The sequence below is a fragment of the Amycolatopsis sp. NPDC006125 genome (assembly GCF_040614195.1).
Lineage (GTDB): Bacteria > Actinomycetota > Actinomycetes > Mycobacteriales > Pseudonocardiaceae > Amycolatopsis_E > Amycolatopsis_E tucumanensis.
This window is the reverse complement of sequence record NZ_JBEXTZ010000039.1, coordinates 1-56,143: the sequence shown is the minus strand read 5'-3', so window position 1 is coordinate 56,143 and position 56,143 is coordinate 1. Positions and strand designations below refer to the sequence as shown.

Annotated in this window: 52 protein-coding genes and 3 pseudogenes (1 of these 55 cut by a window edge); 35 read left to right on the top strand and 20 right to left on the bottom strand. The window is 71.6% G+C overall.

Annotated features, from left to right (window positions below; translation table 11 throughout):
- Positions 1-126 carry the 5' portion of an aldehyde dehydrogenase family protein gene (locus ABZ193_RS21030; protein ID WP_354711142.1) on the bottom strand. Its footprint begins 1,320 nt before the window's first position, so the window shows 126 of its 1,446 coding nt (coding positions 1-126); it begins with the start codon at positions 124-126; its stop codon lies beyond the left edge, outside the window.
- A 113-nt stretch (positions 127-239) separates the two neighbouring features.
- A complete protein-coding gene (locus tag ABZ193_RS21025; RefSeq protein WP_354711140.1) occupies positions 240-959 on the bottom strand; it encodes an FCD domain-containing protein in 720 nt (239 codons plus the stop codon).
- A 144-nt stretch (positions 960-1,103) separates the two neighbouring features.
- Between ABZ193_RS21025 and ABZ193_RS21020 the strand changes: the two genes are divergently transcribed.
- The 4 genes from ABZ193_RS21020 to ABZ193_RS21005 all read left to right on the top strand — a co-directional run bounded on the left by ABZ193_RS21020 (position 1,104) and on the right by ABZ193_RS21005 (position 6,446).
- Complete coding sequence (locus ABZ193_RS21020; protein WP_354711138.1) at positions 1,104-2,297, top strand: fumarylacetoacetate hydrolase family protein; 1,194 nt, start codon at positions 1,104-1,106, stop codon at positions 2,295-2,297.
- Positions 2,294-3,250, top strand: a complete 957-nt coding sequence (locus ABZ193_RS21015) for a C-terminal binding protein (RefSeq protein ID WP_354711137.1) — start codon at positions 2,294-2,296, stop codon at positions 3,248-3,250. Before ABZ193_RS21020 ends, ABZ193_RS21015 begins: the two co-directional genes overlap by 4 nt.
- Positions 3,247-4,779: an aldehyde dehydrogenase (NADP(+)) gene (locus ABZ193_RS21010; protein WP_354711135.1), complete on the top strand. Its 1,533-nt coding sequence runs from the start codon at positions 3,247-3,249 to the stop codon at positions 4,777-4,779. The genes ABZ193_RS21015 and ABZ193_RS21010 overlap by 4 nt, the downstream gene beginning before the upstream one ends.
- Before the next feature lie 128 nt (positions 4,780-4,907).
- On the top strand, positions 4,908-6,446 hold the full coding sequence (locus ABZ193_RS21005; protein ID WP_354711134.1) for a long-chain fatty acid--CoA ligase: 1,539 nt from the start codon (positions 4,908-4,910) through the stop codon (positions 6,444-6,446).
- A 46-nt stretch (positions 6,447-6,492) separates the two neighbouring features.
- Here the strand turns inward: ABZ193_RS21005 and ABZ193_RS21000 are convergent, their stop codons facing one another.
- Together ABZ193_RS21000 and ABZ193_RS20995 are read right to left on the bottom strand one after the other, a co-directional pair.
- Complete coding sequence (locus tag ABZ193_RS21000) at positions 6,493-7,368, bottom strand: alpha/beta hydrolase (protein ID WP_020417157.1); 876 nt, start codon at positions 7,366-7,368, stop codon at positions 6,493-6,495.
- Between the two features lie 23 nt (positions 7,369-7,391).
- Positions 7,392-8,411: an NADP-dependent oxidoreductase gene (locus ABZ193_RS20995; RefSeq protein ID WP_354711132.1), complete on the bottom strand. Its 1,020-nt coding sequence runs from the start codon at positions 8,409-8,411 to the stop codon at positions 7,392-7,394.
- Between the two features lie 143 nt (positions 8,412-8,554).
- Between ABZ193_RS20995 and ABZ193_RS20990 the strand changes: the two genes are divergently transcribed.
- Positions 8,555-9,322, top strand: coding sequence for an alpha/beta hydrolase (locus ABZ193_RS20990; protein ID WP_354711130.1), 768 nt, complete (start codon positions 8,555-8,557; stop codon positions 9,320-9,322).
- A gap of 3 nt (positions 9,323-9,325) precedes the next feature.
- Here ABZ193_RS20990 and ABZ193_RS20985 read toward each other — a convergent pair whose 3' ends face one another.
- Positions 9,326-9,922 (bottom strand): QsdR family transcriptional regulator, encoded by a 597-nt coding sequence (locus ABZ193_RS20985; RefSeq protein WP_354711128.1) that lies wholly within the window; start codon positions 9,920-9,922, stop codon positions 9,326-9,328.
- Between the two features lie 233 nt (positions 9,923-10,155).
- Here ABZ193_RS20985 and ABZ193_RS20980 point away from each other — a divergent pair, with 233 nt between their 5' ends.
- The 13 genes and pseudogenes from ABZ193_RS20980 (at position 10,156) to ABZ193_RS20920 (ending at position 22,941) form a co-directional block, all read left to right on the top strand.
- Positions 10,156-10,440, top strand: a complete 285-nt coding sequence (locus ABZ193_RS20980) for a hypothetical protein (RefSeq protein ID WP_354711127.1) — start codon at positions 10,156-10,158, stop codon at positions 10,438-10,440.
- Positions 10,441-10,442: 2 nt separating this feature from the next.
- Entirely contained in the window at positions 10,443-11,201 is a 759-nt protein-coding gene (locus tag ABZ193_RS20975; protein WP_354711156.1) for an SDR family oxidoreductase, read from the top strand.
- A complete protein-coding gene (locus ABZ193_RS20970) occupies positions 11,198-11,971 on the top strand; it encodes an SDR family oxidoreductase (RefSeq protein ID WP_354711125.1) in 774 nt (257 codons plus the stop codon). Before ABZ193_RS20975 ends, ABZ193_RS20970 begins: the two co-directional genes overlap by 4 nt.
- Positions 11,968-12,990, top strand: coding sequence for a phosphotransferase family protein (locus ABZ193_RS20965; RefSeq protein WP_354711124.1), 1,023 nt, complete (start codon positions 11,968-11,970; stop codon positions 12,988-12,990). The genes ABZ193_RS20970 and ABZ193_RS20965 overlap by 4 nt, the downstream gene beginning before the upstream one ends.
- Entirely contained in the window at positions 12,990-14,237 is a 1,248-nt protein-coding gene (locus ABZ193_RS20960; RefSeq protein ID WP_237336599.1) for an acyl-CoA dehydrogenase family protein, read from the top strand. The genes ABZ193_RS20965 and ABZ193_RS20960 overlap by 1 nt, the downstream gene beginning before the upstream one ends.
- Positions 14,238-14,338: 101 nt before the next feature.
- The gene (locus ABZ193_RS20955) at positions 14,339-15,136 is read left to right on the top strand and encodes an alpha/beta hydrolase (RefSeq protein ID WP_354711122.1); all 798 of its coding nucleotides are present in this window, start codon (positions 14,339-14,341) and stop codon (positions 15,134-15,136) included.
- 29 nt (positions 15,137-15,165) lie between these two features.
- Positions 15,166-16,353 (top strand): LLM class flavin-dependent oxidoreductase, encoded by a 1,188-nt coding sequence (locus tag ABZ193_RS20950; RefSeq protein ID WP_020417147.1) that lies wholly within the window; start codon positions 15,166-15,168, stop codon positions 16,351-16,353.
- Between the two features lie 100 nt (positions 16,354-16,453).
- Positions 16,454-17,710, top strand: a complete 1,257-nt coding sequence (locus tag ABZ193_RS20945; RefSeq protein WP_354711120.1) for an MFS transporter — start codon at positions 16,454-16,456, stop codon at positions 17,708-17,710.
- 3 nt (positions 17,711-17,713) lie between these two features.
- A complete protein-coding gene (locus ABZ193_RS20940) occupies positions 17,714-18,526 on the top strand; it encodes an SDR family NAD(P)-dependent oxidoreductase (RefSeq protein ID WP_020417145.1) in 813 nt (270 codons plus the stop codon).
- A 10-nt stretch (positions 18,527-18,536) separates the two neighbouring features.
- On the top strand, positions 18,537-19,499 hold the full coding sequence (locus ABZ193_RS20935; RefSeq protein WP_354711119.1) for an NAD(P)-dependent oxidoreductase: 963 nt from the start codon (positions 18,537-18,539) through the stop codon (positions 19,497-19,499).
- A 19-nt stretch (positions 19,500-19,518) separates the two neighbouring features.
- On the top strand, positions 19,519-20,496 hold the full coding sequence (locus ABZ193_RS20930) for an NADPH:quinone reductase (RefSeq protein ID WP_354711117.1): 978 nt from the start codon (positions 19,519-19,521) through the stop codon (positions 20,494-20,496).
- A gap of 15 nt (positions 20,497-20,511) precedes the next feature.
- Positions 20,512-22,124: pseudogene (locus tag ABZ193_RS20925) on the top strand (long-chain-fatty-acid--CoA ligase).
- A 22-nt stretch (positions 22,125-22,146) separates the two neighbouring features.
- Positions 22,147-22,941, top strand: a complete 795-nt coding sequence (locus ABZ193_RS20920; protein WP_354711115.1) for an MBL fold metallo-hydrolase — start codon at positions 22,147-22,149, stop codon at positions 22,939-22,941.
- 65 nt (positions 22,942-23,006) lie between these two features.
- On the opposite strand, the gene ABZ193_RS20915 is transcribed toward ABZ193_RS20920, so the two are convergent.
- Genes ABZ193_RS20915 through ABZ193_RS20890 form a run of 6 tightly spaced genes read right to left on the bottom strand, consistent with a single transcriptional unit; the run spans position 23,007 to position 28,307 of the window.
- Positions 23,007-23,810, bottom strand: a complete 804-nt coding sequence (locus tag ABZ193_RS20915) for an SDR family oxidoreductase (protein ID WP_020417140.1) — start codon at positions 23,808-23,810, stop codon at positions 23,007-23,009.
- An 11-nt stretch (positions 23,811-23,821) separates the two neighbouring features.
- Positions 23,822-24,463: an enoyl-CoA hydratase/isomerase family protein gene (locus tag ABZ193_RS20910; protein WP_354711114.1), complete on the bottom strand. Its 642-nt coding sequence runs from the start codon at positions 24,461-24,463 to the stop codon at positions 23,822-23,824.
- A 14-nt stretch (positions 24,464-24,477) separates the two neighbouring features.
- Positions 24,478-25,707 (bottom strand): CaiB/BaiF CoA-transferase family protein, encoded by a 1,230-nt coding sequence (locus ABZ193_RS20905; RefSeq protein WP_237336589.1) that lies wholly within the window; start codon positions 25,705-25,707, stop codon positions 24,478-24,480.
- Positions 25,700-26,674 carry an alpha/beta hydrolase gene (locus ABZ193_RS20900; protein ID WP_354711112.1) on the bottom strand — a complete coding sequence of 325 codons (975 nt, stop codon included), beginning with the start codon at positions 26,672-26,674 and terminating at the stop codon, positions 25,700-25,702. The genes ABZ193_RS20905 and ABZ193_RS20900 overlap by 8 nt, the downstream gene beginning before the upstream one ends.
- A complete protein-coding gene (locus ABZ193_RS20895; RefSeq protein ID WP_354711111.1) occupies positions 26,671-27,387 on the bottom strand; it encodes a Crp/Fnr family transcriptional regulator in 717 nt (238 codons plus the stop codon). The genes ABZ193_RS20900 and ABZ193_RS20895 overlap by 4 nt, the downstream gene beginning before the upstream one ends.
- On the bottom strand, positions 27,384-28,307 hold the full coding sequence (locus tag ABZ193_RS20890) for an alpha/beta hydrolase (protein WP_020417135.1): 924 nt from the start codon (positions 28,305-28,307) through the stop codon (positions 27,384-27,386). The genes ABZ193_RS20895 and ABZ193_RS20890 overlap by 4 nt, the downstream gene beginning before the upstream one ends.
- 197 nt (positions 28,308-28,504) lie before the next feature.
- Here ABZ193_RS20890 and ABZ193_RS20885 point away from each other — a divergent pair, with 197 nt between their 5' ends.
- Together ABZ193_RS20885 and ABZ193_RS20880 are read left to right on the top strand one after the other, a co-directional pair.
- Positions 28,505-29,020 carry a flavin reductase family protein gene (locus ABZ193_RS20885; RefSeq protein WP_237336585.1) on the top strand — a complete coding sequence of 172 codons (516 nt, stop codon included), beginning with the start codon at positions 28,505-28,507 and terminating at the stop codon, positions 29,018-29,020.
- A complete protein-coding gene (locus tag ABZ193_RS20880; RefSeq protein WP_354711109.1) occupies positions 29,017-29,637 on the top strand; it encodes a 3,4-dihydroxy-2-butanone-4-phosphate synthase in 621 nt (206 codons plus the stop codon). Before ABZ193_RS20885 ends, ABZ193_RS20880 begins: the two co-directional genes overlap by 4 nt.
- Positions 29,638-29,691: 54 nt before the next feature.
- Here the strand turns inward: ABZ193_RS20880 and ABZ193_RS20875 are convergent, their stop codons facing one another.
- On the bottom strand, positions 29,692-31,368 hold the full coding sequence (locus ABZ193_RS20875; RefSeq protein ID WP_354711108.1) for an enoyl-CoA hydratase-related protein: 1,677 nt from the start codon (positions 31,366-31,368) through the stop codon (positions 29,692-29,694).
- 203 nt (positions 31,369-31,571) lie between these two features.
- On the opposite strand from ABZ193_RS20875, the gene ABZ193_RS20870 reads away from it, so the two are divergent.
- Positions 31,572-31,973 (top strand): nuclear transport factor 2 family protein, encoded by a 402-nt coding sequence (locus ABZ193_RS20870; RefSeq protein WP_354711107.1) that lies wholly within the window; start codon positions 31,572-31,574, stop codon positions 31,971-31,973.
- 49 nt (positions 31,974-32,022) lie between these two features.
- Here the strand turns inward: ABZ193_RS20870 and ABZ193_RS20865 are convergent, their stop codons facing one another.
- The gene (locus ABZ193_RS20865) at positions 32,023-32,883 is read right to left on the bottom strand and encodes an NAD(P)-binding domain-containing protein (protein ID WP_354711105.1); all 861 of its coding nucleotides are present in this window, start codon (positions 32,881-32,883) and stop codon (positions 32,023-32,025) included.
- A 134-nt stretch (positions 32,884-33,017) separates the two neighbouring features.
- On the opposite strand from ABZ193_RS20865, the pseudogene ABZ193_RS20860 reads away from it, so the two are divergent.
- From ABZ193_RS20860 to ABZ193_RS20845, 4 genes and pseudogenes are all read left to right on the top strand, one after another.
- Positions 33,018-33,333 (top strand): annotated as a pseudogene (locus ABZ193_RS20860) (hypothetical protein); the annotation flags it as partial.
- 40 nt (positions 33,334-33,373) lie between these two features.
- Positions 33,374-34,498 carry a histidine kinase gene (locus tag ABZ193_RS20855; protein WP_354711103.1) on the top strand — a complete coding sequence of 375 codons (1,125 nt, stop codon included), beginning with the start codon at positions 33,374-33,376 and terminating at the stop codon, positions 34,496-34,498.
- A complete protein-coding gene (locus ABZ193_RS20850) occupies positions 34,495-35,145 on the top strand; it encodes a response regulator transcription factor (RefSeq protein WP_354711102.1) in 651 nt (216 codons plus the stop codon). Before ABZ193_RS20855 ends, ABZ193_RS20850 begins: the two co-directional genes overlap by 4 nt.
- A 111-nt stretch (positions 35,146-35,256) precedes the next feature.
- A complete protein-coding gene (locus tag ABZ193_RS20845) occupies positions 35,257-36,141 on the top strand; it encodes an alpha/beta hydrolase (RefSeq protein ID WP_354711101.1) in 885 nt (294 codons plus the stop codon).
- Here the strand turns inward: ABZ193_RS20845 and ABZ193_RS20840 are convergent.
- The 4 genes from ABZ193_RS20840 to ABZ193_RS20825 form a co-directional block, all read right to left on the bottom strand.
- Entirely contained in the window at positions 36,138-36,908 is a 771-nt protein-coding gene (locus ABZ193_RS20840; protein ID WP_020417125.1) for an alpha/beta fold hydrolase, read from the bottom strand. The genes ABZ193_RS20845 and ABZ193_RS20840 overlap by 4 nt on opposite strands.
- A 40-nt stretch (positions 36,909-36,948) precedes the next feature.
- Entirely contained in the window at positions 36,949-37,668 is a 720-nt protein-coding gene (locus ABZ193_RS20835; RefSeq protein WP_354711099.1) for a hypothetical protein, read from the bottom strand.
- Positions 37,652-38,713, bottom strand: a complete 1,062-nt coding sequence (locus ABZ193_RS20830; protein ID WP_354711098.1) for an aldo/keto reductase — start codon at positions 38,711-38,713, stop codon at positions 37,652-37,654. The genes ABZ193_RS20835 and ABZ193_RS20830 overlap by 17 nt, the downstream gene beginning before the upstream one ends.
- A 67-nt stretch (positions 38,714-38,780) precedes the next feature.
- The gene (locus ABZ193_RS20825; protein WP_020417122.1) at positions 38,781-39,242 is read right to left on the bottom strand and encodes a VOC family protein; all 462 of its coding nucleotides are present in this window, start codon (positions 39,240-39,242) and stop codon (positions 38,781-38,783) included.
- 114 nt (positions 39,243-39,356) lie between these two features.
- Between ABZ193_RS20825 and ABZ193_RS20820 the strand changes: the two are divergent.
- Positions 39,357-40,350 (top strand): annotated as a pseudogene (locus tag ABZ193_RS20820) (WYL domain-containing protein).
- A 235-nt stretch (positions 40,351-40,585) separates the two neighbouring features.
- Here the strand turns inward: ABZ193_RS20820 and ABZ193_RS20815 are convergent.
- Positions 40,586-41,803 (bottom strand): MFS transporter, encoded by a 1,218-nt coding sequence (locus tag ABZ193_RS20815; protein ID WP_354711096.1) that lies wholly within the window; start codon positions 41,801-41,803, stop codon positions 40,586-40,588.
- A 98-nt stretch (positions 41,804-41,901) separates the two neighbouring features.
- Between ABZ193_RS20815 and ABZ193_RS20810 the strand changes: the two genes are divergently transcribed.
- Positions 41,902-43,104 carry a DUF4331 family protein gene (locus ABZ193_RS20810; protein ID WP_354711094.1) on the top strand — a complete coding sequence of 401 codons (1,203 nt, stop codon included), beginning with the start codon at positions 41,902-41,904 and terminating at the stop codon, positions 43,102-43,104.
- 90 nt (positions 43,105-43,194) lie between these two features.
- On the opposite strand, the gene ABZ193_RS20805 is transcribed toward ABZ193_RS20810, so the two are convergent.
- Positions 43,195-45,966, bottom strand: a complete 2,772-nt coding sequence (locus ABZ193_RS20805) for an AAA family ATPase (protein WP_354711093.1) — start codon at positions 45,964-45,966, stop codon at positions 43,195-43,197.
- An 88-nt stretch (positions 45,967-46,054) separates the two neighbouring features.
- Here ABZ193_RS20805 and ABZ193_RS20800 point away from each other — a divergent pair, with 88 nt between their 5' ends.
- The 3 genes from ABZ193_RS20800 to ABZ193_RS20790 are packed head-to-tail and all read left to right on the top strand — an operon-like array spanning position 46,055 to position 48,177.
- A complete protein-coding gene (locus ABZ193_RS20800; RefSeq protein WP_237336574.1) occupies positions 46,055-46,435 on the top strand; it encodes a helix-turn-helix domain-containing protein in 381 nt (126 codons plus the stop codon).
- Entirely contained in the window at positions 46,432-47,652 is a 1,221-nt protein-coding gene (locus ABZ193_RS20795; protein WP_354711091.1) for a beta-ketoacyl-[acyl-carrier-protein] synthase family protein, read from the top strand. The genes ABZ193_RS20800 and ABZ193_RS20795 overlap by 4 nt, the downstream gene beginning before the upstream one ends.
- Positions 47,653-47,688: 36 nt before the next feature.
- Positions 47,689-48,177, top strand: coding sequence for a PaaI family thioesterase (locus ABZ193_RS20790; protein ID WP_354711090.1), 489 nt, complete (start codon positions 47,689-47,691; stop codon positions 48,175-48,177).
- Positions 48,178-48,199: 22 nt separating this feature from the next.
- On the opposite strand, the gene ABZ193_RS20785 is transcribed toward ABZ193_RS20790, so the two are convergent.
- A complete protein-coding gene (locus tag ABZ193_RS20785) occupies positions 48,200-48,610 on the bottom strand; it encodes a hypothetical protein (RefSeq protein WP_354711088.1) in 411 nt (136 codons plus the stop codon).
- Between the two features lie 235 nt (positions 48,611-48,845).
- On the opposite strand from ABZ193_RS20785, the gene ABZ193_RS20780 reads away from it, so the two are divergent.
- From ABZ193_RS20780 to ABZ193_RS20760, 5 genes are all read left to right on the top strand, one after another.
- Entirely contained in the window at positions 48,846-51,239 is a 2,394-nt protein-coding gene (locus tag ABZ193_RS20780; protein ID WP_354711087.1) for an FdhF/YdeP family oxidoreductase, read from the top strand.
- Positions 51,240-51,248: 9 nt separating this feature from the next.
- A complete protein-coding gene (locus ABZ193_RS20775) occupies positions 51,249-52,334 on the top strand; it encodes a PAS domain S-box protein (protein WP_039791298.1) in 1,086 nt (361 codons plus the stop codon).
- Positions 52,335-52,612: 278 nt separating this feature from the next.
- A complete protein-coding gene (locus ABZ193_RS20770; protein ID WP_354711086.1) occupies positions 52,613-53,662 on the top strand; it encodes a lytic transglycosylase domain-containing protein in 1,050 nt (349 codons plus the stop codon).
- A gap of 159 nt (positions 53,663-53,821) precedes the next feature.
- The gene (gene wecB / locus ABZ193_RS20765; RefSeq protein ID WP_354711085.1) at positions 53,822-54,952 is read left to right on the top strand and encodes a UDP-N-acetylglucosamine 2-epimerase (non-hydrolyzing); all 1,131 of its coding nucleotides are present in this window, start codon (positions 53,822-53,824) and stop codon (positions 54,950-54,952) included.
- Between the two features lie 117 nt (positions 54,953-55,069).
- The gene (locus ABZ193_RS20760; protein ID WP_354711084.1) at positions 55,070-55,999 is read left to right on the top strand and encodes a DUF11 domain-containing protein; all 930 of its coding nucleotides are present in this window, start codon (positions 55,070-55,072) and stop codon (positions 55,997-55,999) included.
- Positions 56,000-56,143: the final 144 nt, after the last annotated feature.

Genomic DNA, 56,143 nt, shown 5'->3' with positions numbered 1-56,143 from the left:
ACGCGGGGCTACCGCGACGATCCGGCCGGTGGCGGGGTTGGCCCGCTCGATTCCCGGTTCCGCGGTGTCCCGCCAGGTTCCCGCGACGAAGTTCCGGCAGACGAGCACGGGCTCATCGGGCTGCATTGCCTCAACTCCCTGGTGCGCGCGGACTGGCCGCGGCAGCGGTGCGATCTTTGTATGATAATCGGACCTTAGAGCGGGAGTTGCGTGTCGCGCAAGAGGGTGACCGCGCCGGGTCAGGCGCGGGTCGGGATCGCCTCGTTCTCGGCCAGCAGGCGGTCCCGGTGGCGCATGACGCGGCGCAGGTGGTTCTCGGTGGCGAAGCGCGCGCGGGACGGGTCGCCGGCGGCGATGGCCTCGGCGATCTGGACGTGCTCCTCCAGCGTGTTGGCCGCTTCGGAGGGATAGCCGGGACCGGTGCGGTAGGTGTCGCGCAGGAACCCGTTGAGCGGGCCGATCACCAGTGAGAAGAACGGGTTTCCGCTCGCCTGCGCCACGATCTCGTGGAACCGCAGGTCGGCGTCGAGGAATTCGTCGCGGGCCTCGGGCCGGTCGAGAGCGTCGGCCAGTCGCCGGTTCGCGTCGTCGAGGTCGGCGAGGTGCTGTTCGGTCCGCCGGGCCGCGGCCAGCTGGGCCATTTCGACCTCGAGCACCAGGCGCAGTTCGAGGAGCTGGGCGAAGGAGCCCTCGCTGCGACGCATCAGCAGGCCGTACTGCTCGGCGATGAGCCGCCCGTCCAGTTCCGCGACGGTCATGCCGCGGCCGGGCTTCACCGTGACCAGCCCACGCTGGATCAGCAGCCGGGCCGTTTCCCGCACCACGGTGCGCGAGACGTCGAAGCGGCGGGCGAGTTCGGCTTCCGTCGGGAGGCGCTCGCCGGGCGCCAGCCGGACGATCTCGTCCTGCAGCTTGTCCGCGAGGGTTTCCGACAGGCGCTTGTGGAGTGCTTCGGCCATTCGGCGATCGTACGACAAAGCAGGCCGGTTGCCTCGTGCTGTGCCGCCTGCTGGGCGATGTGGCGGCTGGATTGACGGCATCTTTGTACGATGATAGGACATTGATGGCGCCCGGGTGGGCGCGACGAGGAGGGCTGTCGATCCATGAACCTGCACGCCTACGCCGGGGCCGTGCTCCCCGCCGACGCCGAGCGAGCCACCCTGGTGGCCCGTGTGTTCGACCCCGCGGTCGGCGGACCGTGCGTCGCGGCGATCCGGGGTGACCGCGCCGTGGACCTGACCCACGTCGTTCCGACGGTCTCCGAGCTGCTGGACCGGCCGGACGCGGTCTCGATCGTCCGCACGCGCGAGGGCGGCGGTCACTGGGAGCTGTCCGCGCTGATCGACGCCACCCTGCGGCGCGACCGGACCGCCCCGCACCTGCTGGCCCCGGTCGACCTGCAGGTCGTCAAGGCGGCGGGCGTGACGTTCGTCCGCAGCATGCTCGAGCGCGTGATCGAAGAGCGCGCGAAGGGGGACCCCGGCCGGGCCGAGGAGATCAGGTCCCGGATCGCCGAGGTGGTCCGGGGCCGGATCGCCCAGCTGCGGCCCGGATCGCCGGAGGCGGCCCGGGTCAAGGAGGTGCTGGTCGAGGAGGGCCTGTGGTCGCAGTACCTGGAGGTCGGCATCGGTGAGGATCCGGAGATCTTCACCAAGGCGCCCGTGCTGTCCGCGGTCGGCACCGGCGCGGAGATCGGCGTGCTGGCCCGCTCGACCTGGAACAACCCGGAGCCCGAGCTCGTGCTCGCGGTCAGCTCGTCCGGCACGCCGGTGGCCGCGACCCTGGGCAACGACGTGAACCTGCGCGACTTCGAGGGACGCAGCGCGCTGTTGCTCACCGAGGCCAAGGACAACAACGCATCCTGCGCGATCGGCCCGTTCCTGCGGCTGTTCGACGACGGTTTCACGCTGGACGACGCGCGGGCCACCGAGGTCGCGCTGGACATCACCGGCGGCGACGGGTTCACCCTGCACGGCGTGAACCCGGTGAGCGAGATCAGCCGGGACCTCACCGACCTGATCCGGCACGCCCACGGCGCCCACCACAGCTACCCCGACGGGTTCGTCCTGTTCACCGGCACGATGTTCGCGCCGACCGAGGACCGCGGCGAGCCGGGGCAGGGCTTCACCCACCGGCAGGGCGACGTCGTCGCGATCAGCTCACCCGCGCTGGGCACCCTGGTCAACACCGTCACCACCGCGGAAGCGGCCGAGGACTGGACCTTCGGCATCCGGGCGCTGATGGCCAACCTCGCCGAGCGCGGCCTGCTGCGGCGCGCGGCGGAGGTGGTCTCGTGACCCGGGTGGTCGTCACCGATCACGCCTTCGGCGGCGTGGCGGCGGAGGCGGCCGTCGCCGAGCGCTTCGGCGCGGAGTTCTCGGTGCACGCCTGCCGCGGCGAGGACGAGACGATCCGCGCGGTGGCCGGCGCCGACGTGGCGTTCGTGAACTTCGCCCCGGTGACCGACGCGGTGCTCGCGGCGATGGCGCCCGGCGCGACGGTGATCCGCTACGGCATCGGCTACGACAACGTGGACGTCGCCGCGGCCGAGGCGCGCGGGATCTCGGTGGCCACGGTGCCGGACTACGGCAGCGACACCGTCGCCGACCACACCGTCGCCCTGCTGCTGACCCTGCTGCGCAAGATCCCGGCGTACGACCGCCGCATCCGCGAGACCGGCTGGTGCGTCCCGAGCGATCTCGGCTCGATTCCCGGCTTCGCCGACACCACGGTGGGACTGGTCGGCCTGGGCCGGATCGGGCTCGCCGTGCACCGCAGGCTCGCCGCGTTCGGGTTCCGCGTGCTCGCCCACGACCCTTACGCCGAGCCCGCCGACGGGATCAGCCTCACCGACCTGGACACGCTGCTGCGCGAGTCGCACGCCGTCTCGCTGCACGCGCCGCTGACCCCGCAGACGCGGCACCTGCTCAATTCGGCGGCGTTCGCCCGGATGCGCGAGGGTGCGGTGCTGGTCAACACCTCGCGTGGCGGGCTGGTCGACCACGACGCGCTCGCCGAGGCGGTGCGGGCGGGCCGGGTCGCCGCGGCCGCGCTGGACGTCTTCGACCCCGAACCGCTCGCCGCGGACTCGCCACTGCGCGAGTTGCCGCAGATCCTGTTCACCCCGCACGCCGCGTTCTATTCGGACAGTTCGCTGGCCGCGCTGCAACGGCTGGCCGCGGAGGAGGCCGAACGGGCGCTGGCCGGGAAACCGTTGCGCTGTCCCGTGACCGGAGGAGGTGGCCGATGAGCCGCGCTGTCGATCCCCGCACCGGAGCCGCGATCGGCCCGGAGATCGCCGACACCACACCCGAGGAGATCCGCGAGGTGTGTTCGCGGATCTCGGCGCAGGCCGCGCCGTGGCTGGCTGGGCTCTCGTTCCCGGAGCGCGCCGCGCTGCTCACGGCTCTCGGCCAGGCGCTGCGCGACCACTCCGGCGAGCTCGTGGAACTGGCCGACGCCGAAACCGCGCTCGGCGCGCCGCGCCTGACCGGCGAGCTCGCCCGCACCGCCGCGCAGTTCGACCTGTTCGCGGAGGTGCTCCGGGACGGCGCGTTCTGCGAGGCCACGATCGACAGGCCGAACCCGGAGGCGGTGCCCCCGCACACCGATCTGCGCCGCATGCTCGTCCCGCTGGGGCCGGTGGCGGTCTTCGCCGCGTCCAACTTCCCGTTCGCCTTTTCCGTGGCCGGCGGCGACACAGCGAGCTCCCTCGCCGCCGGCTGCCCGGTCGTCGTCAAGGCGCACCCCGGGCATCCGGGGCTGTCGGTGCGCACCGCGGAGATCCTGGCCGGCGCGCTGTCCGCCGCCGGCGCCCCCGAGGGCGTGCTGACCCTGGTGCACGGCGAGGCGGCGGGCCGGGCCCTGGTGGCGGATCCGGCGGTCACCGCCGTCGCGTTCACCGGCTCACCCGGCGGTGGCCGGGCCCTGTTCGACGTCGCGATGTCGCGTCCTGATCCGATCCCGTTCTACGGCGAGCTGGGCAGCATCAACCCGGTCGTCGTGACGGCCGCCGCGGGCGCGGCCCGGCCGGACGAGATCGCGGACGGTCTGGCGGGCAGCGCGATGCTCGGCAGCGGGCAGTTCTGCACCAAGCCCGGTCTGGTGTTCGTGCCCGAGGCGGCGGGCCTGCCCGCCCGGGTGGCGGAGCGGGTGGCCGCGGCGGAGGCCGGTCCGCTGCTCACGGCGCGGATCGAATCCGGATTCCGCGAGGGCCTGCGGCGGCTGCTGAAGGTCCCGGGAGTGCGCGCCCTGCTGGACGGGCCGGACCCGGACGGCGGCGGGCACCGGGTGGCCCCGCAGGTGGTGACGGCCGACGCGCGGACGTTCCTGGCCAACGCCGCCGTCCTGACCGAGGAGTGCTTCGGCCCGGTGACGGTGCTCGTCACCTACTCGGCCGAGGAGGAACTCGCGGCCGCGCTCGCCCCGGTCCCGGGTTCGCTGACGGGCACGGTGCACGCCGAGCCGGACGACCCCGCCGCCGCTTCCGTCGTGGCGGTTCTCGGAGCCAGGGTGGGACGCCTCATCCACAACGGCTGGCCCACCGGGGTGGCGGTGACCTGGTCGCAGCACCACGGCGGCCCCTGGCCCGCGACGACGGCGGTCCTGCACACGTCGGTGGGCGCCACGGCGATCCGGCGGTTCCTGCGCCCCATCACCTACCAGGACGTGCCCGAGCCGCTGCTACCCGCCGCACTCCGCGACCGCAACCCGCTGGGCATCCCGCGCCGCGTCGACGGTGTGCTCGCCCCGGGCCCGAATGGCGGCCGGGCGGGCTGATCCCGCCGTCCGGCGGTGTGACCGTGATCGTTGACTTCCAGGCCCGCATGACGTTACGTTTCTGAATCAGTAACATCGGTCTCGAGTCGGCGTCGTCCCTGGCGAAACGCACAGGCAGGAGAACGGTCATGTCGAACCTGGCCACCGTGCTCGACGTCTCCGCCGGGCGCTTCGGTGAACGGGAGTTCCTCGTCGCCGGAGCGCGCCGGCTGACGTTCGCGGAGGTCTCGCGGCGATCCGCGGCGATGGCGCGGCGCCTGGTGGACTCCGGGGTCGCGCCGGGCGACAAGGTCGCGCTGTCGTGCCCGAACGTCCCGGAGTTCACCATCGCGTACTGGGCGGTGCTGCGCGCGGGCGGGGTGGTGGTGCCGCTCAACGTGCTGCTGCGCGCCCGGGAGATCGCCTACCACCTCGACGACTCGGACGCGGTCGCCTACCTGGTGCACGAAGATCCCGCTGACCCCCGGCTCGCCGATACCGCGCGGGAGGGCTTCGCGAAGGCCGCGGAGTGCGACCGCTTCTGGACCATCGGGGTCGACGAGGCGGGGGAGACGACGTGGTGCGGCGAGCCGCTGGCCGGTCCCGCGTCGTTCGGCACTGTCGCGCGCGAGGACGGCGACACCGCCGTCATCCTCTACACCTCCGGGACCACCGGGCGCCCCAAGGGCGCCGAGCTCACCCATCGCAACCTGCTGCTCAACGCACGGGCCGCCGCCTCGGTGTACGAGCTCGACCCCGCCCGGCCGGACACCCACCTGCTGGTCGCCCCGCTGTTCCATTCGCTCGGGCAGACCTGCGTCCAGAACGCCTCGACGCTGTTCGGCTGCACCATCGTCATGGTGCCCAGGTTCGACGCAGTCGAGGCGCTGCGGCTCATGCTCGACGAGCACGTCACGATCTTCGCCGGGGTCCCGACGATGTTCTGGGCACTGCTGCAGGCCCTCGACGATCTGCCGGGCCGGGACAGCCTGTACGGGCGGCTTCGGGTCGCCGCCTCGGGCGGGTCGGCCCTGCCGGTCGAGCTGCACAAGGAGTTCGAAACCCGTTTCGGGACGTCGATCCTGGAGGGCTACGGCTTGTCCGAGACTTCCCCGATGGCCAGTCACACCCGGCTCGGCGAGCCGGTCCGGGCCGGGTCGATCGGACGCCCCGTCGACGGCGTCGAGATGAAGCTGATCGCGGAGGACTGGACGACGCTCCCCGACGACCCGGAGGTGGTCGGGGAGATCGCCATCCGCGGGCACAACGTCATGAAGGGCTACTACAAGCGGCCCGAGGCGACGGCCGATGCCGTTCGCGACGGCTGGTTCCGCACGGGAGACCTGGCACGCAAGGACTCCGACGGCTTCTACCACATCGTCGGGCGCTCCAAGGACCTCATCATCCGCGGCGGCTACAACGTCTACCCGCGCGAGATCGAGGAGGTCTTCATGGAGCACCCGGCCGTGTCGCTCGTCGCGGTGATCGGGGTCCCGCACCCCTCGCACGGCCAGGAGATCAAGGCCGTCGTCGTGCCCGCCGAGGGCCACGAGGCCCTCCGGCCCGAGGACCTGGTGGACTGGGGCCGGCGGCAGCTGGCGGCCTACAAATACCCGAGGATCGTCGAGCTGAGGGACGAGCTGCCGATGACGTCGACCGGCAAGATCCTCAAACGGGAGATTTCCTGAACGCCCCGGGGCGTCCGGAGAAGCGGATTGGCCCCGGCCGAGCTGCTCATCGAGCCGCGCCGGCACGGCGCAGGTGGGCCAGGAGCGCTTCGTTCACCGTGTCCGGGGCCTGCTGGTGCACCCAGTGCCCGGCTCCGTCCACGACGAGGGTGCGGAGATCCTCGAACGCCCGCGCGCCCGATTCGGGCCGCATGAAGGTGGTCACCGGGTCCGCGCTGCCCGTGAGGAACAGCGAGGGCTGCTGGATGACCCGTTCCGGTGCCGCCTTCGTTTCGCGCCAGTTGTCGTCGATGTTGCGGTAGTAGTTCAGCCCGCCCGCGAAGCCTGTCTCGCGGAAGCGCTCGACGAGCCGGCGGAACAGGTCCGGCGGCAGCCACTCGGGCGGGCGGACGGGCTCGTCGCCGTCGAGGAGGTCGTAGCGATCGCCGAAGATGACGGCGAGCGAGCGGCCGGCATCGCGCATCAGCAGTGCCTCCGCGCGCCCGGCTTCCTGGAACCGGAGCTGGTAGAACTGCTCGCCCCAGCGTGCGCGCAGGATCTGCGTCGGCGGGGCGGGTGCCGGCGGGGCGTACGGCACGCTGAGACCGGCCAGCGAGAGAACGGCGGCCGGGTGGTCGAGGCCGAGCTGCCAGACGCACGCGGCGCCCCAGTCGTGGCCGATGAAATGTGCCGCGTCGGCACCCTCGTGCTCGAGCAGGCCGATCAGGTCCAGCCCGACCGTGCGCAGGGCGTACGCCGATCGTTCGCCGGGGCGCGAGCTGCGGCCGTAGCCGCGCATGTCCGGAGCCAGCACCCGATAGCCGGCCTCGACCAGCGCGGGGATCTGCAGCCGCCAGGTGACGGCCAGGTCGGGAAATCCGTGCGCGAGCACGACGAGCGGCCCTTCGCCGGCCGCGGTCACGGCGAGCTCGACACCGTTCACTCGCCGCAGCTCGGACGATGTCCTCATGCCGCAGCCCGGTTGAGACGCACCAGCATCTTGCCGACGTTGGCGCCGGACAGCATCCCCAGCAGCGCCCCGACGGCGTTTTCGAGGCCGTCCACGACGGTGGTGGCCGGAACGAACGAGCCGTCCGCGAGCCAGCCCCGGGCGAGGGCGATCCATTCCGGCCAGCGCTCCAGGTGGTCCAGCACGATGAGGCCGCGCAAGGTCAGTCGCTTCTTCGTGATCAGCGCGAGGTTGGCTGGGCCGGGCACGGGTCCGGCGGCGTTCGCCTGGGAGACGGAGCCGCAGACCGCCACTCGTCCGCCGGTGCGCAGCGCGTCGAGGGCGGCTTCCAGCTGGTCCCCGCCGACGCTGTCCAGGTAGACGTCGATCCCGCCGGGGGCCGCGGCGCGCAGAGCGGGCCCGATCGGTCCCGACTTGTAGTCGACGGCCCGGTCGTAGCCGAGCTGTTCCACCAGCCGCCGTGCCTTTTCCGGTCCGCCTGCGGACCCGATCACCGCGGCGGCCCCGAGGTGACGGGCGACCCGGGCGGCCACCACGCCGACGGCGCCGGCGGCCGCCGAAACGAAGACGACGTCGCCGGGGTGCACGGGCGCGAACTCGCTCAGCGCCAGGTAGGCGGTGAGGCCGGGCATGCCGAGTGCGCCGAGGTAGTCCGAGCCGCGGACGCCCGTCGTGTCCAGGCGATGGGTTTCGTCCGCCCGGACCACGGCGTAGTCCCGCCAGCCGAAGTGGTGCCACACGACGTCTCCGTCGCGCAGCGTCCCGCTCCGCGACTTGACGACCGTGCCGACGGCCGCGCCTTCCAGGGGTGCGCCGAGGGCGAACGGCGGGAGGTAGGACGGCACGTCCCGCATGCGCCCGCGCATGGAGGGGTCGACGGACATCCAGTCGTTGCGCACCAGCACCTCTCCCGGCGCCGGCTCGGGCACGACGGTTTCCACCAAGGCGAAGTCCGACGGGGACGGCAGCCCGGCAGGGCGTGCCACCAGATGAACCTCGCGGCTGGTCGTGCTCATCGATCCTGTCCTCCGCTCACTTCCTCCGGTCGACGTTACACTTTCAGAAACGTAACACAGGCTTGCGGACATGTCGCTCGCGTGGTTAGCCTTCGTGATCTGTTACACATGCCACTACGTAACACCGCGAGGGAGGGGCAACGATGCCCATCACCGCCAACGGAATCCACTACGAAGTGCGCGGTGACGGGCCGCGGACGATCGTCCTCCTGCCGGGCTTCGGGTGTTCGATCGAGTGCTGGGCCGGGGTGGTTCCCCTGCTCGACGGGTACCGCGCCGTCCTGATGGATCTCCCGGGGCACGCGGGGTCGGCCGGTGCGCGGGCCGACGGCGACCTGCCGGGTCTCGCGGAGACCGTTGCCGAGGCCTGCCGGGAAATCAGGCTCACCGGCTTCGTCGTGGCCGGGCTGTCGCTGGGTGGCGCCATCGCTGTGCGCATCGCGCTGGACCATCCCGGCGAGGTCGAGGCGGTCGTGGGCGTGATGCCGTGGAACGCGGGCGGTACTTCCCCCGGTGACCCCGTCATCGAAGGCTTCCACAGCGCCTTCGGCGACCTGGACACGATCACCGCGGGCATCGCGAGTATCTCGCAGGATCCCGCGAAGACGGCGGATCTGGTGCGCACGATGCCCACGGTCACCGAGCGGATGTGGCGTGGCTGGCTCGGCGGCGGGGTCTTCACCAGCATGGCCGACGAGCTGCCCGGGTTGCGGGTCCCGCTGCTGTACCTGGTCGGCGGCAAGGACACCGTGGTCGACCTGGACAAGCAGATTTCGGACGTGCGGCGGGTCCCCGGCGGGCGCCTGGTGCTGCTCGCCGACGCCGGTCACCTCGCCTGCTACGAGACACCCGAAGCCGTGGCACGGGAAATGCGCCAGTTCCTCGACGCCCGCGCGGTCGCGGGCGTCTGACGATCAGGACAGCAGCCGCCGGATCGCCGCGCCGACCTTGGCGGCGTCCGGCTCGCCGCCGGTGATCATGTCGACGTAGCAGAACGACTCGGCGATGCGGACCACGAGGTAGGCGAGATCCTCGACCGGGAGCCCGCCGGGCGGATCAGGCAGCTCGTCGCGCAGCAGGTCGGCCACGTACCCGATGAAGTTGTGCTGGAGTTCGCTGCTGCGGGTGGTGAGGATCCGCAGCGCGATCTCACCTTCCTGCTGCAGGAACGTCTTCATGAACGGCGCATCCAGGACACTGGCGATGAACCCCTCGAGGGTCTGGGCCACGGCGTCGATCCCGGTCGCCCTGGACTGGAGCCTGCAGCGGTCGAGGGTGGGTTTCGCCAGGGACCAGTTCACCTCGCCCAGCAGGCGGTCCCGGCTCCCGACCCAGCGGTTCAGCGTCATCCGGCTCACGCCGAGCTCGTTGGCCAGTGCCTGCATTTCGATCCGCGTTCCGCTGCGGAACTGCCGTCGTGCCAGCCGGATCGCCGCTTCCCGCCCCTGGGAAGCCGGCGCCGCCTCGTCCGGGTGCGGCGGGGTTGCGGTCTGGCGTCGCGCGGCAGGCATGAACCGCAGCCTAGCCGGTGCGTGGGACACCAGGCGGCATCCTGGTCCGGCCGCCGAAGCGGCGCCGGTGCCGTCGGCCCGTGCGCTGAGGACGCGGGCCTTCCCGCCCCAACTCCCGGATCCAGGTCACAGTCAGCTGCCCGGCACCACACCAGACTCCTGCTCACGGAACTGGACCGGAACGGCGAGGGTGAGCGGAGATGGTGGTGTACGTACCCGACGGTGGACCAGGGGTGCCACAGCTGGACAGGGCCGAAGACCTGGGCGCGTTGTCGGTCCGTGCCGCGGCGGACTCGCCGCGGTGGGAGCTCCTGTCGCGGGCACTGGAAGCCGCCGGTGCGGGCGAGGTCGCCGGAGACCACGTCTGGCTCGACGTCAACTGGCTGCGCTCCGCCGCTGGTGATCGTGATCAGGACTGGCACGACGGGTTCACCCGCATGCTCGCCCACGCCGCACGCCAGGGCTGGGTCAGCGCCGACGGTGGCCGGGTCCGGGCGCACGTCTCCTGGGGGCGGTGACCGTGCCGGGGAAGTTCGACGGCAGGACCGCGATCGTCACCGGTGCCAGCCGCGGCATCGGGTTCGCCATCGCCGAACGGCTGGTCGCCGAAGGAGCGCGGGTGGTGATCACCGCGCGCAAGAAGGAGGCGCTGGAGGAGGCCGTCGCTCGCCTCGGTGGCCCGGAGGTGGCGCTCGCCGTGGCGGGCAAGGCCGACGACACCGCGCACCAGGCGGAGGCGGCCGGTCAGGCCGTGGAACGGTTCGGCAGCCTCGACATGCTGGTGAACAACGCGGGCGTCAACCCGTGGTACGGGCCGATGGTCGAGCTCGACCTCGATGTGGCCCGCAAGATCGTCGAGGTCAACTGCATCGCGGCGTTGTCCTGGGTGCAGCACGCGCACCGCGCGTGGATGGGGGAGCACGGCGGGGCGGTCGTGAACGTCGCGTCCCATTCGGCCATTGCGCCCGCGCCGGGTGTCGGCTTCTACGGCGCCAGCAAGGCCATGCTCGTCGCGATGACCAGGCTGCTGGCCGTCGAGCTGGGCCCGCGCATCCGGGTGAACGCGGTCGCGCCCGCGGTGGTGAAGACCAAGTTCGCCGCGGCCCTGTACGAAGGCCGGGAGGAGCAGCTGGCCGCGGCCTACCCGCTCAAGCGCCTGGGCGAGCCGGACGACATCGGCGGGGCCGTCGCGTTCCTGCTGTCGGCGGACGCGTCGTTGCTGACCGGCCACCTGCTCGTCGTCGACGGCGGCGTGACCCTGGCCGGGGCGACCGCATGACGGTCGCGGGTCAGGGCGTCGTCGTCACCGGCGCCGCGGGCGGGATCGGCAAGGCGCTGGCCGCGCGGCTCGCCGCCGGGGGAGCGCGCGTCGTGGTGAACGACCTGGATCCCGTCGCGACGGAGGCGGCGGCCGCGGAGATCGGTGCGCTCGCCGTGCCCGGCGACGCCGCGTCCGTGGCCGGGGCCGTGGCCCTCGTCTCGGCTGCGCGCGGTCACCTCGGCCAGGTCGACGCCTGGTTCGCCAACGCCGGCGTCGTCCGCGGCTACGGCCTGGACGCCAGCGAGGCAGCCTGGGCGGCGAGCTGGGAGGTCAACACGATGGCGCACGTCCGCGCCGCCCGGCTGCTGGTGCCGGAGTGGCTGGAGCGTGGTCGCGGGCGGTTCGTGGTGACCGCGTCGGCGGCGGGGCTGCTGACCGCGCTCGGGACCGCGACCTACTCGGTGAGCAAACACGCTGTGGTCGCCTTCGCCGAGTGGCTGTCCGCGACCTACCGGCACCGCGGAATCGTGGTCCAGGCGATCTGTCCGCAGGGGGTGCGGACCGGCATGCTCGCGGCCAGCGGTCCCATGCGGTCGGTGCTGGCCGACGGCGCGGTGACCCCCGAGGACGTCGCCGAGGTGACGTGGCAGGCGCTGCACGACGACCGCTTCCTGATCCTCCCGCACCCCGAAGCGGGGGACCACTACCGAAACCGGGCCGCCGACACCGACCGCTGGCTCGGCGGGATGAACAAGCTGCAGCGGCACCTGGAACGGGCGGCCCCGTGACTCACCTTCCGGGCCTGGACCTGACCAGGCTGGCCCGCTGGCTCGCGGCTGAGCGGCCGGGGCAGGCCGGGCCCACGCTGTCGGCGCGCCTCCTCGCGGGCGGCCGGTCGAACCTGACGTACGAGGTCGGTGACGGCGAGCGCGCCTGGGTGCTGCGCAGGCCGCCGGTCGGACCCGTGCCCGCCACCGCTCACGACGTGGCGCGCGAATACCGGGTCATGGCCGCGCTGGCGGGCACCGCCGTGCCGGTGCCCGCGATGTACGCGCTGTGCACGGACGACTCGGTGATCGGGGCGCCCTTCTACCTCATGGAGAAGGTCGGCGGGACCCCGTTCCGGAGCGCGGCGGCGCTGGCGCGGCTCGGGCCGGACCGGGTCCGCCGGATCTCGCTTCGCCTCGTCGACACGCTGGTGGCACTGCACGACGTCGACCCGGCCGAGGTGGGGCTGGCGGACTTCGGTCGCGCCGACGGGTTCCTGGACCGGCAGGTGCGGCGCTGGAGCGCGCAGCTGGCGGCAGCCGGCAGCGGCGACCTGCGGTCCGCCGGGGAGCTGCGCTCCCGGCTGGCGTCGAACGTCCCGGCCCATTCCGGGGTCGGCATCGTGCACGGTGACTACCGCCTCGACAACGTGCTCGTCGACTCCGCCGACCGCCCGGCGGCCGTGATCGACTGGGAGATGGCCACGATCGGCGATCCGCTGACGGACCTCGCACTGCTGATCGCCTACCAGAAACTGAGCCGGCTCCCGGGCGGGGAGCTCGTCACCGACGCCGCCTCGGCGCCGGGACACCTCACCGAGGACGAAGTGCGAGAGCGGTACCGCTCGCGCAGTGGCCGCGACCCTGCGCACTTCGGCTTCCACCTCGGCCTCGCCTGCTACAAGCTGGCGGCGATCGTCGAGGGGATCCGCCACCGGCACCTGCACGGGCAGACCGTGGGCGCCGGGTTCGACGGGATCGGCGCGCTGACCGGGCCCCTGCTGGAGATCGGGCTGGCTGCCCTGAAGGAGGACGGCTGATGCACTTCGGCTACGACGATCGCACCGAGGACCTGCGCGGGCGGCTCCTGGAGTTCATGGAGACGCACGTTCACCCGGCGGAGCCGGTGTTCGAACGGCAACTGTCCGAGCTGGACGATCCGTGGGCGTGGGACTCCGCACCCGTGCTGTCCGAACTGCGGGCGGAGGCGCGCAACCGGGGGCTGTGGAACCTGTTCCTCCCCGGGGCGGACGGCGCCGGCCTCACCAACCAGCAGTACGCGCCGCTGGCCGAGATCACCGGCCGGAGCCCGCACCTGGCGCCCGCCGCGCTCAACTGCGCCGCACCGGACACCGGCAACATGGAACTGCTCTCGCAGTTCGGCACCGACGCGCAGAAACGCCAGTGGCTGGAACCGCTGTTGTCCGGGCGGATCCGGTCGTCGTTCGCGATGACCGAACCCGATGTCGCGTCCTCCGACGCCACCAACGTCGCCACCCGCATCGAGCGCGACGGCGACCACTACGTGATCAACGGGCGCAAGTGGTGGATCACCGGGGCGATGAACCCGAACGCCGCGATCTTCGTCGTCATGGGCAAGACCGATCCGCACGCCGAGCGGCACCGCCAGCAGTCCATGATCCTCGTCCCGCGGGACACCCCCGGCGTCCGCGTGACCCGGGCGATGCGCGTCCTTGGCTACGACGACCGCGAACACGGTGGGCACGCCGAACTGCGTTTCGACGACGTCCGGGTGCCCGCCGGAAACCTCATCGGTGGCGAAGGCGACGGCTTCGCGATCGCACAGGCCCGGCTCGGCCCTGGCCGCATCCACCACTGCATGCGGGCGATCGGGGTGGCCGAACGCGCGCTCGAGCTGATGTGCGCCCGCGCGGAGGAGCGGGTCGCGTTCGGCAAGCCGCTGTCCGGCCAGGGAGTCGTCCGCGACTGGATCGCCGAATCCCGCGTCCGGATCGAGCAGCTGCGCCTGCTCACCCTCAAGGCGGCCTGGCTGATGGACACGCGGGGCAACAAGGCCGCGCACACCGAGATCCAGGCGATCAAGATCGCGACCCCGGTGACCGTCCAGTGGGTGCTCGACAAGGCGATCCAGGTGCACGGCGGGGGTGGGTTGTCGCAGGACTTCCCGCTCGCCTACGGCTACGCCCTCGCCCGCATGCTCCGATTCGTCGACGGGCCGGACGAGGTCCACAAGGACGCCCTCGCCCGCCGCGAACTGCGCAAGGCCGCCTCGGCTCGGCGACCGGCACCCGCGGCGCAGCGGTAGGGAGCCCGGCCGAAGTCCCGGACCCAGGTCACAGTCTTCGCCGCCGCCGGGCGGCAAGCTTCAGCTACCAGGCCCCGCCGGGGGCATTGTTGGGAGGCATTGTGCAGACGCTCGATCTTGTCGGCGCCGAGGCCGGCGTCGAGTTCGGGGCCGGCGTGCACCTCGACGCTCGCCGCGCGGGCAACGGCAGCCGGGTCGCCCTGGTCCTGCCCGGCGCAGAGCGGGCCGAGGAGAACGCCGCGTTCGTGGCGGCGCTCGCGAAGGACTACTCCGTGGTCGCGCCGAGTCACCCGGGCTTCGGCCGTTCGCCCCGGCCGGACTGGTGCACGTCCGTCGACGACCTGGCCTACCTCTACCTCGACTGGCTGGACCGGTCCGGGCTGACCGACGTCACCGTCGTCGGCCTCCAGTTCGGCGGCTGGGTCGCCATGGAGATGGCGGTGCGGAGCTGCGCGCGGATCGGCCGTCTCGTGCTCGTCGACTCGGTGGGGGTCAAGCTCGGCGGACCGCTCGACCGCGAGATCGCCGACCTCTTCGCGATGCCGCGGACCGAGCTGGACAAGCGCCTCTACGCGGACACGAGCTTCGCGCTGGGCGACCTCGCGCACGCGCGGGACGAGGACGTCCTCGAGGTGGCGCGCAACGAAGAGGCTCTCGCGTTGTACGGCTGGGAGCCCTACCTGCACAACCCGCGGCTGCGCCACTGGCTGTGGCGCATCCGCGTGCCGTCCCTGGTGATCTGGGGCGGGCAGGACGGCATCGTCGCGCCCGGCTACGGCCGCGAGCTGGCCGCGCGGATCCCCGGCGCGCGTTTCGAGCGCCTCGACCGGGCCGGGCACCGCGCACAGGTGGAATGCCCGGCGGAGATCGCCGAGCTGATCTCCGCCTCCGCCGCCTGACCCCGACCAACCAGAAAGGGAGCGTTCCCGTGCAGTACTGGCATTTCAGCGAAGCGGCCTACCCGTACCTGCCGGACCCCGAGACCTACGAATCGGTGCGGGTCACCCTGCCCAACGGCGTCATCGACCCCGCTCGCGCCGCGGCGCTGTGGGACCGCTACATCCGCGAGTGGCAGGTCGCGGACGAATGCGGGCTGAACGTGATGGTCAACGAACACCACTCGACCGCGACCTGCATGAACTCCGCCGCTCCCGTGATCGCCGGAGCGCTCGCGCGGCTCACCACCAACGCGCGGATCCTGATCCTGGGCAACCCCGTCGCGAACCGCACCGACCCCGTGCGCATCGCCGAGGAAATGGCCCTGCTGGACCTGCTCAGCCACGGCCGTCTCGAGGCCGGATTCGTGCGGGGCGTGCAGTACGAGGTCGCCGCCACCAATTCCCGGCCGGTGCGGATGTCCGAGCGCATGTGGGAGGCGGTCGAGCTCATCACGCGAGCCTGGTCGGCGCACGACGGCCCGTTCAACTGGGAGGGCGAGTTCTTCCACCACCGCCAGGTCAACATCTGGCCGAGGCCCCACCAGCAGCCCGGCCCGCCCGTGTGGGTCACCGCGGTGAACCCGGCCAGCGTGCCGAGGATCGCCGACCACGGCTACCGGGTCGGCACCTTCCTGTCGGGGTTCGACGGGACCAGGGCGGTGTTCCAGGCCTACCGCGACCACTGCGCCGCGACGGGCAAGCCCGCGCCGGGCGACGAGATGTTCGGCTACGCGGCGCTGGTCTACACCGGACGGACCGACGAAGAGGGCTTCGAAGGGGCTCGCGAACTGCTCTGGTACCTGCACAGCAACAAGGTGGCCAAGCAGTTCGCCTACCCGCCGGGATACCTGCCCTACCACGTCCGGGCCGTGGGCCTGCGGGGACCGCTGACGTCGATGCCCGGCTCCCCGGCGTCCTCGCCGATCCCCGACGTGACCGCGATGTCGCTCGCCGAGCTCATCGAACGCGGAATCGTGTTCGCCGGCAGCGCCGCCACCGTCGCCGGGCAGATCGAGCGCTTCTACGAGCACGTCGGCGGGTTCGGGCACCTGCTGCTCATGGGCCAGGCCGGTCACCTCGGGCACGAGGACACGGTCCGGGGGATCGCCAACTTCGCCGAGGGTGTCGCGCCCTTGGTCGACCGCGTGACGGGCGGGCTCGCCGTTCAGTCGAAGTAGGGTAACTGCTGCCTATCGGAGGACAACGATGTCCCAACCATCCCCGCTGGATTCGGAAGACAGGGTTTCCCCGGGAACGGGAACGCCGCGGCGCAGCGCTGTGGCGCGCCGGTCGATCATCGCCGCCGGCTCGGGAAACGCTCTCGAGTTCTACGATTTCGCGATTTTCGCGTCGCTCACACCGGTCATCTCGAAGCTGTTCTTCCCCTCGGGTGAGCCGCTCGCCGCGATCCTGTCGACGTTGGCGTTGTTCGCGGTCGGCTTCGTCATGCGGCCGGTGGGCGCCGTCGTGTTCGGGCGGCTCGCGGACCGGCGCGGGCGCAAGGTGTCCCTGGCGATCGCGGTGCTGATCATGGGTGTGACCACCGTGCTCATCGGCGTCATGCCGACGTATCCGCAGGCGGGGATCGTCGCACCGGTGCTCCTGTGTGTCGCGCGGCTGCTCCAGGGGTTGTCCGTCGGCGGGGAGTTCGGGACGTCGGCCAGCTTCCTCGTCGAGCACGCGCCCCCGCACCGCCGTGGGCTGTACGGCTCCTTCGCCTTCTTCTCCTCGACGCTCGGCAGCGTGCTCGGCGCCGTCGTGGTCCTGATCATGACGGTGTCGCTGTCCCCGGGCGACCTCGACAGCTGGGGCTGGCGGATCCCGTTCCTGCTCGGGTTCCCGCTGCTGGTCATCGGCCTCTACCTGCGCTACCGCATCGCGGAGTCGCCGGAGTTCGAGGAGCTCAAGGCAGGCAACGCCCAGGAGCGCAGCCCGCTGCGCACGTTGTTCACCCAGCACTGGCGGGCGTTCCTGATCGTGATCGGGATCTGCGTCGGCTTCAACATCGCCTCGTCCACAGTCCAGGTGTTCGCGCTCACCTACATCCGCAGCGTCGTGGGACTGTCCGCGGTGCAGGCGCTGAGCACGGTCATCATCGCCACCACGGCCGGGATCTTCCTGGTGGTCGCGTTCGGGCGCCTCTCGGACACCTACGGCAGGAAGCCGGTCCTGGTCTTCGCGTGCGTCCTGGCGGTGGTCCTGCCCTACCCGAGTCTGCTCATCATCGGCCTGACCGGGTTCGGCCCGGCGCTGCTGGGACAGCTCGTCCTGTGGATCCCGGTCGCCGCGTTCGGTGGCGCCATCCCGGCGCTGTTCGCGGAGCTGTTCCCGACGAAGGTCAGGGCGTCCGGGTTCGGGATCGCCTACGGATTCGGTTCGGCGATCTTCGCCGGCACCGCGCCGTTCGTGGCGACCCTGCTGATCGAGCTTTCCGGGAACAAGACGTCGCCGGCCTGGTACATGGTCGCGGCAGGCGTCATCACCTTGGTCGTCGTGATCGCGTCGGTGGATCGCCGGGCGCACGGGAGGAGTTGAAGCATGGGGTCTGCCGCGGGGCGGCTGACGGGCAAGTCAGCGCTGGTGACGGGTGCGGGTTCGGGTATCGGAGCGGCGACGGCCGAGGTGTTCGCCCGCGAAGGCGCGAAGGTCCTCGTCGTGGACGTGGACAAGTCCAAGGCGTCGGCGACGGTGGACCGGATCCGGGAGGACGGTGGTGTCGCCGAGCCGTTCGCCGCGGACGTCTCGGACGAGGTTCAGGTCGCCGGCGCCGTCGAGTTCGCGGTCGAGCGCTTCGGCGGGGTGGACGTGCTCCAGAACTACGCCTCCGAGCGTAGTCTGGTGGCCGAGGACGTCTTCGTCGCCGAGGCAGACCTGTCGGTGTGGCTGGGGCAGCTGCGCGTGGACCTGCTGGGCTGCGTCCTGACCGCGAAACACGTCCTGCCGCACATGGTCCGCGCGGGAGGGGGCAGCATCACCAACGCTTCTTCCCTGGCCGCCTGGCTTTCCCTCGAAGGCCGCCCGGCCTACGCGACCGCGAAGGCCGGGGTGATCGGGTTGTCGAAGTCGCTGGCCGTCGAGTACGGCAAGCAGGGGATCCGGTGCAACGTCCTCGCGCCGGGCCACATCGTCTCGCCCGCGACCGAGAAGATGTTCTCCGCGGCGCAGACCGAGGTGCTGCTGGATCACGTCGCGACGCCGCGGCTGGGCAGGCCGGACGACGTCGCGATGGCCGCCCTGTTCCTGGCCTCGCCCGAGTCGTCGTTCATCAACGGGCAGGTGCTGGTCGTGGACGGCGGCATGTCCGCCTACGCGCCCATGGTCCCGTCGTTCCGGCGCCTGGCCGGACAGTGAAGGAGCCGGCATGCGTTTCCTGGTGACGGGCGGGCTGGGCGTCAACGGCGCCTGGGTGGTGCGGGAGCTGCTGGGCCGCGGCCACGAGGTGGCCGTGTTCGAAAGCCGGGACGACACGTCGCTGATCGAGGACGTGGCGGACCGGGTCGAGCTCGTCGTCGGCGACATCCGCGACGCGGACGGTTTCACCGACGCCGCCCTGCGCCTGCGGCCGGACTGCGTCATCCATCTCGCGGCTTTCGTCGACTGCGAACGGGATCCGCGCACCGCGATCGCGGTGAACGTCGGCGGCACCGCCGCGGTGTGCGCCGCCGCGGTGGCGGCGGGTGCGCGGCGGGTCGTCTACACCAGCTCGAAGGCGGTGTACGCGCCGGCGACGGGCAAGCGCGGGTTTCCCACCTACGAGGCCGTGCGCGAAGACGACGAGCTGCGGCCGACCGGCATGTACGGCATCACCAAGGCGGCCGCGGAGAACGTGGTGGCGTGGTACGGGCGCAACTCCGAAGTGGAGTGCGTCAGCCTGCGGTTCGCCACGATCTTCGGCCCGGGCAGGCTGCAGCGGCACGCCGGCCCGATCAACACCTACAGCTCGATGGTCGAGCTGCCGGCCTCGGGCCGCGGTTTCACGATCGAGCAGGGCGGGGACGAGCGGGACGACATCATCTACGTCCTCGACGTCGCCGACGCCATCGCGTGTGTCGCGCTGGCTCCCGGGCCGCTGCGCCACCAGGCCTACAACGTGGCCGCGGGGCACCCGGTGTCGATGCACGACTTCGCGGACGCGATCCGCCGGGTCATTCCCGGTGCGGCGCTCGACGTGGGGCCCGGGCTGAACCCGATGCAGATGGCCGACAGCTACTACATGGCGCTGGATGGAACCCGGATGGAAGAGGAGTTTGGATGGCGTCCCCGCTACGACCCGGACCGCGCGATCCGGCACTACCACGAGCTCGTTCGAACCCGGCTCGCGTGAACAGGCAGGTGGTGCGGGCATGAGAGCAGCGGTCTACCGTCGTCCCGGTCCCGCGGCGGAGGTGCTCGAAGTCGTCGAGCTCGAGGTGCCTGAGCCCGGTCCGGGCCAGGTCCGGGTCCGGATCGCCACCTCGGGTGTCAACCCCACCGACTGGAAGACCCGGGCGGGATTCGCCGGGCGCACGCCCGACTGGTTCCAGGTGCCCCACCACGATGGCGCCGGTGTGGTCGACGCGGTCGGCGACGGCGTCACCGGCCTTCAAGTGGGGCAACGGGTTTGGCTGTACCTGGCGGCGTTCCACAACCGCTACGGGACGGCGGCCGAGTTCGCGGTCGTCCCCGCGGAGCGGGCGGTGCCGTTGCCCGACGGCGCATCCGACGACCTCGGGGCGTGCCTCGGGGTTCCGGCGCTGACCGCCGCGCACTGCCTGGGCGGGAATCCCGCGGCGCTGGCGGGGCGGACGGTCCTCGTCGCCGGGGGAGCGGGCGCGGTGGGGCATTTCGCCATCGAGCTGGCCAAGCACGCGGGCGCGCGGGTGGTGGCCACGGTGAGCTCCGACGAGAAGCGCGCATTGGCGGAGAAGGCCGGAGCCGACTTCGTCGTCCGCTACACCGACGCGGACGCGGCCCGGCGCATCCGCGACTTCGCCGGGCCCGTCGACCGGGTCGTCGAGGTCGCGCTCGGGGCGAACCTGGACCTCGACGTGGCCGTGCTCGGCGCGCCCGGCACCATCGCCGTCTACGCCGCGGAGGGGGAGCTGTCCCTGCCCGTGGGCGAGTTCATGAAGGCGAACACGACGCTGGAGTTCGTGCTGCTCTACGGGGTGTCCCCGGAGCGGCTGGCGGCCGCGATCCGGTGGACTTCCGAAGCACTCGCGCACGGCGCGCTGTCCGCTCTGCCGGTGCTGCCGCACGGCCTGGACGAGGTGGTGCGGGCGCACGAGGTGGCCGAGCAGGCGCCGACGGGGAAAGTCGTCCTGCGCGTGGGCGAGCACTGAAAGGGGAGCACACGGATGGACACCGGGATCACCCAGCTGACGCCGCTGTCGTTCCTGCGGCGTTCGGCGAACGTGCACGCCGGCAAGGTCGCCGTCGTGCACGGCGACGAGGCCTGGACCTACCGGGAGTTCGCCGCGCGCGTGGAGCAGCGGGCGCGGATGCTGCGCGCCGCCGGAGTGCGGCCGGGCGACCGCGTCGCCTACCTCATGCCCAACGTGCCGGAGATGCTGGCCGCCCACTTCGCCGTGCCGCTGGCCGGTGCGGTGCTGGTCGCGATCAACACCCGGCTGGCGCCTGAGGAGGTCCGCTACATCCTCGATCACTCGGGCGCGACCGTGCTCGTCGTCGACGCCGAGTACGCCGCCACGATCGCGCCGATCGCCGGGTCGCTGGACACGGTGCGGACGATCGCCGTGGCGGCCGACCCGCTCGGTCCCGAGGCGACCGTCGAGGTCCCCGGCGCGGTCGCGTTCGCCGACCTCCTCGCCGCCGCGGACGAGGAGGACGAGCTGGTGTGGGCGGTCGACGACGAGCGATCGCCCATTTCGATCAACTACACCTCGGGCACGACGGGACGGCCCAAGGGCGTGGTCTACACCCACCGCGGCGCGTACCTGAACTCCTTCGGCGAGATCTTCCACTCCGGACACGACGCGGACAGCGTCTACCTGTGGACGCTGCCGATGTTCCACTGCAACGGCTGGTGCACGACGTGGGCGCTGGTCGCGGCGGGCGGGACCCAGATCTGCCTGCGTGAGGTGCGCGGGGACCGGGTGTGGGAGCTCATCGACCGCCACCGGGTCACCCACCTCAACGGGGCGCCCACGGTCGTCACCACGATCATGCGGGCCGAGCCGGCCCACCAGCTCGACCACCGGCTCGTCGTCACCACCGCGGGAGCGCCGCCGAGCCCCACCACGATCCTGCAGATGGAGCGGATGGGCTTCCGGATCGTGCACGTGTACGGCCTGACCGAAACCTACGGCCCGTACGCGGTGAACGAGTACCAGCGGGCGTGGGACGACCTGGCGCCGGAGGAGCGCGCGAAGCTGCGGGCCAGGCAGGGGGTGGGGATGCTGCAGGCGGACGAGGTCCGGGTGGTGGATGGGAACTTGCGCGACGTTCCCCGGGACGGGCGGACCATGGGTGAGATCGTCATGCGCGGCAACAACGTGATGCAGGGCTACTTCAACGATCCCGAGGGCACGGAACGGGCGTTCGCCGGTGGCTGGTTCCACTCCGGGGACCTCGGGGTGATGCATCCGGACGGCTACGTGGAGCTTCGGGACCGGGCCAAGGACGTGATCATCTCCGGCGGCGAGAACATCTCGACCATCGAGGTCGAGCACGCCACCGCCGCGCACCCCGACGTCCTCGAGGTCGCCGTGATCGGTGTGCCGGACCCGCGGTGGGGTGAGCGGCCCAAGGCCTTCGTGGTGCCGCGGCCGGGGAGGAACCTTCGGAGAGCGAGCTGATCGCGCACGTGCGGTCGCTCATCGCCCGCTACAAGGCGCCGCGCGAGGTCGAGATCGTCGCCGAACTGCCCAAGACCTCCACCGGGAAGGTGCGGAAGTACGAACTGCGCGAACAGGAATGGTCGGGGGAGGCCCTGCGCGTCCGCGGCTGACCGGAGTGACTGGAAGGAACCGATGAAGGTAGGAAACGTCGACATCGTCCCGATCCTCGACGGCACCGCGAGGTTGCCGATCGGGAACACCGTGACCCACCGGCGGGACGCGCGGTGGGACTGTGCGCACCAGCCGCTGGACGAGCACGGCCGGATCCACATGGACATCGGGGCGTTCCTCGTGCGGCTGGGGGACCGGACGATCCTGGTCGACGCCGGAGCGGGTGACGACTTCGTGCACGAGGGGTTCGTGACAGGCTGGCTGCCGGCGAACCTGCGCCGGGCCGGGGTCGCGCCCGAGGACGTCACCGACGTGGTCTTCACGCATCTGCACCCGGATCACGTCGGCTGGGCGACGGTCCGCGGCGAGGTGACGTTCCCGCGCGCGACGTTCCGGGTGCACGAGGCGGACTGGGCGTACTTCATGACCGGCTCCACGGCCGATCCCGTCCTGCAGGAAACCCTGGCCCCGATCGAGGGGCGGCTGGAGACGTTCGACGAGGAGACCGAGCTGGTGCCCGGTCTCCTCGCGCGGCCCGCGCCGGGGCACACCCCGGGCTCGACCGTGTTCGTGGTCAGCGACTCCGGCGAGCGCGCGCTCCTGCTCGGCGACGTGGTGCACACGGTCGGGGAGCTCACCGACCCGGAATGGGAAGGGATGTTCGACGTGGACCGGGCCGCGGCCAACGCCATCCGCGAACGCATCGCCGACGAGCTGGCCGCTACGGGCGACCCGTTCGCCCCCGCGCACTTCCCCGAGCTGTCCTTCGGCCGCCTGATCACGGCCGACGGACTGCGCCGGTTCTCCTGGGCGTAGTGCTGGTTGTGCCGCCCACGGTCATGGGCGGCACAACCAGCCAGCAGCTCCGCCGTGATCTCGCTTCAGTAGTGCACCGCTCCGCGGTTGCCGCCCGCCACGGACACCGCGTCTCCCGTCACGGCGGCCGCCCGGGGCGAGCACAGGAACACGACCACGTCCGCGACCTCCTCCGCGGTGACGAGACGCCGGAGGCTCGTCGTCGCGGCCAGCTGGGCGCGGACCTGCTCCTCGGTGAGCCCGCCGGCCGCCGCCCGGTCCGCGACGAGCCGTGGGGTGCGTTCGGTCTCCACGAGACCCGGGTGCACGACCGTGACCCCGACACCGTGCGGGCCGAGTTCGTCGGCGAGGTTCGCGGTGAGGGCGGCGACCGCCACGTTGCGGATCGTCCCGGAGACGGAGCCGGTGCGGCGGGCGTTGAGACCGGAGATGTTCACGATCCGTCCCTGCCCCTGCCGGATCATGTGCGGCGCGAGGGCGCGGGCGCACCGGAGGTAACCGAGGACCTTGGTGTCGAAGTCCGCCAGCACCTCGCCGTCGGTGAGATCGGCCAGCGGTGGGGGAGCGGAGGCGAAGGACGGCTGGGCGGCGGCGTTCACCAGCACGTCGACACCGCCCCAGGCGGTCACGACCTGCTCGGCCATGGCCCGGACCGAGGAGTCGTCGGTGGTGTCCGCCGGGACGGCGAGGACCTCCGCTGCCGTGGCGCCGGAGCGGAGGCCGTCCGCGGCGGCGCCGAGCCGCCGCGCGTCCCTGGCGACGAGCGCCACCCGGGCGCCCTCGGCGAGGAGCCCGCGCGCGATGGCCAGCCCGAGCCCACGGGATCCTCCCGTGACGACCGCCCGGGCACCCTTCAACTGCAGATCCATGGTGACCTTTCCTACCGGGACCGCGTGGCGGTCCTGATGGACATCGCCGTCGAGACGATGTCTTCGACGTCCGCGCCGCGCAGCCAGGCCACGATCTCCCCGACCGCGGCCGCCGCGTCCTGCGCGCACTTGTCGACCAGGCCATGAGCGGCGGCCTGCTCAGCGTTCCAGCGTTCCCCGCCGTACAGCAGCAGCCCCGCCGGGCCGGTGCCCACCGCCTGCACCAGCCGGCGCACGAAAACCGGCTCGTAGGTCAGCCCGTGACCGAGCGCCGGTATCCGGAAGTTTGCCGCCGGCGAACAGATCCGGACGTCGCAGGCGAGCGCGAGGCTGCAACCCGCGCCGAAACACGTCCCGTCGATCTCCGCGATCTTGGGCGGTGCGAGCTGCGTCAGCGCCAGGACAGCGGTCTCGGCCAGGTGCCGGTAGGCGGCGACGTGGTCCGGATCGGACGAACTCAACTCCGCGAGGTCCCCGCCCGCGGAGAAACTCCCGCCGGAGCCCCGCAGCACGACGGTCGCGATTCCCGGTGTCTCGTCGATCCTCCTGACATGCCGGACCAGCTCCTGCCACATGTCGCCGGACATCGCGTTCCGCTTCTCGGGCCTGCTGATCGTGAGCCGGGCGACCCGGTCTGCGATGTCCAGTTGCATCGAACCGCTCATCCTCAGCCGGCCTTCGCGTCCGGGGCCGGAGCCGCGGCGACCACGCCGTTTCGCACCAGGGCCCGGACCTCGTGGTCATCGATTCCCAGCTCGGTCAGCAGGTCGACCGTGTCCTGCCCGATCCCGGGCGCCTTCCGGCGCGCGCGGGGCGCGCCGTCGGCGATGAGCGGCGTGTTCACCACGCGGCGGTGCCCGAACCGCTCGACGTCGCCCGGGAACATCTCGCGGGCCGCGTACTGGGCGTCGTCCAGCATCTCGGGGACGGTGTGGACGGGCCCGCACGGCACGCCCGCTTCACGGAGCCGCTCGATCCAGTGATCCCTCGGCGCCGTCCGGAACCGGGCCTGGAGCAGCCCGGCGAGCTGCTCGCGGTGGACGAAGCGGCTGTACTCGCCGCGGAAGCGCTCGTCGCCGGAGAGGTCGAGGTCGAGCACCGCGCAGAAGTCACGCCACGAGCGCTCGGTCACGCCGATCACGAGCACCGCGTCGTCGCCGCAGGTGAACGCCTCGTACGGCGCGGTGAGCCGGTGCGCGGTGCCCAGCGGACCCGGCGGCTCGCCCGTCCCGGCGTAATCGGCGACCTCCCACAACGACCATCCGGCGATCGTGTCCGCGAGGGACACGTCGATGTGGGAGCCGCCGAGCCCCGCCCGGACGCGGTGCAGCGCCGCCAGCACGCCGATGGCGCCCCACATCCCGGTGCCCAGGTCCCCGATGGGGTAGCCCGCCTTCGCCAGCTCCCCGCTCGTGCTTCCGGTCACGCTGAGCAGCCCGCCGTAGGCCTGGGCGACCAGGTCGATGCCTTTCGCGCTCCGCATCGGCCCGTACTGGCCGAAGCCGGAGATCGAGCAGTACACGAGGTCCGGGCAGTCGTCCTTCAGGTCCTCGTAGGACAGTCCCTGCCGCGCGAGCGCGCCGACCCGGAAGTTCTCCACCAGCACGTCCGACCGGCGAGCCAGAGCCCTGACCAGGTTCTGCCCGCGCTCGGTCTTGATGTCGACCGCGAAGCTCCGCTTGTTGCGGTGGATCAGGTCGAACGGCAGCGGGCGCTGTTCCGGCCCGACCAGACGCCGCCGGAGCGAGTCCCCGTCGACGGGTTCGACCTTGATGACCTCGGCGCCGAGGTCGGACAGGATGGTGGTGCAGTACGGCCCGGCCAGTGCGCCGGTGATGTCCAGGACCCGCACGCCGCTGAGGAAGTGCTGCTCCGTCGTCACGCTCGCCTCAGACATGTGCCCGGTTCCCCTCGTCGTCTCGCGGTGTGGCCGGTCGTCCCGGCCGCTCCAGGACCTTGCGCAGCACCGCTACCTCCTCGGACAGCTCCCGCCGGCTCACCGCCGCTTCCCGTACCGAGCCGGAGCCGTGGTAGGTGCCGGGGAACAGGTGCAGTTCGACGGGCACCCCGGCCGCCAGCAGTGATCGCGCGAAGTCGATTCCTTCGTCGCGCAGCGGATCGAACTCGGCGACGGAGACGTACGCCGGGGGCAGGTTCGTCAGGTCGGTGGCGCGGGCGGGCGCGGCGTAGGGCGACACCGCGCCGGCTGCCCCGCCGAGGTAGGCGGACCAGCTGATCTCGGCGTCCCGGCGGGTGAGCGCGGGCGTGTCGGTGAACCGCCTGCTGCTCGCCGTCCGGAGCCGGTCGTCCAGCGCCGGCGATTTGAGGAACTGGAAGCGGACCGGGGGCCCGTTCCGGTCGCGGGCCAGCAGGGCGGCCGCGGCCGCGAGCGCGCCGCCCGCGCTCACCCCGTGCAGGACGATCAGGGAGGGGTCGATCCCGAGCTCGCCGGCGTGTTCGCGCAACCAGAGAAGTCCGCTGTAGACATCGTCCAACGGTGTCGGGAAGGGCCACTCCGGAGCCAGCCGGTAGTCCACGGCGACGACGACCGCGCCGGTTTCCCGCGCGATCTCGGCGTTGCGGAGGTGACTCATGTCCAGATCGCCCAGGATGAATCCACCGCCATGGACGTGGTAGATCGCACCGCTGTTCGTCCGGCGGGACGGCCGGTACGCGCGGAGTGCGATGACGTGCCCGTCCGCGGCGGCGCACGAGTAATCATGAACACTCACACCTTCGACCGGGCCGGACCTGGTGTACCGGCTCGACGCGATCCGGCGGGCTTCCGCGACGTCGGTTCGGTCGACCGTGGGCAGGGCGGCGATCGACGGCACCAGCTCCTCGTCCATCCGGTACTGGCTCAACTGTCCCTCACTTCGGGCAGGCGACGGCCCCGCAGGTCCGTCGACGCGAACGACCTCAGCAGCGCCGGGTCCTCGATCCAGATCTGCCGCCGGTAACGGCGGATCGCCCCGATGTCGTCCAGCTTCTTGAGCGCGCGGGCGACGACCTCGCGCACCGACCCGATGGTGTGCGCGAGATCGGTCTGGTCCGTCTGCACCAGCAGCCCGTTCACGGTGGGGGTGGCCATCTCGAGCAGGTGCCGGCTCAGCCGCTGCTGGACGGAGTTGAACAGGTTGTCCTCGAGGTAGGCCACGGTTTCGTAGGTGGACTCCGCCAGGTACACGGCGACCTGGTACGCGAGTTCCGCCCGGGTCCGCATGAGGCGGCGGAAGGTGTTCGGGTTCAGCACCGAGACCTCGCACATCGTCACCGCTTCCAGCGACGACGGTGCACCGTCGGTCAACATCGCGGGCAGGGCGGTGAAGTGCCCGGCCGTCGCGTACCGCGTGGTGACCTCCCGCCCGTCCCAGGACGTCACCTTCGCGCGAATCCGTCCCTTGTGGACGAGCGTCACCCGGTAGTCGGAGTTCCCGCGGCAGATGACGGTGCCCGCGGAGTAGGTCACCACCCGGCTGTCCGCGAGGAGCGCGTCGCGGATCTCCGGATCCTGTCCGGACAGAAAGCTCTTCGACCACGCCTGGAGCGCCGCGGCCGGGATCTGTGCGCGGTTCATTCCACCGCCGCCGGTTCCCCGGAATCGAGCTGGTCGAGTCCGAACTGGGAGGTGAAGCGCGAGCGCGGGTCCCGTTCCGGCCAGCTGCCCGATTCGACCGACTGGAAGAAGCCGCGGGCGATGTCGTTGAACCGCTGCGGATTCTCCAGGTTGGGGACGTGCCCGCTGTTGGGCAGGACCAGCATGCCGCACGCGGGCGCGGTCCGCTTCAGCATCAAGCCCGTGGACAAGCACGCCTCGTCCTCGTCACCGTTGACGACCAGGAGGGGGACCGGGAAACTCCGGAACTCGCCGGCCAGGTCGTGCAGGGACGGCCGGCGGCCCTGGATCTCGAGGACGGTGAGCGCCAGCCCCTCCGCGGAGTGTTCCGCGAACTGTTCGACGAACTCGTGCCACGCGGGCTCGTTGTGGTGCTTGAGCTGCACCCGGCTGGGGCCTTCGGCGAACTTGCGTCCGACGAACCCGGCTCCCCGCGACCGGAGCTGCTCCGCGACGATCCTGGTCTCCGCCAGGTAGCCCGCCCGGGTGGCCGGGTCGGAACCGGACCCGACGCTGACCGCCATGACCGAGCGCACCCGGCCGGGGTGGCGCAGCCCGAGCTGGACGGCGGTGTAGCCGCCCATCGACAGTCCGACCACGTGGGCGGCGTCGACCTCCAGCGCGTCGAGCACCGTCAGCGCGTCGTCGACGGCCCGCTGCCACGAGTAGGCCGACGGGCTTGCCGGAACGTCGGAGGGCGGGTAGCCGCGCGCCGCGTAGGTGATGCACCGGTGGTCGTCCTGGAGACCGGCCACCTGCCGCGACCAGCTCCGGTGGTCGCCGGCGTACTCGTGGAGGAAGAGCACCGGAACGCCGTTGCCGGTGTCGGTCACGTGCAGCCGGACACCGTCATCGGTTTCCACGGAACGGCCCGTGTTCATGGCTTCTCCTGTGTCGTTGCATCCACGTCGATGCCCTCCTGCCGGGTTTCGGTCCGCGACCTGGACGATCCTTTCCAGGAAGGACGATCGTGTCTGTGACTTGCGTCCGTCAACCGCGGGTCCGGTGCCCGGACGTGGGTCACAGACAGGGCCGGGTGGTGCGGAGAGCATGCTGTGATCCGGCTCGAGGAGTTGACGTGAGAACACTCTTCCTTCCCCCGTTGTCCGTGGATCAGGCTGAGCGCAGGCGCGCGCTGCGAAACGCGTTCGCCCGGTTCCCGAGCGGGGTCACCGCATTGTGCGCCCTCGGGCCCGAGGGGCCCGTGGGCATGGCCGCCAGCTCGTTCACCTCGGTGTCGCTGGAACCCGCACTGGTGTCGGTCTGCGTCGGACGCGGCTCCACCACGTGGCCGCGGCTGGCCGCCGCCGGACGGGTCGGCATCAGCGTGCTCGGTGGCGAGCACGCCGAGCTCAGCGCAGCCCTCGCCGCCCGCGGTGTTGACCGTTTCGCCGACGCGACCTGGGAGGCGTCGCCCGAGGGAGCGGTGTTCCTGGCCGGTGCCCCGCTGTGGCTGGACTGCCGGGTCCACCGGACCGTGCCCGCCGGGGACCACGACATCGTCCTGTTCGAGGTGCTGGGCGCGCGCACCGACGACAGGTTCGGCCCGCTGATCTTCCACCTGAGCGCGGTGCGCGCGCTGGAGGCCCGATGAGCACCGGCCTCGCCGCCGTGCGCGCGCTGGCGCTCGGCCGCCCGATCGTGGTGGTCACCGCCGGCGGTCCCGGTCCGTGCGCCGAGCTGGTGCTCGCTGCCGAGCGGGCCACCGCGCACGCCGTGGCCTTCCTCGTGCGTCACGGCGCGGGTTTCCTCCGCGTGGCGCTGAGCGACGACGACGCCGACCGGCTCGACCTGCCCGTGATGTACCCGCCCGGCAGCCGGGGCGCCCCGGAACGCGACTGCGTCGCCGTGGACGCCGCTCACGGGACGACGACGGGTATCTCTGCGGCCGACCGGGCCCGCACGATCAGCCTGCTGGCCGCGCCCGCGAGCACGCCCCGCGACTTCACCCGCCCGGGGCACGTCATCCCCGTGCGGGCGGCGGCGGACGCGACGGGTGGCACGCTCCCCGCGGCCCTCGCGCTGGCCTCGCGAGCCGGACTGCGCCCTGTCGTCGCGAGCTGCGCGCTCGTCAGCTCCAGTGATCCCGTCCTGCTCGCGGGTCCCCGGGAAGCCCGCGAGTTCGCCGCCCGCACCGGTCTGGCCGTCGTCCACGCTGCCGGCCCGCGTCGAGGCGTGGACGTGCTGGCTGCCGCGTCGCTGCGGATGTGACCAGCGCACCGACGTTCTGGACCACCTCCGCCGGGTGGCGATCCGCCTGCCGGCTCAGCCGCCGGTGAGCAGCGCCGGGCGGCGCGCCGCCGGGGCGGGGGCCGCCGGGTGGAGGAAGGCGCGCCTGGCGGCGGCGAAACCGTGCCGGTCCTCGAAGATGTCGTGGCTCATCTCCGCGAGTTCCCGCACCCGGTAGGTCTCCAGTGGCCGGCGGTGCTCGTCGGCCTCCCGGTCGGCGCGCTTGCGCTGCAGGAGCGCATCCGGCCCGGCGGCCAGTTCGGCGGCCCGCTCCAGCACCGCGCCGGGGAAGCGTTGCCGGTCGGTCGGCAGGACCTCGTCGACCATGCCGAGTGCCGCCGCCTCGCCCGCGCTGACCGGCTTGCACCGGCTGGTCAGCAGCCGCGACTGCGCCTCGCCGACCCGGCGCGGCAGCACGTACGTCCAGTACTCCGAGCCGTAGAGGCCCATGGTCGCGTAGTGCGGGTTGAGCACGATCCCGTCCCTGGCGAGGACGACGTCGGCGCCGAGCGCGAGCATCACGCCACCCGCGCCGGCGCCACCCGCGAGCGCGGACACCACGACCTGCCCGGTGCAGGTGATGATCTCCCGGCACAGGTCGTTGATCGCGGTGATGTTGCGCCACGCTTCCGCCGCCGGGTTCGGGTGCGCCTCGATCACCCCGAGGTGGATGCCGTTGGCGAAGACCTCGCCGCCCGCCAGCACCAGGACCCGGGTGTCCTGGGCGGCCGCGTACCGCGCGGCCGCGGTGAGGCGGCGGCACTGCGCGGTGGACATCGCGCCGTTGTAGAAGTCGAACCGCAGCAGGCCGACGTCGTCCTGCCGCCGGTAGGCGATTTCCCGCGGGCCTGACGGCTGGTCGGTCTCCAATGGCTCCAGCACCTCGGGCACACCCGCGAGAGCGCGCCCGAGGACCTGCGTGGCGGGCAGCTTCACCGACGGGCCGGGGGACAGGCGCCGGGCGTGACCGACCCACACGGCGCCATCGCCGGTGCGGACGAGCACCGCCCCGTGGCGCCGCGCCGCGATCGTCCCCGGCTCGCCGGGCGTGACCGTGCCGGGATGGGCGTCGAACACCGCGACCGGCACACCGGCCAGCGTCGTGTGCACGCCGGGGCGGCCGTCCGCGGCACGGATGCGGCGCAGGATGTGCCCGGTCTCGTCCTCCCAGGAGAAGCAGCGGTCCGGTCGACGCACGGGCGGCCGCGACCTTCCGACCACGCCGGCCCGGTCCTGGTCCCGCGGCGCGAACCCCGGGTCGCCTGCCTTGGTCACCACCTCGGCGATCAAGTCCACCGCGGCGTCGGCGACCTCGCCGTTGTAAAGGGTGCTCTTTCGCGGCGGCTCGGCGGGCATCGCGAACGTCCGCGACGCCCAGACCGGGCCGGCGTCCAGGTCCCCGGTCGCCTGCAGGGCGGTGACGCCCCACTGGCGCTCACCGTCCATGATCGCCCAGTCCAGGGACGACGTGCCCCGGTCGCCGGGGGGACCGGGGTGGATGATGATCGTGCGGTGGGCGCGCCACACCGCGTCGGGCACCCGGTGGCGCAGGAACGGGCAGACGATGAGGTCCGGCCCGGCGGCGGCCGCGCCAGGGATGGTGTCCGGGTCGTGCACGACGTGCACCGTGACGTGGTGACCGCGGGCCCGGAGCGTGGTCCACGCTCGCTGGCTCAGGCCGTTGAAGGCCGAGCACAGAAGGAGAATTCGCACCGGGCCTCCGCTCGTCAATCGCCCGACGGTACCTGCCGGATCCGCGGCGCGGTACGGCCGACCGGGGAAGAGGCGTTCGGCTGACCGGCGCAATCCCTGCCGCCAAGATCGCCACCCCGCGTTACTGCATTGGGTGGTGATCTCCGGGCGGCTGCTATGTTGGCACCGTTAGCGTATGCCGTACTCCTACGAAGGTGGATGCGATGGCCATCAGATCCGCGGCGGACCTCGCCGACTTCCTCGTCACCTACACCCGGGACATGGCGTTGTCGGCAGAGGACCCGGGCGCGATCCTCGACCGCTACTTCGCGCCGGACTTCGAGTACTGCAACGACGGGCTGGTCATCGACCGGCAGCGGATGATCGACCACGTGCGGCCGGTGCGCAAGAACGTCGACCGGCCTGCCGGCGGCGACTGGTCCGGAGCCGAGATCCACGACGCGCTCGTCGAAGGCGATCGGATAGCGGCCCGGTGGACGTTGCGAACCAGGCACCGCAAGGGCAAGACCTTCGCCGCGGAGGTGTACCTGTTCGGCAGGCTCGCTGCGGACGGCCGGATCCAGCGGATCGATCAGGTCACCCGGGATCTGACGGAAGCGGGCTGACTCCGCGGGGGCGACGGGAATCCGCCGCCCCCGCGGTCCCCGGTCCGCGCTAGCCCAACAGCTCGAACACGCTCGAGAAGCCCTGCCCGCCGTGACCGTCGGCGATCCGGCGCGTCATCAGCTCCTTGGTCTCCCGCATGCGGACGGCTTCCACGCCGGCCGACTCGCGGTGGCCGATCAGGTCGTCCATCAACGCGACCTGGACGTCGAGCGGGCCGAGGTCCGGCGGGTACTCGCGGTTCTCGACGGCCTTGGCGATCGAGGTCAGCAGCGGCTGGTAAGCGGTCAGCGAAGCGGCGAAGCGGTCGGCGAACCCGGCCAGGTCGGCGCCTTCGGCCTGCACGAGCTTGAGCGTGTGCAGGAAGCCGAGGAGCAGTTCGTACCCCATGGCGACGTGGGCCAGGAACTCCACGGCCGCCGCCCCGGGGTCCTCGCCGTGGTAGCTGACGGCCCCCAGTTCCCGCAGTGCCTCTTCGTGCTCGCCGAACGCGGTGCCGCTGAACAGGAACCGGGCGTTCTGGGTGCCCACGTACGGCGGGTCGCCCATGATCTTGCCGTCGACGTAGCGGGCGCCGTGCTCGTGCGCCCACCGGTCGTTCGCCCTGGCCTGGCCCGGAGATCCGCTCGTGACGTTCACCAGGACCTTGCCCGTGACGGTGTCCTCAATGGACGACAACACGCCGTCCACCGCCGCGCCGTCGAGCAGGCACACCACCACGAGCGGGCTCGCCGCGACGGCTTCCGCCGCCGTCGGGGCCGCGGTGGCTCCGGCCTCGACCAGTGGCGCCGCCTTGCTCGCGGTCCGGTTCCAGATCGTCGTGCGGTACCCGCGCTCCAGGAACACCCTGGCGATCGCCGAGCCCATCTCGCCGAGGCCGAGCACTGTCACCGCATCGGTTTTCGTCGTCATGCCACGACGATGCAACCTCCAGTATGGTCGAGGTCAAGAGATCGCGAAGTGGGGTGTGTTCACGGGGAAATCGCGGTGGAACGACCTGGTGGGGGCGAGCGGATGCAGATCGGCGAGGTGGCCGAGCGGACAGGACCATCGCGGCCGGCATCGCGGTGCCGACGGTGGGGGACAAGGGCGCGCTGCCCTCTTCGCTGCCGGTCCCGGGCGTGCCGGACGATGATCGGCCAGACGATGATCAACGTCCGGCCCGGTGGCGCGCGCACCCGGCTGTCGACCTTCCTGGCCGGGGTGTTCCTGATGGTCCTGTGCCTGGTGCTGGAGCCGGTGGTGTCCGACATCGCGATGGCCGCGAACCTCGCGATCGGCGTGGTGGCCGGCTCGATCACCGCGATGGTCGTCTTCGCCCGCCTGGTCGACGTCACCGCCGTCGCCGACTCCGACGGCAGCCACTGAACGACGTCCTCCCCGGGGCCACTACTCTCCTCCCGTGATCGTCGTCCGACGCAGTGCGGATCGGTGGTGGCGCTTCGACGTCACGGTCCGCGACGCGCCGCTCGCGCTGGTGCTGCTTCTGCCGTCGCTGATCCCCGCGCTGCAGAACAACGGCACCCGGCTCGGCGACGTCCCGGACCGTCCCCTGGACGCGCTGGGCGTCGCGGTGGTCGCCCTCGAATGCCTTCCGCTGATCGTCCGCAGGCGCCTGCCCGCCGCCTGCCTCGCGCTGGTGTCGACGGGGTTCGCGCTCGACCAGTTGCACGGGTACCACACGGTCGCGGGGACCGCGCTGCCGATCGCCCTGATCAGCGCCGGGGCGCACCTGGACCGGTGGCGGTGGACGGCCGCGATCGTGGCCTCGGTGGCCTACGTCCCGCTGGCCATCGCCCTCTCCGGTCCCGAGCCGGCCGAAGGCGTGGCCGGGTTCGTGTCGTTCTACCTGGCCCTGGTTCTGCTCTGGGGCATCGGCAGCAGGCTGCGCCAGTCCCGGGCCGCGGAAGCGGAACGCCGTCTGCACGCCGCCGAGACCGCCCGCCTCGCCGAACGCACTCGCATCGCCCGGGAACTGCACGACGTCGTCACCCACCACGTGACGGCGATGGTCGTGCAGACCGAGGCGGCGCGGTACCTGACCGGTGATCGCCTCGACCAGGCGCTGTCCGCCGTCACCGGTTCCGGCCGGCAGGCCATCACCGATCTGCGGCAGCTGCTCGACGTGCTCGCCCCCCAGCACGAGCCGCGGAGCGATGTGCGCGCGCTCGTGGAGCAGGCTCGGCAAGCCGGCCAGCCGGTGGAGTACACCGAGGAAGGCGGCCCGCCCACCGGCGCCGCCGGAGCGACGGCATACCGCGTCGTGCAAGAGGCGTTGACCAACGCGCTCAAGTACGCCCACGGCAGCCGCACCAGCGTCCTGGTGCGGCACGGGAAGCGGGAGATCACGGTCGAGGTCGCCACCGACAGCGCGGGTTCGGTGACCGCGCCGGTCGGTGGCAGCGGGCGGGGACTGGCCGGGCTTCGCGAACGGGTCGGCGGGCTCGGCGGTGAATTCCGGACCGCCCGGCAGGACGACGGCGGGTTCGTGGTGCAGGCCCGGATTCCGGCCGGCAGCGCGTCATGACTCGCGTCCTGGTGTGTGACGACCAGGCGCTGATCCGCGCCGGGTTCACCACGATCATCGACGCCCAGCCCGATCTCGAGGTGGCCGGCGAGTGCGGCGACGGCCGCACCGCCGTCGACCTCGCTGCCCGGCTGCGGCCGGACGTCGTGGTGATGGACGTGCGGATGCCAGTCCTCGACGGCATCGAGGCGACCCGTCTGCTGGCCGGCGCCGGGGTGGCTCAGCCGGTCAAGGTGCTCGTGGTGACCACGTTCAACCTCGACGAATACGTCTATGAGGCGCTGCGCGCCGGCGCGAGCGGGTTCCTCCTGAAAGACGCGCCGCCAGCACAGCTGCTGCACGGCATCCGCACCGTCGCGACGGGAGCCGCTTTGGTGGCCCCGGAGGTGACCCGCCGGCTCATCGGCCGGTTCGCCGCGCGGATCCGCCCGCCGCAGGACACCGCCGAGGAGACCCCGCTGACCCCGCGTGAGCTGGAGGTTCTGCGTCTGATCGCCGACGGCCGGTCCAACAGCGAGATCGCCGCGGCGCTGGTGCTCAGCCAGGAGACCGTGAAGACCTACGTTTCGCGGATTCTTACCAAGCTCGACCTGCGGGACCGTGTGCAGGCCGTGGTCTACGCCTATCGGCACGGCCTGGCGGACTGATCTGTCCCCCGCGCGAGCTACCCGCGAATGTCCACTCCGCGGGGATCTTTCGCACCCCTCCGCACCTCTAGCGTGCGTGGCGCTGATCGAAGATTCCCACTGGAGAACTGAATGTTCCGCAACATCAAGTCAACCGCTGTCGCCGCGCTGCTGTGCGCCCTGGCCGGGCCGGTGCTGGCCGGGTGCGACGAGGCCGCCGAGTCGTCGGACGCCCCGACGTCGGCGGCCGCCGGTCCGGAGCCGATCTCCGGCACGACGAAGATCACCGTCGACGGCCGTTCGGTGAACGTGTCCTGTTCCGGTACCGAGATGGAAGACCGGCCGGTCGTCGTCCTGCTGGCGGGGCTCGGCGATGGTCTGGACAAGCTGGCCGGGTTCCAGCAGACGCTGAGCGCGAAGGGCCGGGTCTGTTCCTACGACCGGCTCGGCGAGGGCGCGAGTGACCAGCCGGGCGGGCCGCAGACGTTCGACAGCGCGGGCCGGATCCTCACCGGGGTGCTGGACCGGGTCGCCGGCGACAGTCCCGTGGTGCTGGCCGGGCACTCGCTGGGCGGGCTGATCGCCGCCCGCTACGCGCCCGCCCACCGCGACCGGGTCGCGGGGCTCGTGCTGATGGACGCCACGCCGTCGACCATCATCGGCGACACCACGGCGGCGATTCCGGAGTCGGCCACCGGCCCGGCGGCCGAGCTGCGCGCGCAGAGCCTGGCGGTCTACGGCGGCGAGAACCCGGAGCTGCTGACCATGCAGGACGGGGAGGTGGGTGATGCGGGGGACATCCCGGTGGAGGTGATCCGGCACGGGCAGCCCTACCTCGCCGCCGTCCCCGAGTACGGCGCCGCGCTGGAGAAGGCGTGGGCCGCGGGGCAGGACAAGTGGCTGAAGCTGTCCAGCGACAGCAACCCGGTCACGGCGGCGAACAGCGGGCACTACATCTACGTCGACCAGCCCGACATCGCGGTGCAGGCTATCGAGCGCGTTGCCGCTGATGCCTAGTCTTCTGCGGTGAGGAAGTCGGTGACGAGGGTGCTGGCTTGGGGGCGGCATTCCTCGAAGTAGGCGTGGCGCGCGCCGGGGAAGACGTGCAGGCGGGCGCCGGGGATGCGCTGGGCGAGCAGGGTGGCGTTGGTGGCGGGGGTGAGCCGGTCGTCTTCGCCGTGCAGGACGAGCGTCGGGGCGGTGATCTGGGGGAGGGCGTCCCAGGCGTCGTGCTGGTCGCTGGCCCGCAGGTGGTGTTTGCGGGCGTGCGGGGGCATCGACGGGTCGCCGAGCGTGCGGTACGGGCCGGGGTGGGTCGCCCGCCATCCCGGCGTGTACATCAGGTCGGCCAGCGTCTCGCGGGCGTCCGGCCGCAGCAGGGCGCGGCGCACCTCGGCCGACCGCTCGACGGCGTGCGGTCCGCCCGGGGAGGCGCAGCCGAGCACGAGCCGGCGCACCCGGTGGGGGTGGCGGATCGCCAGCCACTGCGCCACCCGGCCGCCCATCGAGGTGCCGTACACGTCGGCCTGCTCGATGCCGAGCCCGTCCAGCACGGCGATGACGTCGTCGGCGAACAGCGGGGTCGAGTAGGGCACGTCGGGTTTGCCGCTGGCGCCGGTGCCGCGGTAGTCCATCGTGATGGTGGTGCGGGCGAAGTCGGCGCGGGCGGAGTCCCACCAGGTGTGATTGTTGGCCTGCCCGGCGAGCAGCACGAGGGGCGGCCCGCTGCCCCGGCGCTGCACCGCGAGCGGAGTGCCATCCGGCGCGATCACCCGGTCGTCCATACCTCTCCGTTCTCGCTGAATGGTGCCGCCAGTGGTGACCCTACGCACCGCCCACTAGACGTCCGTGAGGCCGGGTGCGTGTGGCGCCAGGGCGTCGATCAGCCCGCTGAGGAGGTCTTCCTTCGTCGAAGGGGTGGTCGCGGCGCCGGAACCGGACGTCAGGCAAGTGGGGAAGCCCGAAAGTCAGGCCGACGGTCACGTCCCCGGCGGCCACGTCGCCGTGAATGGTCAACTCGGGATTCACCGCTTGGAACTCCTGCAGGAAGGCCTGACAGCGAGTACGACAGGTACGACGAGAGCTCCACTTGCCTGCGCAGAGCGTGTTCCGGGCCTGCACCATCCACGGCTGCGTTTCCGGCTCGAAGTTCCAGGGGCGCTTGTCGGCGCGCTGCACGCAGACGAACGCCAGTTCGTCGCCCATGGCGGCCGGGATGTGCTCGGGCAGGTCCAGCCGGCCGTCGGCGGTCACCTCGAGCACGACACCTGCACCGTCCGGCAGATCCTGCACCAGCAACCGGTCTTCACCCGGCACGACCCGGCGATTGGGCCAGCCCGGCTCCTCCGGCGCGGCGGCCGACGACGCCCAAGACACGACATCCACCACGCGCCCGTTCGTGCTCATGCTGACCGCGACCGGCTGAAAGCGGTCGACCAGCAGAAAATGCGACCGCAGGCGTGTCACGTACCAGGGGGCGAACGTCCGCCGCCGCGGCGGGGTGAAGCGGGACAGTAGAGAGCCAGGTTCAGCGTTTCCGCTCACCAGGAACAGTGTACGGCTGCCCCGGGGCCGCGGCGCCGCGGCGACGGAGTTGCGGATGCCTGAGGTGCGGCGGCTCGTAGGCCACGTCCACCGGTCCGAGGCCGGTGCCGGGCGGGACGATCTCGTCGATCCGGTCCAGGAGGTCGTCGCCGAGCTGGGTGCCGGCTCCGGCGAGCAGGTCGTCCAGTTGTTCCTCCGTGCGCGGGCCGATGGTCGCCGAGGTGACCGCGGGGTGGGCCGTGGTGAACGCCATCGCCATGTGCCGCAACGGGATTCCGGCCTGGCCGGCGATGGGGAGGAGGGCCTCGACGGCGTCGATCTTGCGTTCGTCGGTCATGTGCCTGGGCACCCAGTGCATCCGGCCTGCCGAAACCTCCGCTGTACCGTTCTTGCGGTACCGGCCGGTGAGCAGTCCCATCGACAAGGGGCTCCAGACGAGGACACCCATCTCGTAGCGCCGGCACACCGGCAGGATCTCGTTTTCCACACCGCGGTTGAGGATGGAGTAGTGCAGCTGCTCGGTGCGGAACCGGGCCAGCCCCCGCCGCTGCGCCACCCATTGGGCTTCGACGATCTCCGAGGCCGGCAGGTTGGAGTGGCCGATCGCCCGCACCTTGCCCGCCCGCAGCAGATCGGTCAGCGCGCTCATCGGCTCCTCGATGTCGGTGCCGGGCTCGGGGTGGTGGAGCTGGTAGAGGTCGAGGTGGTCGACGCCGAGCCGGCGCAACGACCCTTCGACGGCCGAGATGATCCAGCGGCGGGAGTTGCCACGCTGGTTCGCGCCGGGGCCCATCGCCCCGTTGCCCTTGGTGGCGAGGACGACGTCGTCGCGACGGCCGCGCAGGGCCTTCCCGACGATCCGCTCGGTTTCGCCGTCGCCGTAGACGTCGGCGGTGTCGATGGTGTTGATGCCGCCGTCGAGCGCGCGGTGGACGATGCGGACGCACGCTTCGGGGTCGGGGTTGCCGTACGGGCCGAACATCATCGTGCCCAGGGTGTAGGTGCTGACCTGGATGCCGGTGCGGCCGAGGGGACGGGTCTGCAAAGAGCTTCTCCTTCAGGTCGCGGGGAACGGCCGGACCGGCCGTCCCCCGCGGCGAGCGGGTGGTGAGTCAGGCGTGCGCGGTCGCGACGTCGATGATCCAGGTGACGCCGAACCGGTCGGTCAGCATGCCGAAGGCGGGCGCCCACTGGGAGGGCCCGAATTCTTCGACGATCGCGGCGCCTTCGGCGAGGCCCTTCCACACGGGCGAGACCTCGTCCACGGTCTCGCCGCGGACGGACAGGAAAAAGCGCTCCGTGGTGAGGGTGGTGCCGTTTTCGCGTCGGGTGGCCGGGGTGGCCGGAACGGCGGGCCCGTCGGTGCCGGGCACGTCGTAGGCCATCACCCGGAAGCCGTTGTCGGCGGTGAGCTGGCCGAAGACGACCTTGGTGGCATCGGGCAGCCCGGCGGGCATGCCGAAGTCGCCGTAGGTGACGACGGTGGTCTGTCCACCGAAGACCGACTGATAGAACTCCAGTGCGGCGCGGGCCTGGCCGGTGAAGTTCAGGTGGGCGACAGCGTTGAGCGACATGGCTTTTCCGGTCCTTTGTGAGTGGTTCTCGTCGTCGGGAGTTTCCGGCGACGAGAACCACTGTCTCAGCGGTAGCGGCCAGGGATCGTCCTCTTCTGGTGGCATCATCGATTCATGCCGACCGCTTCCGCGGCGGCGACCTCGGGTCGCCTCCTTTCGCTGCTGTCCCTGCTGCAGGTCCGCCGGGACTGGCCGGGCGCTCTGCTCGCCGGCCGCCTGGGCGTCAGCGAACGGACCGTGCGCCGCGACGTCGACCGGTTGCGTGAACTCGGTTACCCCGTCAAGGCGATCAAGGGGCCCGAAGGCGGTTACCGGCTCGAAGGCGGTAGTCAGATGCCGCCGTTGCTGTTCGACGAGGAGCAGGCGGTGGCGCTCGCGGTGGCGCTGCGGATCGCCGTCGGGGACCGGCGCCGGCATCGAGGAGGCCGCGGCCCGTGCGCTCGCCACCGTGCGCCAGGTGATGCCCGCGCGTCTGCGGCAGCGCGCCGACCTGCTCGAGATCACCCCGGCCGGGAGCCCCACCCAGGTCGGCACGGACGTGCTGCTCGCGCTGAGCTCGGCGATCCGGGCGACCGAGGAGGTGCGGTTCGACTACGCGTCGCCGTCCCGCGTGGCCGAGTCGCGTCCGGTGCGGCGGGTGCAGCCGCACCACCTGGTCGTGCGGAACGGACGGTGGTACCTGGTCGGCTGGGACGCCGCGCGTGCGGACTGGCGGATCTACCGGGCCGACCGGATGGAGTTGCGCGTGCCGAACGGGCCGCGGTTCACCCCGCGGAAGGTTCCCGGCGGTGACGTCGCGACGTTCCTCGCCGCCCGGTTCAAGGGCTCCGCCACCGCCGACGTGTGGCCGTGCCGGGGTGCGGTGATCCTCGACCTGCCCGTCGCCGACGTGGCACCGTTCGCCGGTGACGGCGTCGTCGAGGAGGTCGCGCCGGGACGGACCAGGCTGCTGAGCGGAGCGTGGTCCTGGGCCGCGCTCGCGGCCGGGCTGGCGCGGTTCGACGCCGAGATCGAGGTGATCGGCCCACCGCAGCTGCGTGCGGCGTTCGCCGACCTGGCGGCGCGTGCCGCCCGCGCATCCGGCGACCGCGAACGGACACCGGACTGAGCGCGACCGGCTGAAAGCGGTCGACCAGCAGAACGTGTCTCCATCCGGAGCCGCGGGTGTTCTCAGCGGGCACCCGCAACGGCGCGACTCCTTTGGCGGGCGCCGGTGCGGGCGGCGAATGAGCCGGTTCAGGCGCTCCAGTGCTTTCCTGGTCCAGGCGCGGCACCGGGCCGGCGTCACCAGCTCCTCGCGGACGGGGTCCGCCGTGTGCACCTGATCGGGTTGCCGGCGGCGGTCACGACGTCAGTGCTGGAACGCGTTGGAGCTTGCCCTGGCGAGCCTTCCGGATGCCCGCCAGCGAGCCGACCAGGAGCGCGGCGGACAGCACGGCGATGACGGGTGCGATCCAGTCGATGGCAGCGGCGAGTCCCAGCGCCGTCGCCAGCGCGCCCGCGCCCACCGCCACCACAGTCTGAAGGAGATACGCGATCAGGTACACCAGCGAGAACGTTCGTGCGCGGTGCGAGGGTGGCGACTCCTTCGCGGCGAGGCTGATCCCGCCGCTGAACGAGAACGAGTACCCGGCGCCGGAGATCACGCACCAGAGAAGGAACTGGACGAAGGAGCCGGTCGCGGCGGTCACGACCATGGGGATCAGGCCGATGAGCGAGACCACGGCACCGATCAGGGTCGCGACCACCGACGGAACACGGCCGATCAGCAACGCCGTCGTCCCGATCACCGCGCTCGACAGCCCGAGCAGCAGCCCCGTGATGAACAGGTCGCCAGTTCCGGCGAGCTGGCGGGCCATTTGTGCACCAAGGGACATGAACACCGCGCCGACGGCATAGGCGACAACGACCCCGAGAGTGGCCGTCGTGACCGCGCCCAGGGTTCCGGGAGCCGCCCGGGGCAGTTCGGGCAGGAACCGGGAGCCGGCGGGCCGGTCGTCCGGTGTGCAGTACACGAGCAGGAAGGAAAGGAGTGCGACGACGGCGAGCACGACGTGGGCGAGCACCAGCGGCCACGGCAGCAGCTGGGCGAGTGCGCCGCCGACCACGAGTGAGAGGGTCAGCCCGCCCGAGGTGGACAGTGTCGTCACCGCTCCAGCAGCGCGCGGGCTGGTGAACACCGTGTTCTCCACGAGCGAGGCGCTGGCGGCGGAGAAGGCGAACCCCACGCCGATTCCCTGCACGGCCCGTCCGGCGAAGAGGACTCCGACGTTCGTCGCGATCGCGAAGAGCCCGGCGCCGAAGCCGATGAGCACAATGCCGGTCAGCATCGCCCGGCGACGTCCGATCACATCAGACAGTCCTCCCGCGAAGAGCAGCATGAGGAGCAGGGTGAGGGGATACGTCGCGAACACCGACGTGGTGACCACCGAGGGCAGCCCCCAATCGGCGGCGTAAACCGGGTAGAGCACGCTGGGTGCGCCGCTGGCCCACAAGCAGAGGGCGAGAACGGCAGCCGCGGACCAGAACGTCCCGCGGCGGGAGAACGTCGGCCTGCTCAAATCTGTTCCCCGCCGTGCTCGGCTCCGGGGCGCGACTGTGCGTGCACCCACTTCCGATCAGATGACATCAGTGTTTCCTCCTTTGTCGGGTGGTACCGATGATGTCCCTGCCGGCATTCCGTTCGCCTGAGTCGAACGACTCCACCTTGCTTGTCTCGAGTAGACCTTCGTACGCGAATAGGGCCGAATTCACGTGGTGGTGCTGCGGTTCCCCGTCCACACTGACGATCGCGGCCTTCCGGCCGCAGCACTCGACCGAAGGTGAGCAAGCGTTGTCACACCACCTTGATTCGCCCGCCGCCCGCCAGGACGTTCGCCTCGATATCACCGATTTGTACGTTTTCCGCGGGGTTATGGGTACGGCTTTCGTTCTCAACGTGTCGCACTCGCTGAACGGGCCGGCGATCCCCGGATTCCATCCGGAAGGGATGTACGAGCTGAAGATCGACCTGGACGGCGACGCGGTCGAGGAGATCACCTATCGCTTCACATTCGGGGAGCAGGACGGCACCGGCGGGCAGCACTACACGGTGCGCCGGATCGCGGGAACCGACGCCGCGGACGCGTTCGCGGTCGGCATCCTGGCCGGCGAGGGTGGCACCGGCGAGAGGTTGCCCGGACGGAACGGCGAGCGGATCTGGGCAGGAAAGGCCGGTGACCCGTTCTGGATCGAACCGACCGTGCTGCGCGCTGTCGGCCGCGCGGTGCAGTACGGCACGACGATCACGGTCGACGGCTGGGCTCCCCGGACGGCGGTCAACGCCTGTGCCGGTCACACGGTGTACTCGATCGTGCTCGAGCTGCCGGACGGTGAGCTTCCGGTGTCCCGCCGGATCGGTGTCTGGGCTCTCTCGAGCCTGCGCACGGACGCCGGTGGCTGGCGGTCGATCAACCGCGCCGGTTTGCCCATGATCCATCCCCTTTTCGCCCAGTTCGACGAGCGGCTGGGTGGCGACATGAACACCGGTCGTCCGAGGGACGACCGGGCGATGTACGGCAGTGCTCTGGTCAAGAAGATCACCGGGATCGTGGCGGCACACGGCACGTCGGAAGACCCGGACGGGTACGCGCGGCGGCTGGTGAGCCGCCTCCTGCCGAACGTCCTGCCCTACTACGTCGGTACGCCCGCTTCCTTCGGATTCGCCGAGTGGAACGGTCGCGCCCTGACCGACAACGCTCCCGACGTGATGTTCTCGATCGCGGCCAACACGCCGGTCGCCCTCGGTATCGGGAAGGAATCGGTCGTCGAGCCTCCGTCGGCCTCGTTCCCGTACGTTCCCGCTGTTCCCGCCGTCGGCTGACCCGCCTCGCGGGGGTGTCCCAACGGGACCGGCCGGCGGGATCGGGCTGTGGAACGGGTTGCGCGGCAGCCGCCGCGCAACCCGTTCCGGTCAGCCTGCCGGAGCCGTTTCCCGGTCGTCGATGCGCTCGAGCGCATCTCGCAGAGCGGCGCGCGTCGAGATCCCGAGCTTGGGGAAGGTGCGGTAAAGGTGGCCACCCACGGTGCGGGGGGAGAGGTACAGCCGCCGCGCGATCTCCTTGTTGCTGAAGCCGGCTGCGGCGAGTTCGGCGATCGCTCTTTCCTGCGCGGTCAGTGCCTTCTCCGGCGCGGTGACGGGCACTTTCGTCTCCGGGTCGCGGGCAGCCCGCAGCTCTTGTCTCGTCCGCGCCGCCCACGGTTCGGCGCCGAGGCGTTCGAAAGTCTCGAGGGCGAAGTGCAGGACTTCTCTCGCTCGCACGAACCGCAGGTTCCGGCGCAGCCGCTCCCCGTAGGCGAGCTGGACACGGGCGAGGTCGAAGGGGAATCTGCCGGCTTCGTCGACAGCGAGGGCTTCCTCGAAGAGCTGTTCGCCGTCGGCGCCCTCGGCGACCAACGCCCGCGCACCGAGGGCGATGACCGCCATGCGCGGCGACACGGCGCCGATGTCGTTCGCGACCATCGCTGCGGCGTGGGCGCGGGCCGCGTCCTCGCGTCCTGTCCGGAGGGCGGACTCGACGAGGTCGAACGCCACCCACATCGCGATCGGCCGGTGCGGCGCGAAGGTTCCGGCGGCACTCAGCGTGCTCGCATGGCGGAACGCGGACTCCCAGTCGCCCGCCCCGATGGCAGCCAGCGTCCGGGGGTGTGCGCCGTACTGCGCGGGAGTGGCGGCCTTGCGGGAGGCGGCCAGACGGCTGAGCTCGGTAGTCCACTCGTGCGTTGTGGCGGGCTCGCCCCGGACGGCGGCCAGCAACGCCTTGTTGTAGAGGAAGTACCACGCGAGGAAGTCGTAGCCGTGGGCGCGGCACCGGTCGATGCCTTCGTCGGCCAGTCGCTCGGCTTCGTCCCACCGGCCGGAGGCGAAGTCGTCGAGGCAGAGAAGCATCAGGGCGCCCAGACTCGATCGCACCGCGTTGCCCTGACGGCCGCCTTCGACCAGCCGCCACGCCACTCCCCGGCACCCGGTCAGCATGTCGAGGTAGATGGCCGAGGTCATCACGCGGACGATCTGCGTGGGCTCGTATTCGTCGATGTTGCGTTCGACGAGCTGCGCCACCTGGGACCGGATCGCCGGACCGTGGCGGACGGGGTCGGCGAATGCCAGGCTCAGCATCCGGAGCAGAGGCGGAACGCGGTCCCCGAGCCGCGCGAGTGCCCGGTGGAACGAGGTCCAGTAATCCTCCCGCCCGGCCCACCAGCTCAGGTAAAGCAGAGTCGTCAGCGCTTCACCGTGTTCCTCACCGGGAGCGTCGGAGGAAGCCGACTCGATCGCCCCGAGGAGGAGCCGGAACGCGGTGTCCACGTCGCCCTCACGGTTGACCGTGATGTAGGCGGCCGCGGCGGCCGCGTGAAGCGAGTTCGTCACCCGCGGGTTCAGACGCCGTGCCTCGTCGAGAAGACGGGCGGCATCGTCCAGGTCACCGGTGACCTGCGCGGCGAGCGATGCCGCCTCGGCGAGCCGTCGGGCCGCGGACGAACCGAGCGGGCTCAACCGCGCGGCGCGGATGAGCAGCGTGACGGCCATCGGCGCGTCGCCTCGGGCGAGAAAGGCGTGGGCTGCCGCTTCGAGGCGCGCGGCGACGTCCTCATCCGGGGTGATCGTCGCCTCGGACAGGTGCCACGCCTGTCGTGCCGGATCGTCGTCCAGCCGGTCCGCGATCGCCGCGTGCGCTCGCCGCAGATCCGCCGGCGCGGCGGACCCGACGACCGCGGACCGGATGAGGGGATGGCTGAACGCCACCGTCATGGCTCTTCGATCCACGGCGATGAGGTCCGCCGCCTCCGCGGGTGCGAGGTCATCGACTGTCAACCCGTCGTGCAGGAGGTGCCGGAGATCCGCGCGGCCGTCCACCGCGACTCGGAGCAGCGCTTGCCGTGCCTGCTCGGGGAGCGTGGCGGTCCGGACCGCGAAGGCGCGTTCCAACTTGGTCGTCAGTGGCAGCACCGCGGGCAGGTGGCCCAGGGGATCCGCCAGGTCGGAGACCGACCGGGCGAGCTCCAGGAGTGCGAGCGGGTTGCCGTCGGCCTCCGACAGCACCCGTTGCTCCAGCCGTGGCGGAAGGGGCGGACGACGACGAGAAAGCAGCTCTCGCGCGTGGTCCGGCGACAACCGTCCGATGCGCACCACGGGGATGCCACTGCGTGCCAAGACGTGGGCCGACCGGGACGCGGCAAGCACGCCGACGGACGTGCCCCGTACTCGCCGGGCGAGGAAACCGATGGCGGTGATGGTGGCCTGGTCGAGCCACTGGAGGTCGTCGACGCACAACAGGACCGGCCTGGTCCGGGCGGCCAGGGAGACCAGTTCGAAGACCGCGTTGAACACCATCAGCTGTCGCGGAGCGGGTCCCTCTTGCCGCCCGAGCGCCACCCGCAGCGCTTCCCGCAGTGGAGGCGCACAATCGTCCGCCACATCCCGGAGCGGCAGGAGCAGTGCGTGGAGCCCCGCGTAGCCGATCTCCGCTTCGAACTCGGCGCCGGTCACCCGGAGTGTCCGCATCCCGGCTTCCTCGGCGTACGCGCAGGCGGTCTTGAGGAGCGCGGTCTTCCCGATGCCCGCCTCGCCCACGATCGCCCGCGCCTCGCCATCCTGGGCGCTGCGCCGGACGAAGTCCCGGAGACCGTTCAGGAGCGCGTCGCGGCCGATGAGGCCGGACGGCGTGTCAGCACCGGAAGCGCTCATCTCCTGTACCTCCGGGTGGTTGCGGGTGCGTCGAACCCGGTTCACTCCTGAATCCGGATCCAGGATTCAGATGGACTATAGTTGCGCCATGACTTCTCGCGCTACCCCAGCCGGCGGTGAGCCTGCCGGGCCCGCCCCGGACCTCTACCGAGGTGCGGACGCCTGCATCGCCCAGATCGGAGAGAAGTGGTCGCTTCTCATCGTCCGGGAGGTGCTCAACGGCAACACGAAGTTCTCCGAGATCCGGGAGGCGCTCGGGTTGAGCCACGACGTGCTGAGCGACCGCCTGCAAACGCTGGTGCAACGCCTCATCCTCCGGCGGGAGAGCTACCGCGAACCCGGCTCGCGCGTGCGTGAGCGGTACCTGCCGACCGAGGCGGCCGAAGCCCTCGTGCCGGTCCTGCAGGCGATGGACGTGTGGGGGAGGCGTTTCGGCGCCGAGGCTCGGCGGAAGGCGGCCCGGTCGTGAGGGCAGCGGTTGTCACCGGAGTCGGCGCCATCAGCCCGGTGGGCGGGACCGCCGCGGACAGCTGGGACGCGCTTCTGGCCGGACGTTCCGGCATCGCGCTTCTCGACGACGACTGGGCCGCAGCGCTGCCGACCCGGATCGCCGCCCGCATGGCCGTCGACCCCGCGGCCAAGCTGGATCGCGTCGCCGCGCGCCGCCTCGACCGCGCGGAGCAGGCGGCCCTGGTGGCCGCGCGGGAGGCGTGGGAGGACGCGAAGCTGTCGGCGTCGTCCGTCGATCCCGAGCGTGTCGCTGTCGTCATGGGTACGGGGATCGGCGGGGTGAACACCCTGCTCGACAACCACAACGCCCTGCGGGACCACGGCCCGCGCCGGCTGAGCCCGCGCATGGTCCCGATGATGATGCCCAACGGCGCCGCCGCGGCCGTCAGCATCGATCTCGACGCGCGAGCGGGCGCCATCACGCCGGCGAGTGCGTGCGCCACCGGTGGTGAGGCCGTCGCCCACGCCCTGGACCTGATCCGGCTCGGCCGTGCGGACGTCGTGATCGCCGGGAGCACCGAGGCTTGCGTCAACGAGCTGACGATGGCCGGCTTCGCGCAAGCCCGCGCGATGTCCACCCGGAACGACGAACCGCGCCTCGCCTCGAGCCCGTTCGACCGGGCCCGGGACGGATTCGTCCTGGGGGAGGGCGCGGCCGTGCTCGTGATCGAGAGCGAGGAACACGCCCGTGCCCGCGGTCGTGTTCCGCACGCCACCCTCGCCGGCGCCGCCATCACCTCCGACGCGCACGACATGGTCGCTCCGGAGCCGCAGGGGGACGGGCAGATCCGCGCCATGCGGACGGCCATCCGGGACGCCGGGCTGTCCCCGGAGGACGTCGGCCACGTCAACGCCCACGCCACCTCGACACCGGCGGGCGACATCGTCGAGGCACGCGCGATCCGGACCGTGTTCGGCGGACACGCGCCCGTCGTTTCCGCGGTGAAGTCGATGACGGGACACCTGCTCGGCGGCGCCGGCTCGTTCGAAGCGGTGGCCACCGTGCTGGCCATCGCCCACCAGACCGCGCCGCCGACCCCGACGCTGGCCGACGCCGAACCCGGGCTCGGCCTCGACATCACGCGCGAGCGGCCCAGGCCCGGCGCGTTCGGCGCGGCCCTGAGCAACTCCTTCGGGTTCGGTGGCCACAACACCGCCCTGGTCTTCACCACATAGCCGGGCACCGGCACCCTCGACGTGAAAGCAGAGAACGTGAACGACAACCGAACCAGCCGCGTCCTCACCTGGACCGATCCCGCCGAAGTCGTCGCGGGTATCGCCGAGCTCGACGGGATCGACGCGATGCGCGCGCTCCGCGACGGTGAGCTGCCCGCGCCGCCGATCGCGCACACCATGAACTTCACACCGGTCGAGGTCGACCACGGACGCGTGGTCTTCACCTGCATCCCCGGCGCCGAGCACTACAACCCGCTCGGGGTGGTGCACGGCGGGCTCGCGTGCACCTTGCTGGACACCGTCGCCGGCTGCTCCGCCCACACCACCTTGAAAGCCGGGCAGCGCTACACCTCCATCGAGATCACGGTCAAGTACCTGCGGCCGATCACTCTCGACACCGGCCCCCTCACGGCGACCGGGGTCGTCACCAAGGCGGGCAGCCGGGTGATCTTCGCCGACGCGGAGATCCGGGACCGGTCCGCGAAGGTGGTGGCGACCGGATCGAGTTCCCTGCTCGTCTGGTGACCCGCCGCCGCGCGTGAGCAGATCAGGCAGCGCCGGCCGGGGGGTGGTAGAGGGCGGCCTGGAACCGTTCGGCGATCCTCGCCATCTCCGTCCGAAGCTCGTCGCACGCGGCGACGAGCAGGACCGGGCAGCCGGGGCGGACCAGTTCGGCGAACGCCGCGATTCCCCGCGCTGTGCTGGGAAACGTCCGCGGCTCAGCCGCGCCGTGCAGCGCGGCGAGTGCCGCGGCGAGCGCGTCCAGCACCCGGGCAAGGACGGCGCTGCGGCCGGTGTCCGGGCAGTGCGGTTCGATGCGAAGCTGCCCGGCCCGGGTGCAGGCGACGACGGCGACCTCACGCAGGCCGGGGAGCCGGTGCGCGGCCGCCAGCACGTCGGCAGCGCGGCGGGCATCGTGAAACGCGAAGAGCAGTACGTTCTGATTCTGTTCGCACATGACTTCACCGGTTGGTCTCGGGAGGCTGCGCCTCAGGTGGGCAATCCATCTTCCGGCGTCTTCCGTGCGGTTCTCCAGCGAGCGGGCTCGACGTTCGTCAGCGGGCCGGCCCCGCCGTGCGTCGGGAAAACCCCACGGCCCGATGTCGGGTGCGCGCGATGGTGCCCGGGCCCGCCGGCCTCGATGATCGAGGAAGTGCCGATCCCACCACGGCCGGGCCGGAGGAGACGAGACGATGACGCCAGAACCGGATGCCGTTCCCGCGGACGAACTGGGCCGCGGGGCGCCGGGAACACCGGTGCGCGGACGCGGACCGAACCGTGGCGGCGGGTTCTCGCAGACGGATGACCGTGCCCCCACTGCCGGCTGGGGCGCCGCTCGCAGTGTCGCCAGGAACGTGGTCCGCTCGCGCGAGTTCCTGCGCGCTCCTCGCGCGATTCTCCGGATGAACCACGAGAACGGCGGGTTCGACTGTCCGGGCTGCGCCTGGCCCGACGACCGCAACGGCCTGCACCTGGACATCTGCGAGAACGGCATCAAGCACGTCACGTGGGAGATGACCCGCAAGCGGGTCGACCGGTCGTTCTTCGCCGAGCACACCGTCACGGAACTGGCCGGATGGACGGATTTCGCACTGGAGGACCAGGGCCGGCTGACAGAGCCGCTCAGCTACGACTCCGAAACCGATCGGTACGTCCCGATCTCCTGGAGCGACGCCTTCACACTCGTCGGAACCGCACTGCGCGGGCTGGACAGCCCCCACGAGGCGTCGTTCTACACGTCGGGCCGGTTGTCGAACGAGGCCACTTTCCTGTACCAGCTCTGGGTGCGCGAGTTCGGGACGAACAACCTGCCGGATTGCTCGAACATGTGCCACGAGGCTTCCGGGCGCGCCCTGACCGCAGCGCTCGGCACCGGCAAGGGCACGTGCGACATCACCGACTGGGACGTGGCGGATCTGCTGATCGTGATGGGCGTCAACGCCGCCTCCAACGCGCCCAGGATGTTGACCTCGCTGGCCGAGGCCCATCGCCGCGGCGCGCAGATCGTCCACGTCAACCCCATGGTGGAAGCGGCGTCGCGGCGCACCATCGTGCCGCACGAGTTCGTGGCCATGGGCACGTTCCGGACCACCGAGACCGCCACGATGACGGTGCAGCCGCGGATCGGCGGAGACCTGGCCCTCCTGCGGGGTGTCGCCAAAGCCGTGCTGGAGCGTGCCGAAACCGATCCCTCGGCGATCGACGAGCAGTTCATCGAGCGCTACACCCATGGCTTCGACGCTTACCGGGAGACGGTACGGGCGCAGGAATGGTCCGAGCTGGTCCACCAGTCGGGGGTGCCGGAGCGGGAGATTCGCGACCTCGCGGAGCGCTACCTCACCGCCCACCGCACGATCGTCGCCTGGTGCCTCGGCCTCACCCAGCAAGAGCACGGCTGCGACACGGTGCGTGAGATAGTCAACCTGTTGCTGCTCCGGGGCAACCTGGGTCGCGAGGGCGCGGGGGTTTCGCCCGTGCGGGGACACAGCAATGTGCAGGGAAACCGGACGTGCGGAATCGATCACCGGCCGGACGAGGAGCTGCTGGCCCGCCTGGACGAGGTGTGCGGCATCCAGTCGCCGCGCGAGCACGGGCTGGACACGGTGGGCACCATCCAGGCCATGCTGGAGGGCAGGGTGAAGGTCTTCGTCGCGCTGGGCGGGAACTTCGCGCTGGCCGCGCCCGACACCGCCACCACGATCGCCGCTCTGCGCAACACCGACCTGACCGTCCAGGTCAGCACGAAACTCAACCGCAGTCACCTCGCGCACGGCAAACGAGCGCTGATCCTGCCGTGCCTGGGAAGGACCGAGCGGGATGTGCAGCGCTGCGGCGAGCAGGGCGTCACCGTCGAAGACTCGATGAGCATGGTCCACCTCTCGTACGGCACACGCCGGCCGCCCTCCCCGGAGCTCCGCTCGGAATGCGCGATCCTGGCCGGGATGGCGAGAGTGACCCTGCCGGATTCGGCGACACCGTGGGAGCGCTACGTCGAGGACTACGACCGGATCCGCGACACGATGGCGAAGGTCCTGCCGGGCTTCGAGGACTTCAACCGCCGGGTCCGGATGCCCTTGGGCTTCCGCATCCGGCAACCCGCGCGGGAGCGGGTGTTCCTGACGGGGAGCGGGCGGGCCGAGTTCGGTGCGGCGCCGCTGCCCGATGTCGTGTTGCCGCCGGGCCGGCTGATGTTGTCCACGATGCGTTCCCACGACCAGTGGAACACGACGATCTATTCGGACAACGACCGGTACCGCGGGGTGCGCAACCTGCGGACGCTGCTCTTCATGAACCCGGAGGACATGGCCGAGCGCGGCCTGGCCAAGTTCGACCTGGTCGACATCACGAGCTTCGCCCGGGACGGCAGCACCCGTTCGGTCTTCGGGTACCGGGCGGTGCCCTACGACCTCCCGCGTGGCAACGTGAGCGGGTACATGCCGGAGCTCAACGTGCTCTGCGCGCTCGGCGACTTCTCGGTCGCCAGCGGGCAGCCGCTGATGAAGCACCAGATCGTGGAGGTGGTCCCCGCCCGAGGCGGGGACGCGCGGGCAGGAGAGCTGCCGTTGGGAACCGCATTCGCTGAGTGAACAGGTCGAATGACCCATCGCACCCCAGCGCGAAGCGGACGCAGACTGGGGTGCGTGACGGCTTCCACCGAACAGTTGCTCGCCTCGATCCTCGAGTGCGTGCCGCAGCCGGTCTGGGTGTGTGACGAGGCCGGCCGGATCCTCTACGCCAATCCGGCGGCTGTCCGTGCGGTCGGCTACGACGATCTCGCGCAGCTCAGGGGGAAGTCAAGCCATCACACGATGCACTACAAGCGGGTGGACGGGAAACCCTATCCCGCGGACGAGTGCACGATGCTCGCGCCGCGCGCTACCGGCGCCCCGACACAGTCCGATCGCGACTGGCTGGTCCGCCGTGACGGTTCGATGTTCCCGGTCGCGTGGTGGTCGGCACCGCTGGAGCTCGAACACGGCCGTGGCGTGGTGACCGCGTTCACGGACATGACCGAGTACCGGATCGCCGAACTCGCCTCACGCGAGCACGAAACCGCGCGGATCCGTGCCGAGGAGTCACGGGCCGCGCAACGGCGGATCGTGGAGGAGACCGTCGCGATCCGCCGCCGGACCGCGCGGGATCTTCACGACGGCGTGCAACAACGCCTCGTCGCGTTGCTCATTCACCTGCAGCTGCTCAAGGATGCGTTGCCCGAGGCGCTGGCCGGGCTGGCGGACGAGGCCGTGGCGGAGGCCGTGGCAGCCGTCGAGGACATCCGCGCTGCGGCGGCCGGGATTCATCCGATGATCCTCACCTCCCGGGGCTTGTGCGCGGCCCTGCACGCGCTCGCCGCGCGCAGTCCCCTGCCGGTGTCGGTGCGTTGCTCGACACCGTCGCGGCTGGCAGAGAGTGTCGAGGCCAACGTGTACTTCTTCGTGTCCGAAGCTCTCGCCAACGCGATCAAGCACGCGGCGGCGACACGCGTCGCGATCCAGCTCGGGGTCCGGGACGGGACCCTGTTCGTCGAGGTCACCGACGATGGCGTTGGCGGCGCCGCCGTGTGCGGCACCGGCACGGGGCTTGTCGGTCTCGCGGATCGGGTGACCACACTCGACGGGAGGTTCCGGCTGGAGTCCCCGGTCGGGGGCGGCACCGTCGTCGCCGCGGAAATTCCACTATGACCACCATGGTGGGCGTGCCGTGGGCGGCCCCGTTCCGTGGACCCGCCGGCATGCGGGTGCGTTGACCTGGTGCTTGCTGTGCTGGGCGCCGCAGCTCCCACGGCTCGCGGTCGTCTCGAGCGGCCCGCGATCGGCCGGACTCACCCGATTGGAGGTGGTGCGCGTGATGCCGCGGCGAGTGGTCCGGTCCTCTCATCGAAAGCCGGAGCGGGACCGCCGCTGCCGGGGGATGCCGCGGGGCACCGCGGCAAGCGGACGCACGAGGGGCGAGCATCGGAATGAAACACGTGACCCGCGCCGCCGGCCTGCTGGGCGCCGGGCTGGCCCTGGTGGGCGTGACGGCCCTGCCGGTGGATGGTTCCGGCACCGGGACGACCGTGCCGCAGGCGCTGTCCCTGCGCGAACCGCCCCGGATCGGCGACGTCGGGCGGCCGCACGAGGTTCTTGCCCAGCAGCCGCGCCTGCCCGCGCCGCCGTCGTTGCCGCCGCCGACCTCGCTGCCGCTTCCCGGCCCGCGGGTCAAGGCGTCGCCGGTTTCGCTCGGGGCCGGGATTCCCGCCGCCGCGCTGGCCGCCTACCACCGGGCCGCGGACAAGCTTGCCGGGTGCGGTCTCAGCTGGACGGTGCTCGCCGCGATCGGGCGCGTGGAGTCCAACCACGGCCGCCACGGCGGCTCCCAGGTGTACGAGGACGGCTCGGTGCTGCCGCGGATCCGTGGTCTGGCACTGGACGGCACGGGCGGCACCGCGTCCATTCCGGACACCGATCGCGGCGCGCTCGACGGCGACCCCGTGCTGGACCGCGCGGTCGGGCCGATGCAGTTCATCCCGTCGACGTGGCGGGCCTACGCCGCGGACGGCAACGGCGACCGCAAGGCTGATCCGGACAACATCTTCGACGCGGCGCTCGCGGCCGGGCGGTACCTGTGCGCGGGCGGCGGGAACCTCGCCGATCCGGCGCAGTTGCGGGCGGCGGTGTTCCGGTACAACCACTCCGACGCCTACGTGGACCTCGTGCTCGCCCTCGCCGACGCGTATGCGCGCGGCACGGTGGCGGCCATCGCGGTGCCGGCCGTCGTGCCCGCGCCGCCCCCGGTGACCACCCCGCCGCCTCCTCCGCAGGTGACCGAGGTGCCCGCGCCGAGCACGACGGCGCCGGCCACGAGCACCACACCCAGCACGAGCACGACACCCACCAGTCCGACCATGTCCAGCTCCAGCACCACCAGCTCCACGCGGTCGCCGACCTCCTCGTCGCGCCCGTCGTCGAGCTCGGCTCCCAGCAGGACGACGCGGTCCAGCACGACAACGACCACCACCACCGGATGAGGGGGGACCGCGGCGCCGGAGGGCAGAACCTCCGGCGCCGCGGTGTTCTTCCTCGCGGTGGGGGAGATCACCGGAAAATTCCGCTCCTGCCGTGAAGTTCGGGCACCGGGAGAGGTCTTCCGGGTGAACGCGACAGATTCCCGGCGGAAGGAAACCCCAGTGACCACAACGGACAGAGTCAGCGCGGAGATCGCGGCCCTCCCCGACGGCGGGGTGGCGGTGGTGCTCGGCACCCGGCCCGAGATCGTCAAGCTGGCCGGGATCATCCGTCACCTCGGCCCGAAGGCGCGGATCGTCCACACCGGACAGCACTACGACGAAGCCATGTCCGACGTGTTCTTCACCGAGCTCGGGTTGCCGCTGCCGGACGTCCGGTTCGCGGTCGGCGGAGCCACCAGGGCCGGGCAGATCGCCGCGGCGCTGGAGGCGCTCGACCTCCTGTTCGCCGACGCCACCCCGGCCGCGGTCGTCGTGCAGGGGGACACCAACGCCACCGTCGCCGGGGCGCTGGCCGGCAACGCCCGGTCGGTTCCCGTGGTGCACGTGGAAGCCGGGTTGCGCAGCTTCGACCGGACCATGCCCGAGGAGCACAACCGGATCGTCACCGACCACGTGTCCGATCTGCTCTGCGCGGCCACCGACGACAACGTCGGCAACCTCGCCCGGGAGGGAATCTCCGGCAGCTCGGTGATCCGCACCGGCAACACCGTCGTCGAAGCCGTGCTCTCGCAGCTGCCCCATCCCGCGCGGCGCGAGCGGCTCCTGGCCGAACGGGGGCTGGTCGCCGACCGGTACGTCCTCGCCACCATCCACCGACCGGAGAACACCGACGACCCCGCCGCGCTGGCTACAATCCTGGCCGAGCTGAACCGCATCCCGTGCCGTGTCGTGCTGCCCCTGCACCCCCGTACTCTGCGGGCGGTGGAACAGCACGGGCTGGCGCACTTCCTCGACGGACTCGACGTCACCGGACCGCTGGGCCCGTCGGAGTTCCTCGGGCTGGCCGCCCACGCCGCGCTCCTGGTGTCGGATTCCGGTGGCCTGCAGGAGGAATGCACTGTCCTCAAGCGACCCTTGATCGTGGTGCGCCGCTCCACCGAGCGGCCGGAGGCGATGCGCGACTTCGCGGTGCTCGTCTCGCCGGGACCGCTGATCAGCAAGACCGCGGGCAAGTGGCTCGACGACCTGCCCGGCCTGCACGCCCAGCTCGCCCGTGCGGAGTCCCCGTTCGGCGACGGCCGCGCCTCCGAACGCATCGTCGCCGAGATCGCCCGCCGGTTCGCCTCCTGAGCGGCTGCCCCCTTCAAATGGAGTAGGGCAGCGGACATTCGCGACAGGTCGCCTCATCGCGGACGGTCCTCCTGGTGCAGTTTCGAAACTCGACAGGAGGCACGAAGAAGTTGGGCCATGGCCCTGACCGGCGGGGTGATCGCCGCCGCGCTGCTGGGCGGGGCGATGCCCGCCGCCGCGGCGGGCGCCCTCCGCGTGGGCCCGGTGTCGCAGCCGTACCAGGACGGCCAGACCTACAACACGATCGCCGCGAAGCTGCAGGCTCCCCGGCCCGGCTGCGACGACGGCACGGCGACCGTCACCGTGCGGTCGACGGTGCACCTACTCGGCCCGACTGCCGGGTTCGGGCAGAACGGGTTCGCCAAACTGGGCACCGACTTCGACACGGCCCCGGGCACGAACACCACACCCGACATGCCCGTCGGCGGCACCCAGACCCTGGAGACCACCGTCGAGGTCCCGGCGGCGGACCTCGCCGCCGGGAACGTCAAGTACTGGATGATCCTGGAGACCTACCACGGCGGCTCCAAGGCGTGGGAGATCAGCGACTTCTCCGCCACCTACACCTACGACACGTCGACGTGCGCGGACCTGGGCGTGACCAAGAGCACCGAGCCTTCGGTGGATCAGGTGCAGCAGGGCGAGCGGATCAGCTACGCCATCGTGGTCACCAACCACGGCCCGGGGAACTCGACCGGGCACACCATGACCGACCCTGTCCCGGCCGGTCTGGTCGACGTGCAGATTCCGGAGGACTGTTCGCTCGCCGGTGGGGTGGTCACGTGCACGGGTGGGCCGCTTGCCGCGGGGGAGAGCCGGACCTACCTGGTGACCGCGACCGCGGCGGACGTGCCCGCGGGCACCGACGCGGTGACGGTGACCAACACGGCCCGGGTCAGTGGGAACGAGACGGATCCGGACCCGGCCAACAACACCTCGGCCGCGATCGTGACGGTCAACGTCCCGATGATCGCCGGGGGCGTGGGCGCCGCGCTGGGCCTGGGCGGCGCCGCGTTCTGGCTGGTCCGCCGTCGGGTGGCGGCCTGACCTCCCGCACCGCGGACCGACGGGGGGGCGCGGCCCCCCCGGCGGCCCGTGCCGGGGACGCGCGAAGTTGACGCGGGGCGGCCGGGGGTGGTGGTGGTGGGGGGGCCGCGGCATGTCGGTTTGGGGTTTTATCATGGGGTATAG

Excerpts from the sequence above, each read along its gene's own strand:
- ABZ193_RS21025 (WP_354711140.1), bottom strand. The coding sequence starts at position 959 with ATGGCCGAAGCACTCCACAAGCGCCTGTCGGAAACCCTCGCGGACAAG.
- ABZ193_RS21020 (WP_354711138.1), top strand. The coding sequence starts at position 1,104 with ATGAACCTGCACGCCTACGCCGGGGCCGTGCTCCCCGCCGACGCCGAG.
- ABZ193_RS21010 (WP_354711135.1), top strand. The coding sequence starts at position 3,247 with ATGAGCCGCGCTGTCGATCCCCGCACCGGAGCCGCGATCGGCCCGGAG.
- ABZ193_RS21005 (WP_354711134.1), top strand. The coding sequence starts at position 4,908 with ATGTCGAACCTGGCCACCGTGCTCGACGTCTCCGCCGGGCGCTTCGGT.
- ABZ193_RS20995 (WP_354711132.1), bottom strand. The coding sequence starts at position 8,411 with ATGAGCACGACCAGCCGCGAGGTTCATCTGGTGGCACGCCCTGCCGGG.
- ABZ193_RS20990 (WP_354711130.1), top strand. The coding sequence starts at position 8,555 with ATGCCCATCACCGCCAACGGAATCCACTACGAAGTGCGCGGTGACGGG.
- ABZ193_RS20985 (WP_354711128.1), bottom strand. The coding sequence starts at position 9,922 with ATGCCTGCCGCGCGACGCCAGACCGCAACCCCGCCGCACCCGGACGAG.
- ABZ193_RS20970 (WP_354711125.1), top strand. The coding sequence starts at position 11,198 with ATGACGGTCGCGGGTCAGGGCGTCGTCGTCACCGGCGCCGCGGGCGGG.
- ABZ193_RS20960 (WP_237336599.1), top strand. The coding sequence starts at position 12,990 with ATGCACTTCGGCTACGACGATCGCACCGAGGACCTGCGCGGGCGGCTC.
- ABZ193_RS20940 (WP_020417145.1), top strand. The coding sequence starts at position 17,714 with ATGGGGTCTGCCGCGGGGCGGCTGACGGGCAAGTCAGCGCTGGTGACG.
- ABZ193_RS20935 (WP_354711119.1), top strand. The coding sequence starts at position 18,537 with ATGCGTTTCCTGGTGACGGGCGGGCTGGGCGTCAACGGCGCCTGGGTG.
- ABZ193_RS20930 (WP_354711117.1), top strand. The coding sequence starts at position 19,519 with ATGAGAGCAGCGGTCTACCGTCGTCCCGGTCCCGCGGCGGAGGTGCTC.
- ABZ193_RS20920 (WP_354711115.1), top strand. The coding sequence starts at position 22,147 with ATGAAGGTAGGAAACGTCGACATCGTCCCGATCCTCGACGGCACCGCG.
- ABZ193_RS20915 (WP_020417140.1), bottom strand. The coding sequence starts at position 23,810 with ATGGATCTGCAGTTGAAGGGTGCCCGGGCGGTCGTCACGGGAGGATCC.
- ABZ193_RS20910 (WP_354711114.1), bottom strand. The coding sequence starts at position 24,463 with ATGCAACTGGACATCGCAGACCGGGTCGCCCGGCTCACGATCAGCAGG.
- ABZ193_RS20905 (WP_237336589.1), bottom strand. The coding sequence starts at position 25,707 with ATGTCTGAGGCGAGCGTGACGACGGAGCAGCACTTCCTCAGCGGCGTG.
- ABZ193_RS20895 (WP_354711111.1), bottom strand. The coding sequence starts at position 27,387 with ATGAACCGCGCACAGATCCCGGCCGCGGCGCTCCAGGCGTGGTCGAAG.
- ABZ193_RS20890 (WP_020417135.1), bottom strand. The coding sequence starts at position 28,307 with ATGAACACGGGCCGTTCCGTGGAAACCGATGACGGTGTCCGGCTGCAC.
- ABZ193_RS20880 (WP_354711109.1), top strand. The coding sequence starts at position 29,017 with ATGAGCACCGGCCTCGCCGCCGTGCGCGCGCTGGCGCTCGGCCGCCCG.
- ABZ193_RS20870 (WP_354711107.1), top strand. The coding sequence starts at position 31,572 with ATGGCCATCAGATCCGCGGCGGACCTCGCCGACTTCCTCGTCACCTAC.
- ABZ193_RS20865 (WP_354711105.1), bottom strand. The coding sequence starts at position 32,883 with ATGACGACGAAAACCGATGCGGTGACAGTGCTCGGCCTCGGCGAGATG.
- ABZ193_RS20850 (WP_354711102.1), top strand. The coding sequence starts at position 34,495 with ATGACTCGCGTCCTGGTGTGTGACGACCAGGCGCTGATCCGCGCCGGG.
- ABZ193_RS20845 (WP_354711101.1), top strand. The coding sequence starts at position 35,257 with ATGTTCCGCAACATCAAGTCAACCGCTGTCGCCGCGCTGCTGTGCGCC.
- ABZ193_RS20840 (WP_020417125.1), bottom strand. The coding sequence starts at position 36,908 with ATGGACGACCGGGTGATCGCGCCGGATGGCACTCCGCTCGCGGTGCAG.
- ABZ193_RS20825 (WP_020417122.1), bottom strand. The coding sequence starts at position 39,242 with ATGTCGCTCAACGCTGTCGCCCACCTGAACTTCACCGGCCAGGCCCGC.
- ABZ193_RS20810 (WP_354711094.1), top strand. The coding sequence starts at position 41,902 with ATGATGTCCCTGCCGGCATTCCGTTCGCCTGAGTCGAACGACTCCACC.
- ABZ193_RS20805 (WP_354711093.1), bottom strand. The coding sequence starts at position 45,966 with ATGAGCGCTTCCGGTGCTGACACGCCGTCCGGCCTCATCGGCCGCGAC.
- ABZ193_RS20800 (WP_237336574.1), top strand. The coding sequence starts at position 46,055 with ATGACTTCTCGCGCTACCCCAGCCGGCGGTGAGCCTGCCGGGCCCGCC.
- ABZ193_RS20785 (WP_354711088.1), bottom strand. The coding sequence starts at position 48,610 with ATGTGCGAACAGAATCAGAACGTACTGCTCTTCGCGTTTCACGATGCC.
- ABZ193_RS20780 (WP_354711087.1), top strand. The coding sequence starts at position 48,846 with ATGACGCCAGAACCGGATGCCGTTCCCGCGGACGAACTGGGCCGCGGG.
- ABZ193_RS20775 (WP_039791298.1), top strand. The coding sequence starts at position 51,249 with ATGACCCATCGCACCCCAGCGCGAAGCGGACGCAGACTGGGGTGCGTG.
- ABZ193_RS20770 (WP_354711086.1), top strand. The coding sequence starts at position 52,613 with ATGAAACACGTGACCCGCGCCGCCGGCCTGCTGGGCGCCGGGCTGGCC.
- ABZ193_RS20760 (WP_354711084.1), top strand. The coding sequence starts at position 55,070 with ATGGCCCTGACCGGCGGGGTGATCGCCGCCGCGCTGCTGGGCGGGGCG.